45 protein-coding genes, 1 pseudogene and 1 riboswitch (2 of these 47 only partly in view) are annotated in these 57,366 nt (G+C 71.0%); of the genes and pseudogenes, 25 read left to right on the forward strand and 21 right to left on the reverse strand.

The features are described from left to right. A protein-coding gene (gene sucD / locus ACZ43N_RS23555; protein ID WP_055542035.1) for a succinate--CoA ligase subunit alpha crosses the window boundary here: on the forward strand, positions 1-831 show its 3' portion. The gene continues 54 nt to the left of window position 1, outside the view; 831 of the gene's 885 nt are visible here — the last part of the coding sequence; the start codon falls outside the window, past its left edge; its stop codon occupies positions 829-831. A 142-nt stretch (positions 832-973) separates the two neighbouring features. Here sucD and ACZ43N_RS23560 read toward each other — a convergent pair whose 3' ends face one another. Beyond that, entirely contained in the window at positions 974-1,987 is a 1,014-nt protein-coding gene (locus tag ACZ43N_RS23560) for an RNA polymerase sigma factor (protein ID WP_468100097.1), read from the reverse strand. 162 nt (positions 1,988-2,149) lie between these two features. Here ACZ43N_RS23560 and ACZ43N_RS23565 point away from each other — a divergent pair, with 162 nt between their 5' ends. Continuing rightward, positions 2,150-4,150: a cell division protein PerM gene (locus ACZ43N_RS23565; protein ID WP_468100099.1), complete on the forward strand. Its 2,001-nt coding sequence runs from the start codon at positions 2,150-2,152 to the stop codon at positions 4,148-4,150. 99 nt (positions 4,151-4,249) lie between these two features. Here the strand turns inward: ACZ43N_RS23565 and ACZ43N_RS23570 are convergent, their stop codons facing one another. After that, positions 4,250-5,095, reverse strand: a complete 846-nt coding sequence (locus ACZ43N_RS23570) for a hypothetical protein (RefSeq protein WP_468100101.1) — start codon at positions 5,093-5,095, stop codon at positions 4,250-4,252. A gap of 461 nt (positions 5,096-5,556) precedes the next feature. Here ACZ43N_RS23570 and purN point away from each other — a divergent pair, with 461 nt between their 5' ends. Continuing rightward, positions 5,557-6,186, forward strand: coding sequence for a phosphoribosylglycinamide formyltransferase (gene purN / locus ACZ43N_RS23575; protein ID WP_390947956.1), 630 nt, complete (start codon positions 5,557-5,559; stop codon positions 6,184-6,186). Continuing rightward, positions 6,183-7,766, forward strand: coding sequence for a bifunctional phosphoribosylaminoimidazolecarboxamide formyltransferase/IMP cyclohydrolase (purH, locus tag ACZ43N_RS23580; RefSeq protein WP_468100102.1), 1,584 nt, complete (start codon positions 6,183-6,185; stop codon positions 7,764-7,766). Before purN ends, purH begins: the two co-directional genes overlap by 4 nt. A 126-nt stretch (positions 7,767-7,892) precedes the next feature. Here the strand turns inward: purH and ACZ43N_RS23585 are convergent, their stop codons facing one another. The 3 genes from ACZ43N_RS23585 to ACZ43N_RS23595 form a co-directional block, all read right to left on the reverse strand. Then, the gene (locus tag ACZ43N_RS23585; protein ID WP_468100103.1) at positions 7,893-8,504 is read right to left on the reverse strand and encodes a M23 family metallopeptidase; all 612 of its coding nucleotides are present in this window, start codon (positions 8,502-8,504) and stop codon (positions 7,893-7,895) included. A 136-nt stretch (positions 8,505-8,640) separates the two neighbouring features. Continuing rightward, complete coding sequence (locus ACZ43N_RS23590) at positions 8,641-10,017, reverse strand: protein kinase domain-containing protein (protein WP_468100105.1); 1,377 nt, start codon at positions 10,015-10,017, stop codon at positions 8,641-8,643. Then, on the reverse strand, positions 10,014-10,751 hold the full coding sequence (locus ACZ43N_RS23595; RefSeq protein WP_468100107.1) for an FHA domain-containing protein: 738 nt from the start codon (positions 10,749-10,751) through the stop codon (positions 10,014-10,016). The genes ACZ43N_RS23590 and ACZ43N_RS23595 overlap by 4 nt, the downstream gene beginning before the upstream one ends. 679 nt (positions 10,752-11,430) lie before the next feature. Between ACZ43N_RS23595 and ACZ43N_RS23600 the strand changes: the two genes are divergently transcribed. Continuing rightward, a complete protein-coding gene (locus tag ACZ43N_RS23600; RefSeq protein WP_468100108.1) occupies positions 11,431-11,799 on the forward strand; it encodes a hypothetical protein in 369 nt (122 codons plus the stop codon). Between the two features lie 65 nt (positions 11,800-11,864). Here the strand turns inward: ACZ43N_RS23600 and ACZ43N_RS23605 are convergent, their stop codons facing one another. Beyond that, positions 11,865-12,446 (reverse strand): hypothetical protein, encoded by a 582-nt coding sequence (locus ACZ43N_RS23605; protein WP_468100110.1) that lies wholly within the window; start codon positions 12,444-12,446, stop codon positions 11,865-11,867. A 371-nt stretch (positions 12,447-12,817) separates the two neighbouring features. On the opposite strand from ACZ43N_RS23605, the gene ACZ43N_RS23610 reads away from it, so the two are divergent. The 3 genes from ACZ43N_RS23610 to ACZ43N_RS23620 all read left to right on the forward strand — a co-directional run bounded on the left by ACZ43N_RS23610 (position 12,818) and on the right by ACZ43N_RS23620 (position 15,373). Continuing rightward, the gene (locus ACZ43N_RS23610; RefSeq protein ID WP_468100111.1) at positions 12,818-13,672 is read left to right on the forward strand and encodes a bifunctional methylenetetrahydrofolate dehydrogenase/methenyltetrahydrofolate cyclohydrolase; all 855 of its coding nucleotides are present in this window, start codon (positions 12,818-12,820) and stop codon (positions 13,670-13,672) included. Positions 13,673-13,859: 187 nt separating this feature from the next. Continuing rightward, positions 13,860-14,414: a DUF3017 domain-containing protein gene (locus ACZ43N_RS23615; RefSeq protein ID WP_468100113.1), complete on the forward strand. Its 555-nt coding sequence runs from the start codon at positions 13,860-13,862 to the stop codon at positions 14,412-14,414. 464 nt (positions 14,415-14,878) lie between these two features. Next, the gene (locus ACZ43N_RS23620; RefSeq protein WP_468100115.1) at positions 14,879-15,373 is read left to right on the forward strand and encodes a helix-turn-helix domain-containing protein; all 495 of its coding nucleotides are present in this window, start codon (positions 14,879-14,881) and stop codon (positions 15,371-15,373) included. 66 nt (positions 15,374-15,439) lie between these two features. Here the strand turns inward: ACZ43N_RS23620 and ACZ43N_RS23625 are convergent, their stop codons facing one another. Further along, on the reverse strand, positions 15,440-15,973 hold the full coding sequence (locus tag ACZ43N_RS23625; protein ID WP_468100117.1) for a peptidoglycan-binding domain-containing protein: 534 nt from the start codon (positions 15,971-15,973) through the stop codon (positions 15,440-15,442). A gap of 495 nt (positions 15,974-16,468) precedes the next feature. Between ACZ43N_RS23625 and ACZ43N_RS23630 the strand changes: the two genes are divergently transcribed. From ACZ43N_RS23630 to ACZ43N_RS23640, 3 genes are all read left to right on the forward strand, one after another. Then, complete coding sequence (locus ACZ43N_RS23630; RefSeq protein WP_468100118.1) at positions 16,469-17,716, forward strand: XRE family transcriptional regulator; 1,248 nt, start codon at positions 16,469-16,471, stop codon at positions 17,714-17,716. Positions 17,717-18,833: 1,117 nt separating this feature from the next. Next, the gene (locus ACZ43N_RS23635) at positions 18,834-19,823 is read left to right on the forward strand and encodes a malate dehydrogenase (RefSeq protein ID WP_468100120.1); all 990 of its coding nucleotides are present in this window, start codon (positions 18,834-18,836) and stop codon (positions 19,821-19,823) included. A gap of 223 nt (positions 19,824-20,046) precedes the next feature. Further along, a complete protein-coding gene (locus ACZ43N_RS23640; RefSeq protein ID WP_468100122.1) occupies positions 20,047-20,856 on the forward strand; it encodes a hypothetical protein in 810 nt (269 codons plus the stop codon). A 64-nt stretch (positions 20,857-20,920) separates the two neighbouring features. Here ACZ43N_RS23640 and ACZ43N_RS23645 read toward each other — a convergent pair whose 3' ends face one another. Then, complete coding sequence (locus tag ACZ43N_RS23645) at positions 20,921-22,063, reverse strand: FAD-dependent oxidoreductase (protein ID WP_468100124.1); 1,143 nt, start codon at positions 22,061-22,063, stop codon at positions 20,921-20,923. A 120-nt stretch (positions 22,064-22,183) separates the two neighbouring features. On the opposite strand from ACZ43N_RS23645, the gene ACZ43N_RS23650 reads away from it, so the two are divergent. Then, on the forward strand, positions 22,184-22,894 hold the full coding sequence (locus ACZ43N_RS23650) for a TetR/AcrR family transcriptional regulator (RefSeq protein WP_468100126.1): 711 nt from the start codon (positions 22,184-22,186) through the stop codon (positions 22,892-22,894). A gap of 9 nt (positions 22,895-22,903) precedes the next feature. Here the strand turns inward: ACZ43N_RS23650 and ACZ43N_RS23655 are convergent, their stop codons facing one another. Beyond that, positions 22,904-23,674: a LolA-like protein gene (locus ACZ43N_RS23655; RefSeq protein ID WP_468100128.1), complete on the reverse strand. Its 771-nt coding sequence runs from the start codon at positions 23,672-23,674 to the stop codon at positions 22,904-22,906. A 275-nt stretch (positions 23,675-23,949) separates the two neighbouring features. Here ACZ43N_RS23655 and ACZ43N_RS23660 point away from each other — a divergent pair, with 275 nt between their 5' ends. The 3 genes from ACZ43N_RS23660 to ACZ43N_RS23670 all read left to right on the forward strand — a co-directional run bounded on the left by ACZ43N_RS23660 (position 23,950) and on the right by ACZ43N_RS23670 (position 27,179). Beyond that, the gene (locus tag ACZ43N_RS23660; RefSeq protein ID WP_468100130.1) at positions 23,950-24,321 is read left to right on the forward strand and encodes a hypothetical protein; all 372 of its coding nucleotides are present in this window, start codon (positions 23,950-23,952) and stop codon (positions 24,319-24,321) included. A 19-nt stretch (positions 24,322-24,340) separates the two neighbouring features. Then, on the forward strand, positions 24,341-25,525 hold the full coding sequence (locus tag ACZ43N_RS23665; RefSeq protein WP_468100132.1) for a glutathionylspermidine synthase family protein: 1,185 nt from the start codon (positions 24,341-24,343) through the stop codon (positions 25,523-25,525). Between the two features lie 86 nt (positions 25,526-25,611). Further along, a riboswitch (ZMP/ZTP riboswitch) is annotated at positions 25,612-25,699 on the forward strand. A gap of 31 nt (positions 25,700-25,730) precedes the next feature. Beyond that, on the forward strand, positions 25,731-27,179 hold the full coding sequence (locus tag ACZ43N_RS23670; RefSeq protein ID WP_468100133.1) for a glycine hydroxymethyltransferase: 1,449 nt from the start codon (positions 25,731-25,733) through the stop codon (positions 27,177-27,179). Positions 27,180-27,518: 339 nt separating this feature from the next. On the opposite strand, the pseudogene ACZ43N_RS23675 reads toward ACZ43N_RS23670, so the two are convergent. After that, a pseudogene (locus ACZ43N_RS23675) lies at positions 27,519-27,791 on the reverse strand (siderophore-interacting protein); the annotation flags it as partial. A gap of 143 nt (positions 27,792-27,934) precedes the next feature. Between ACZ43N_RS23675 and trpS the strand changes: the two are divergent. Further along, positions 27,935-28,927, forward strand: coding sequence for a tryptophan--tRNA ligase (trpS, locus tag ACZ43N_RS23680; protein ID WP_468100135.1), 993 nt, complete (start codon positions 27,935-27,937; stop codon positions 28,925-28,927). Between the two features lie 175 nt (positions 28,928-29,102). After that, a complete protein-coding gene (locus ACZ43N_RS23685) occupies positions 29,103-29,684 on the forward strand; it encodes a 2'-5' RNA ligase family protein (RefSeq protein WP_468100136.1) in 582 nt (193 codons plus the stop codon). Between the two features lie 49 nt (positions 29,685-29,733). Here the strand turns inward: ACZ43N_RS23685 and ACZ43N_RS23690 are convergent, their stop codons facing one another. Then, positions 29,734-30,489 (reverse strand): decaprenylphospho-beta-D-erythro-pentofuranosid-2-ulose 2-reductase, encoded by a 756-nt coding sequence (locus tag ACZ43N_RS23690; RefSeq protein WP_468100137.1) that lies wholly within the window; start codon positions 30,487-30,489, stop codon positions 29,734-29,736. 51 nt (positions 30,490-30,540) lie between these two features. After that, entirely contained in the window at positions 30,541-31,950 is a 1,410-nt protein-coding gene (locus ACZ43N_RS23695) for an FAD-binding oxidoreductase (protein ID WP_468100139.1), read from the reverse strand. A 143-nt stretch (positions 31,951-32,093) separates the two neighbouring features. Between ACZ43N_RS23695 and ACZ43N_RS23700 the strand changes: the two genes are divergently transcribed. The 3 genes from ACZ43N_RS23700 to ACZ43N_RS23710 are packed head-to-tail and all read left to right on the forward strand — an operon-like array spanning position 32,094 to position 34,492. Beyond that, positions 32,094-32,630 (forward strand): phosphatase PAP2 family protein, encoded by a 537-nt coding sequence (locus tag ACZ43N_RS23700; protein ID WP_468100141.1) that lies wholly within the window; start codon positions 32,094-32,096, stop codon positions 32,628-32,630. Then, entirely contained in the window at positions 32,623-33,564 is a 942-nt protein-coding gene (locus tag ACZ43N_RS23705; RefSeq protein ID WP_468100142.1) for a decaprenyl-phosphate phosphoribosyltransferase, read from the forward strand. The genes ACZ43N_RS23700 and ACZ43N_RS23705 overlap by 8 nt, the downstream gene beginning before the upstream one ends. A 58-nt stretch (positions 33,565-33,622) precedes the next feature. Then, entirely contained in the window at positions 33,623-34,492 is an 870-nt protein-coding gene (locus ACZ43N_RS23710; RefSeq protein WP_468100144.1) for a YihY/virulence factor BrkB family protein, read from the forward strand. Positions 34,493-34,714: 222 nt separating this feature from the next. On the opposite strand, the gene ACZ43N_RS23715 is transcribed toward ACZ43N_RS23710, so the two are convergent. Continuing rightward, positions 34,715-36,022, reverse strand: a complete 1,308-nt coding sequence (locus ACZ43N_RS23715) for a D-alanyl-D-alanine carboxypeptidase family protein (RefSeq protein ID WP_468100145.1) — start codon at positions 36,020-36,022, stop codon at positions 34,715-34,717. Positions 36,023-36,143: 121 nt separating this feature from the next. On the opposite strand from ACZ43N_RS23715, the gene ACZ43N_RS23720 reads away from it, so the two are divergent. Continuing rightward, entirely contained in the window at positions 36,144-36,386 is a 243-nt protein-coding gene (locus ACZ43N_RS23720; protein WP_468100147.1) for an SCO4848 family membrane protein, read from the forward strand. Between the two features lie 16 nt (positions 36,387-36,402). Beyond that, entirely contained in the window at positions 36,403-37,749 is a 1,347-nt protein-coding gene (locus ACZ43N_RS23725) for a metallophosphoesterase (protein ID WP_468100327.1), read from the forward strand. 94 nt (positions 37,750-37,843) lie between these two features. Here ACZ43N_RS23725 and ACZ43N_RS23730 read toward each other — a convergent pair whose 3' ends face one another. Both ACZ43N_RS23730 and ACZ43N_RS23735 read right to left on the reverse strand, forming a co-directional pair. Beyond that, positions 37,844-39,307: a sensor histidine kinase gene (locus ACZ43N_RS23730; protein WP_468100148.1), complete on the reverse strand. Its 1,464-nt coding sequence runs from the start codon at positions 39,305-39,307 to the stop codon at positions 37,844-37,846. Beyond that, positions 39,304-39,972 carry a response regulator transcription factor gene (locus ACZ43N_RS23735; RefSeq protein WP_468100328.1) on the reverse strand — a complete coding sequence of 223 codons (669 nt, stop codon included), beginning with the start codon at positions 39,970-39,972 and terminating at the stop codon, positions 39,304-39,306. Before ACZ43N_RS23735 ends, ACZ43N_RS23730 begins: the two co-directional genes overlap by 4 nt. Positions 39,973-40,210: 238 nt before the next feature. On the opposite strand from ACZ43N_RS23735, the gene ACZ43N_RS23740 reads away from it, so the two are divergent. Further along, positions 40,211-42,649, forward strand: coding sequence for an MMPL family transporter (locus tag ACZ43N_RS23740; protein WP_468100330.1), 2,439 nt, complete (start codon positions 40,211-40,213; stop codon positions 42,647-42,649). Here the strand turns inward: ACZ43N_RS23740 and ACZ43N_RS23745 are convergent. The 6 genes from ACZ43N_RS23745 to ACZ43N_RS23770 all read right to left on the reverse strand — a co-directional run bounded on the left by ACZ43N_RS23745 (position 42,642) and on the right by ACZ43N_RS23770 (position 49,392). Then, positions 42,642-43,250, reverse strand: a complete 609-nt coding sequence (locus tag ACZ43N_RS23745; RefSeq protein ID WP_468100150.1) for a Uma2 family endonuclease — start codon at positions 43,248-43,250, stop codon at positions 42,642-42,644. The two genes, ACZ43N_RS23740 and ACZ43N_RS23745, sit on opposite strands and share 8 nt — an antisense overlap. 90 nt (positions 43,251-43,340) lie before the next feature. Next, positions 43,341-44,144 carry a TetR/AcrR family transcriptional regulator gene (locus ACZ43N_RS23750; protein ID WP_468100331.1) on the reverse strand — a complete coding sequence of 268 codons (804 nt, stop codon included), beginning with the start codon at positions 44,142-44,144 and terminating at the stop codon, positions 43,341-43,343. A gap of 18 nt (positions 44,145-44,162) precedes the next feature. Further along, a complete protein-coding gene (locus ACZ43N_RS23755) occupies positions 44,163-44,744 on the reverse strand; it encodes a thiol-disulfide oxidoreductase DCC family protein (protein ID WP_468100152.1) in 582 nt (193 codons plus the stop codon). A gap of 5 nt (positions 44,745-44,749) precedes the next feature. Continuing rightward, complete coding sequence (locus tag ACZ43N_RS23760; protein WP_468100153.1) at positions 44,750-45,175, reverse strand: hypothetical protein; 426 nt, start codon at positions 45,173-45,175, stop codon at positions 44,750-44,752. A gap of 180 nt (positions 45,176-45,355) precedes the next feature. Then, on the reverse strand, positions 45,356-45,766 hold the full coding sequence (locus ACZ43N_RS23765) for a VOC family protein (RefSeq protein ID WP_468100154.1): 411 nt from the start codon (positions 45,764-45,766) through the stop codon (positions 45,356-45,358). 155 nt (positions 45,767-45,921) lie between these two features. Continuing rightward, positions 45,922-49,392 carry a DNRLRE domain-containing protein gene (locus ACZ43N_RS23770; RefSeq protein ID WP_468100156.1) on the reverse strand — a complete coding sequence of 1,157 codons (3,471 nt, stop codon included), beginning with the start codon at positions 49,390-49,392 and terminating at the stop codon, positions 45,922-45,924. Positions 49,393-49,936: 544 nt separating this feature from the next. Here ACZ43N_RS23770 and ACZ43N_RS23775 point away from each other — a divergent pair. Both ACZ43N_RS23775 and ACZ43N_RS23780 read left to right on the forward strand, forming a co-directional pair. Next, a complete protein-coding gene (locus ACZ43N_RS23775; RefSeq protein ID WP_468100158.1) occupies positions 49,937-57,151 on the forward strand; it encodes a polymorphic toxin-type HINT domain-containing protein in 7,215 nt (2,404 codons plus the stop codon). 8 nt (positions 57,152-57,159) lie between these two features. Further along, on the forward strand, positions 57,160-57,366 hold the 5' portion of the coding sequence (locus ACZ43N_RS23780) for a hypothetical protein (protein WP_468100159.1). It continues 198 nt past the right edge of the window; only the first 207 of its 405 coding nucleotides appear in the window; the start codon lies at positions 57,160-57,162; the stop codon falls past the right edge of the window.

Consider the following 57,366-nt stretch of genomic DNA (forward strand, 5'->3'; position numbering starts at 1 on the left):
GCCACGGGCATGAAGCACACCAAGCTCATGCTGGCCGACGGCACGAACATCGTCGGTGGCGTGAACCCCCGCAAGGCGGGCACGAGCGTCGACGTCGACGGCACCGAGATCCCGGTCTTCGGCACCGTCGCCGAGGCGATCGAGAAGACGGGCGCGAACGTGTCCGTCCTCTTCGTGCCGCCGGCCTTCGCCAAGGCCGCCGTCGTCGAGGCCATCGACGCGGAGATCCCCCTCGCGGTCGTCATCACCGAGGGCATCGCGGTGCACGACTCCGCCGCGTTCTACGCGTACGCCGTCGAGAAGGGCAACAAGACCCGCATCATCGGTCCGAACTGCCCCGGCCTGATCACCCCCGGCCAGTCGAACGCCGGCATCATCCCCGGTGACATCACCAAGCCGGGCCGTATCGGTCTCGTGTCGAAGTCCGGCACGCTGACGTACCAGATGATGTACGAGCTCCGTGACATCGGCTTCTCGTCGGCCGTCGGCATCGGTGGCGACCCGGTCATCGGCACCACCCACATCGACGCGCTCGCCGCGTTCGAGGCCGACCCCGACACCGACCTCATCGTGATGATCGGTGAGATCGGTGGCGACGCCGAGGAGCGTGCCGCCGACTTCATCAAGGCGAACGTGAAGAAGCCGGTCGTCGGCTACGTCGCGGGCTTCACCGCGCCCGAGGGCAAGACCATGGGCCACGCCGGCGCCATCGTCTCCGGTTCCTCCGGTACGGCCGCCGCGAAGAAGGAGGCCCTCGAGGCCGCCGGCGTCAAGGTCGGCAAGACCCCGACCGAGACGGCGAAGCTGGCTCGGGAGATCCTGGGCGGCTGAGCCCACGGACCTCCGGCGGGGCTGAACCGTCGGGCGGGCCCGTACCCCCGGTGGGGGGTGCGGGCCCGCCCGCGTTTGCCCCGGCCGGCTCCGGTCGCGCGGTGCGGGCGGTTACCTGGCCGCCGGCGGCTCCGCCGCGGGTTCATCCGGCTTCCGGACGCAGTCGCTCGGGCCCCGCGGCCGCCGCTGCTCCCAGCCTGGCCCGCAGTTTCAGTTGCGCGTCGGAGAGGGGCCCGGGGACCGGCTTCGGGGGGACTCCGCGGACGGGGGCGCCCGGAGGGACCGGGGGTTCGTAGTGGTCGGGGGCCGTGCGGAGGGTCAGGGCGATGGTGGTGAGGAGCATGCCGGCGAAGACGACGGCGGCATGGACCCAGCGCTGGGCGCGCAGATCGGCCCTGGTGCGCAGGACGATCGGCCTCGTGGACCGGGGGCGGACGTCTGCCGACAGCTCGGTCAGGAGCTGATGCAGCTCCTCGGACGTCGCCGTTACCGGAAGGCACGCGGCGACGGCCGCGCGTGCGTGCTCCACACGTCCCGCCGTCGCCAGGGTGCTCGCCTCCGTCTCGGCGGCCGTCTCCGGCAGGTTCAGGCCCACGTCGTCGTAGAGGACCAGGGCGCGGCGGTACGGGGGTGGCAGTTTCTGCAGTTCGGCGAGCAGAGCGGCACAGGTCGGATCCGCCGGTGCCGGCTCCGGGTCGCGGAACCGGGCAAGGAGGCGGTGGCACAGTCGGTGCCAGGGCGAGAGGGCGCAGTCGTGGGCCATCGCCCGCACCCACCCGGCCGGATCCCGGTCGACGGCCACCTCCGGCCAACACTGCCAGGCCAGCTGGAAGGCACGCTCGACCGCGTCGCGGGCCTGCCGACGGCTCCCGGTGAGCAGATACGCCTGCCGTACGAGGGCGGGGGCGCAGTAGCCGTAGAGGGCGTCGAACGCCTGAGTGGGTGTCAGTGGCGGGGGCGCCAGCGCCGGATCGGCGGCGGCTTCGGTGTCCGTGCGGTCGGGCTGCTCGTACCACTCGACCTCGGCCTCGCCCTGCGCCCCGGCCTCGCCCTGCTCTTCGGCAGTGGCCGGTGCCTCGGTGTCGGCCCCGCCCGCACCCGTGGCATCACCTGCGGCGTCGCCCTTGGCGTCGGTCGGAGCCCCGGCCTGGGTCATCGGTGGCCCGCGCGTGGTGCGGAATCCTGTGGCGAACCCTGCCGGGCCGCTCTCCGCTGCCTTTGATGGACCGTTCTGCGTACAAAAAAGCACATAAACATATATTGAGCGACACGTGCGTGAATCACCTGTTACACGAGTGAAGCGCGTGTCGTTGGCAGCATGGCGGACGTGACGCAAGCGACCGATCCGACCGACCCGCCCGCGCCGGACCGACCCACCAGGCACGGCCGGTCGGCGCAGACCCCAGCCTCCCCGGCCGGCACGTCGTCGCTGTCCGCGCTGTCGCCCTCGCTCCGCCGGACCCGCCGCCGGCCATCCACACTGTTCTCCGGGATGCTGGGCGGAATCCTGGCGGCGGGGCTCGGTCTCGGCGCGTTCGCGGCGCTGGTGATGATGCTGTGGATCAGCTCGCCGTACTCGGACAGCGGGCCGGGCGGGGCGTTGCGCGTGGCGGCGGCACTGTGGCTGCTGTCCCACGGTGTGGAACTGATCCGTATGGAGACCCTCTCGGGCGCCCCCGCCCCCGTCGGAATCTTCCCCCTGCTGCTGCTCGTTCTGCCGCTGGTCCTGCTGTACCGCTCCGCTCGCGACCAAGCGGGGGACGGCCTCTGGACGAGCACGCGTACGAGATGGGCCGGACTCGTCGCGGGCTACACGGCCGTCGGCGGGGCGGCCACGTGGTACGCCTCGGGTGGTGCGCTGCGGCCCTCGTGGCCGTGGGCGGCGGTGTGCCTACCGACGCTGGCGGCGCTCACGGCGGGTACGGGGATGTGGGCGGCGTACGGGCGCCCCCGGCTGCCCCTGCCCGCCACCCTCGGCGGCACGCTGGCGACGGAGGGGCGGCGGCAGGCACTGACCGCCGCTGGACGGGCCGCCTGCGCGGGCACGCTGGTGCTGGTCGGTGGTGGGGCGCTGCTGGCGGCGGTGTCCCTGGTGGGGCACGGTGACGCGGTCCGTGCCTCGTTCCCGCAGCTCACCGAGGGATGGCCGGGGCGGTTCGCCGTACTCATGCTCTGTGTGGCCCTGGTGCCCAACGCGGCGGTGTGGGCGGCGGCCTATGCGCTGGGCCCCGGCTTCGTCCTGGGCGCCGGGTACGCCGTAGGGCCTCTGGTGCCGACGGCGACGGCCACCGCCACTGCGTCTCCGCTGCCTCCGTTTCCGCTGCTCGCGGCGGTGCCCACGGGGGGCGGTGCGCCGGTGATCTGGGCGGTGGGGGTGGTGCCGCTGGCCGCAGGGATGACCGTGGGGTGGTTCACGGGCGCGCGGGCCGCGGCCGACCGCGCTGTCCCGTGGTCCGTGCGCCGTAGCGCCGCCGCGACACTTGTCGCCGCCTGTCTGTGCGCCGCGGCCGTCGCCCTGCTCACCCTCCTCGCGAGCGGCCCCCTCGGAGTCGCCGCGCTCGCCCACTTCGGCCCCACCTGGTGGCAGACCGGCGGAGCGGCCGGCGGCTGGGTGGCCACCGTCGCCCTGCCCGTCGCCCTCACCTCGCGCTGGTGGCGCGCCCGAGGACGTGAGACGGACACGGACACCCGGACCACCGGGGAGCGGACCCGCCCGGGAGGTGGCCTGTTCCGGCGCAAGAGGGCCACGGTCGAAGGGGAGGCGCCCGGGAAGGAGTCGGGCGGAAGGGAGTCGGGCGGAGTGGGCCGAAAGTGGGGGACGGCCGTTGCGGAGACACTTCGCAAGCGGCGGGGGACGAGGCATGGATTGCTTTCGCGAAAGCCGAAGGCGGTCGTACCCCGCCCGGCGTCCGAGAAGGCGGTGCCCGCCGCGTCTCCGCATGACGTGGAGGAGGCGCCGGACGCCGAGGCGCCGGGTGAGCGCTTCCTCGATCTGTCCTTCGCCGCCATGATGTCCACGGCCGAGACCCCTGAGGGCCGGCCCCTGCCCGAGGGCCCGGCGGCGGACGGCACCCCGGCCACGATTCACCCGGACCGGCTTCTCACGGACGCCCCCTCCGCCGTCCCACCGTCACCGGAGCCGAGCCCCTCAGCGGGCCCGCGGCCACGGCGGCTCCGAGCGGGGGCTCGCCGTCTGTCCTCGTGGTTCGCCGAGCCGCGATTCTCCAGGCCGGCACGGCCTCCGGTCGCCGAGCCGTCGCAGTCCCCTCTCGGCCCCGACGAAACGGCGAGCGCGAAGGAACCCGGCCAGGCCCCTTGACCCCGGCGCCATCGGCGCGCGGCGGCGCACCGCACCGTGTCGCGCCCCGAACGCACCCACCCCGCTCGCGTCGGAGCTTGCCCCGCCGCCCGCTGCTCCCTACTGCGCGCTGCCCAGCATCTCCCGCACCGGGCCCTCCGGGAGGAGTTCCTTGCAGGACTTCTCGGAGGCCGTGGTGAGGGCGTCGTTGACGCAGGTGTAGTAGTCCCGGTAGACGAACTGGGTCGTGAAGGTGGCGATGACGACGGTGAGAGCCAGGGAGCCGGTCACGAGCCCGCTGATGGCCGCCGTCCGCTGGGGACGGCCGGTCACCTCGGGGCGGGCCGGCGCGTCGGGGTCCGGCGTCCGCGGCTTGGCGCGCAGCGCACTGATCGCCCAGTACAGGGCCAGCGAGCCGAGCAGCAGCGCCACGTACGGCCAGGCGAAGAGCGCGAAGAAGAAGGCCCACATCCCGGAGAGCAGCGCGTACCGTGCGCGACGCTGGGAGGGGTCGGTGGGGTCCCAGCGCATTCCGGCGCCCGGACCGCCCTCGGGGCCCTGCCCCGGACCGCCGGGACCGTCCGGACCCTGCCCACCGGGACGCTCACCGAAGTGTCCGCCGCTGGAGCGGCCGGGCTGCCGGTCGCTCCACTGACTGCCCCACGGCGAATGACCACCCCCGCCGTGACCGCCTCCGTGACCGCCTCCGTGGTCACCGTCGGAGCCCTGACCGCCCGCGGGGCGCCGAGGCTGCCACGGCCGATCGGGTGCCCCCTCCGGCGGTGGCGCGAACGGATTGTCCTCGCTGGAACCCGGGGCACCCGCGGACCCCGAGGAACCGGCGGACCCCGACGCCCCCGGCTGCCCGGGCCGCTCGGCGGCGTCCTCGCTCTCGCGCGGAGGCGTGGGAGAGGAGCTCCGCTCGCGCAGCAGGAGCGAAGGAAGGCGGAGGCTGCGGTCCGGCATCAGGAGTGCGTCTTCCCCTTGGTGGATACGGCGGCGGTTACGGTGGTTGCTACCGCGATGGACACGGTGGTGAACAGGTCGGTGTCGACGGTGTCGACGGCGTCGGCTGAACACGGTGCTGAGCGTGCTGGGTGCGGCGGTGGACTCGGCTGGTACGGCATGAGCTGTCACTTCGTGAACGCCCCGCACACCGACCGCGTTCCCGACCGCCTTCCCGGGCCCGCTCCTCGCAGACGCTACCTTCCGGCCACGCCCCCGTCCCACGGGGGCCGCCGGGTGTGCCGGTATCGTTGCTGACGGTCGGCCGGTTCGTAGACTTCCCCGTATCGCGGGACGTAAAGCATTCGTATGAATGTACAAGTACGGCCCGGCGGACCGGATCGCTCCGCACGACCGTGGGGCGACCCCCCAGGAACCCGTGCGCACCCGCACGGGACCAGAACCGCAGAAAGGGTCCCACCGTGGCCGCCAAGCCCGTGGCCAAGCGCCTCGTCGTGCTGGTATCCGGATCCGGCACCAACCTCCAGGCGCTGCTCGACGCCATCGCCGAGACCGGCGTCGAGGCCTACGGCGCCGAGATCGTGGCCGTCGGGGCCGACCGCGGCGGCATCGAGGGGCTCGCCCGGGCCGAGCGCGCCGGGCTGCCGACGTTCGTCTGCCGGGTCAAGGACCACGGCACCCGCGAGGAGTGGGACGCGGCGCTCGCCGAGGCCGTCGCCGCGTACGAGCCCGACCTGGTCGTCTCCGCAGGGTTCATGAAGATCGTGGGCAAGGAGTTCCTCGCCCGGTTCGGCGGACGGTTCGTCAACACCCACCCCGCCCTCCTGCCCAGTTTTCCCGGAGCCCACGGTGTGCGTGACGCGCTCGCGTACGGCGCCAAGGTCACCGGCTGCACCGTCCACTTCGTCGACGACGGCGTCGACACCGGACCGATCATCGCGCAGGGCGTGGTGGAGGTCCGGGACGAGGACGACGAGAGCGCTCTGCACGAGCGCATCAAGGAAGTCGAGCGAAGGCTGCTCGTCGATGTCGTGGGGCGGCTCGCCCGCAACGGCTATCGCATTGAGGGACGAAAGGTAGTAATCCAGTGACCGCCGACAGCACTGTCACGGCCGAGAGCGGCAGGCGGGCCATCCGTCGCGCGCTCGTCAGCGTCTACGACAAGACCGGGCTCGAGGAGCTCGCCCGTGGCCTGCACGAGGCGGGCGTGGAGCTCGTCTCCACCGGGTCGACCGCCGGGCGCATCGCCGCCGCAGGCGTCCCCGTCACCAAGGTCGAGGAGCTGACCGGCTTCCCCGAGTGCCTGGACGGCCGGGTCAAGACGCTGCACCCCAAGGTGCACGCGGGAATCCTCGCCGACCTCCGTCTGGAGGACCACCGGCGTCAGCTCGCCGAGCTGGGCGTGGAGCCGTTCGACCTGGTCGTCGTGAACCTCTACCCGTTCCGTGAGACCGTCGCCTCGGGCGCCACCCCGGACGAGTGCGTGGAACAGATCGACATCGGCGGCCCGTCGATGGTGCGCGCGGCGGCCAAGAACCACCCGTCGGTCGCGGTGGTCACCAGCCCGGCCCGGTACGCGGACGTCCTGACGGCCGTCAAGGACGGCGGCTTCGACCTCGCCGCCCGCAAGCGGCTGGCCGCCGAGGCGTTCCGCCACACCGCCGAGTACGACATCGCCGTCTCCTCCTGGTTCGCCTCGGCCTACGCGCCCGCCGACGACTCGCCGTTCCCCGAGTTCATCGCAGCCGCCCTGGAGCGCAAGAGCACCCTGCGCTACGGCGAGAACCCGCACCAGCCCGCGGCCCTCTACGTCGACGGCACGGGCACCGGTCTCGCCGAGGCCGAGCAGCTGCACGGCAAGGAGATGTCGTACAACAACTACACGGACACGGACGCCGCCCGCCGTGCCGCGTACGACCACGACGAGCCCTGCGTCGCGATCATCAAGCACGCCAACCCCTGTGGCATCGCGATCGGCGCGGACGTCGCCGAGGCGCACCGCAAGGCGCACGCCTGCGACCCGCTGTCCGCGTTCGGCGGGGTCATCGCCGTCAACCGGCCGGTGAGCAAGGAGATGGCCGAGCAGGTCGCCGAGATCTTCACCGAGGTCATCGTCGCGCCGGACTACGAGGAGGGTGCTCTCGACGCCCTCGCCAAGAAGAAGAACATCCGGGTGCTGAAGGCCCCGGCCGCGCCCTCCCACCCCGCCGAGGTCAAGCCCATCGACGGCGGTGCCCTCCTCCAGGTGACGGACCGGCTCCAGGCCGACGGCGACGACCCGGCGAACTGGACGCTCGCGACCGGTGAGGCCCTCTCCGCCGACGAGCTGGCCGAGCTGGCCTTCGCGTGGCGGGCCTGCCGCGCCGTCAAGTCCAACGCGATCCTCCTGGCCAAGGACGGCGCCTCGGTCGGCGTCGGCATGGGCCAGGTCAACCGCGTGGACTCCGCGAAGCTCGCCGTCGAGCGGGCCGGCGCCGAGCGGGCGCAGGGCTCGTACGCCGCCTCCGACGCCTTCTTCCCGTTCCCGGACGGGCTGGAGATCCTCACCGCGGCCGGCGTCAAGGCCGTCGTGCAGCCCGGCGGTTCGGTCCGCGACGAACTGGTCGTCGAGGCCGCCCGGAAGGCGGGCGTCACCATGTACTTCACGGGGACGCGGCACTTCTTCCACTGACACACCTGACCGCCGGTCGTAGGCGGGGTCGGCCCACGGCGGACACGGCCGAAACGGCGGACAGGGCGAGGGGCGCGCCGCTCGATGCGGCGCGCCCCCTGTCGTTCCGTCAGCGGGACCCGGGGGTCAGCAGTTCTTGCTGACGACGCCCGTCCACTGTTTGTTGTGCCCCGTGTACAGCTTGCCGTTGAAGTGCACCGGCTTGCGGTCCTTCTGACCGGGGACGCCGCTCTTCTTGTAGCGCTGCTCGTAGTGCAGATGGGCCCAGCTGCCGCCGTTGCTGCCGGTGGAGCCGATCCGGCCGATCTGGGTCTTCGCGCCGACCTTCTGGTTCACCTTGACGTACTTGGTGGGCTTGTCCTGGAGGTGGTAGTACGCCGTGTACCAGCCGCCGCCGTGATTGATGATGATCATGTTGCCGGCGCCCTTGTCGTAGTACGCCCTGACCACGGTGCCCTTGAGGCCGGGGTAGACCGGCCTGCCGTCGGAGCCGGGGTTGCCGTTCACCACGATGTCGATGGCCGGGTTGTGGCCCCAGGTGTTGAGCTGCCACTTGGTGTTGCACTTGAGCGGCATCTGGAACTTGGGCTTGGCCGCTGCGGCCGCGGCGGACTCGGCGCCGGCGGACTGACCGGCGTACGACGTCCCGGCGCCGAGTCCCGCGCCCAGGGCCAGTGCCAGTGCGGTGGCGCCGATCGCGACGGTCGCCCTGCGGCGGGCGGGCATGCGTGTGCGCATGGAATGCTCCCCGTTTCTTCCCCGTTGGCGGGAGCGGATCCGATGCCCGCTTCCCGCGTCTCTTTGCGAACGCGTCCAGCATGGGTCGTCGGCCGGGGGCGTGGTACCTCGGAACTCATAGGGTGCCCACGTCTGTTCAGCAGGAGGCCACCCATTCGTGGGAGCGGATGAGGAGACCGTCACCGGAGAAGTCGGCCTTCTCGTTGAGGGAGACGCAGCCCACAGGCCCCTTCTTGTCGGCCTCGCGGTACATCCGGACGGCGGTGGCGGGGTCCCCGGCGTAGCCGTTGTTGAAGACCGACCTGGGTCTGGTGTCCGTCGCCCAGTCGCAGACGATGTTCCCGCTGAGCCAGTCGACGTCGTAGTAGAACCAGGAGCAGATCTCGCCCCTGCCGCCCGGCTTCGAGAAGAAGCAGACGTCGCCCTTGTCGCAGCGGTCGTATCCCTGCGGCGCGGGTTCGCGCAGCGCCAGCAGGCCGGCTGTGACCAGGGAGACCGCGGCCACCGCGGCCAGCCCGCCGAGCAGGGCCGGATGAGGGCCTTGGCGCGGTCGCAGGCGGGGCAGGCGCGGGGAGCGGGCGGCTCCGGCGGCGGGCTCGACGCGGCGGAGCAGCGACTGCGCGGTGTGGGCGGCACGGGTCTCGTGCGTGGGAGCGAGGCAGTCGGCCACGATCTGCCGCCAGCACTCCGGCAGTTGGTGCGAGAGCCGCAGCTCCTCACGGCCCTTGGCGTAGCGGAGGACAGCGTCGCGACGCGCGGCCTGGTTCGCGCCCGCGAAAGGCAGACTGCCGGTCAGCACCAGGTGGGCGAGGACACCGAACGCCCAGATGTCGGCGGTGGGGCGGGTGCGGTGACCGCGTTCGCCGACCTCCGCCCACAACAGCTCGGGCGGGGTGTGGTCGACGGTGGTGAACGCGGGCGCGTAAGCGTGGGTGCCCTGCAGTTCTGCGGCCAGGTTGAAGTCGGCGAGCCGGACCGAACCGTCCCTCATCAGGAGCACGTTGGCCGGTTTGAGGTCGCCGTGGATCCAGCCCGCGTGATGGAGGTGGGCCAGCCCCTCGCAGATCTGGGCGAGCATCGACGGGCCGCCGGGGACGGCCACCGCCCGGTCCGGCCGCACCGGACGGCGCTCCCCGACCCGGTCGATCAGCTGGTCGAGGGAGCCCTCGGCGCGTTCCAGCACGAGGACGGTGGCGCCGTCGAGCAGCGGCTGCGACGGGTCGTCAACGGTCAGTGTCTCGTACATGCGGATGAGCCTCGGGCGCCGGAGCCGGCGCAGCAACTCGGTCTCCCGTTCGGCGAGTTCCTGGAGGTGGCGCAGCTGGCGCGGGGTGCGGGTGCCGGTGGGCAGGAACTTCAGGGCGGCCTCGGCGGGCAGGTCCCCGGCGGGCTCGGCGCGCCGGGCGGCGTACACGGTGCCGAAGCTCCCGGAGGCGATGGGCTCGCGCACCTCCCAGACGCCGACGCGATACCCCTTCGGCACCGGAACGGCGTGCGTGGTCCGCCCGCTCACCGCGCGGCCCTCTCCCACAGCAGCTCCAGGTCTTCCTCCCGGACGAGGTCGAAGCGCAGCGCCAGGGCGACCAGACGGTCCTTCTTGCCGTTGAGGCGCGGTCCGCCGGCCGGCGTCGCGTCGGGCACCGGTTTCAGGCGCAGCTTCACCGCGAGGTAGTCGATGTTCCACTGCACCGAGGTCCGGGAGACCGTCGGCCAGGCCGGCCGCAGCGCCTGAACCAGCTCGTCGGCGGTGGGCAGCGGTGCGTGCGGTTCGTCGCGCAGCCGCGGCGCGCACAGGGCGACCAGAACCTGGAAGTACCGCTTACCGCGGTCGAGCGGGAACGCGCACTCGGTGGGCGCGCCGTGCCGTGGGCCGGTGCGGTCCACGTATTCGTGGCGCGGCGCCCACACCTCGAAGGTCAGCAGCTCGCTCCCCGCGGGCAGGACCACCCGGGAGAACTCGAACGGGACCGGGGCGTCGAGCCGTCCCGGTGCCACCTTGACGTGCTCGCCCGCGCCCTCCGGGTTCTCGACGACATACGTCTGGCCGCGACTGAGGTTGCTGAGCTTCCAGTAGGCGCCGGCCGCAGTGATCTCACCGGCCTCGCGGGACACGCCGTCGTGGTCGATGGTGAGGTGGGGGCCGTGCGGCCGTGGTGTGCGACCGAAGGACAGGGACTCGCAGGGCCCGAGACGTACGTGGTCGGCCGGGCCGGTGCTGTGCGCAGGTACGACGATGATGCTGTGCATGGCGGTTGCCTCCCCCGACGGAAACAGACCACAGGGTAAGGAGAGGTCCGGAAGCCACTCATGGGCGCGCAAAAGTGGAGTGTCCTGTGCGAATGGGGCATCTCGGGCACACCAGGGCCTTCATTCCGCCTCCACGGCGCGGCCCATGTGCCGGGGCCGACGTCGCGGTCGATCTTCAGCCACTGCTGCACCGCGTGAGTGCTCCGTGTCCTCCGCGCCAAGGGAGGAGGAGAGTGGAGAAACCGGGCACGGCGGACGGGCGGGCAGACAGGAAGGCGCCCAAGGCCACGAGGTCCAGGGCCGTTCCCCGAGGTGAGGGCGAGACACGCCGTACGCCGCCTCCGCCCGCCGGTGGGCGGAAGCTGGCGCACGCCACCGGCGCGGTGGTCTGCCCGCACGCCCTCGGAGGCGCTGTCCGTACAGGCCCGGCAGTGGGGGTGAGCCGTGTGCGATGCCCGGTGAGGGCGCCGATCCGTACGCCACCCGATCGGGGCTCTGCTCGTCCGCGCCGGGCGGGGTCGCCGGGTCGAACCGCCCCGTGGTGTCACGGGTCCGGGGGCGAGTTCGCGGGAGCGGCAGGCCTGGCCTTCTGAAATGGCCGATACCCCGGTACAGAGGCATCCGTTCCGCTGCGAGGCTCAAGGGATCAACCCAATCGCCAGAGTCTCAGGGGGCAGTCATGGGCAAAAGGTCTGGTCCGGCACGGCGGATCGCGGTCGTCGGCGCGGTGCTCGCCGTCGCGTTCGGTACCGGGATCAGCGGCGCCGCGAGTGCCACCGCCGCCGTGGACGAGGCGGCGGTCGTCTGTCCGGTCGGGTACCTGTGTCTCCAGCCGCAGTCCGGCTCCCGGCCGGTGCTGGTGAGACAGGGCGACCGAGCTTCGTTCAGTCCCGCGCTGCGGGTCGCCGAGGTCACCAACAGCACGAGAGTCACCTACTGCGTGAGCGGTGACTTCAGCTATGCGCTCGGTGCGGGCGGCACACAGGGCCGGGACAGTTCGGTGATCTCCGTGGCACCGATGCCGGCCGGCGGGGCCTGCCTGGCCTGAACGTGCCGAAGGGCCGTACCCCTGGAAACCGCCGACGGGGTACGGCCCTTCCGGTGCTCGGCGGCTCAGTGGCGCGGGCGGTTGAACCACGCCTTGCCGTTGGCGTTGCCGGCGAAGACGGCGATCAGGATGCCCAGCACCAGGTGGACCAGGCCGATCAGGAAGAACGGGTAGATGCTCAGGACGGCGGTGATGATGCCGAAGACCAGCGCGGCGACGCGTACACCGTTGCCGCCGCTCTTGAACTTCACGGCCAGCATGATCGCGTAGACGAGCCAGCCCACGGCGAACACGGCGATCGCCCACATGAGGCCCACGGGGATGTCACCGAGCGCGTCCTGGAGCGCAGGGTCCTCGGTCTTGTCGCTGGCCGCGCTCACGGCCACCGCGCCGATCGCGTACAGCAGCACGCCGATCACCTGGAGACCGGCGATGACCCAGAGCATCACGCGGGCAGCGCTGACCGTGCTGGGCATGGTCGTGGGCGCGCCGCCCGGGAAACCACCGCCGTACCCCTGCGAGACCGGCGGGGCGGTCGGGTAGCCGTAGCCGGGCTGCTGGGGCTGGTTCTGCTGCGGGTAGCCGTAGCCCTGGGACGGCTGCTGCTGGGGCTGGCCGTAGGGGTTGTTCGGGTCGCCGAAGCTCATGGCGGGTCTCCTCCGTTGCCTGGTGCGGGGACGCGCGGCACGGGTCGGAGGAATGCCCTGATCTGTTGTGGTCACGCCCCCCGGCAGTGCCCGCGGCACTGTGCCCCAATCGTTTTATATGCCTGCCCGGATGTCCAGCCACATTCTCGGGACGTTGTGCAAGTGCAACACATCCGATCTTGGCCGACAGGCGGCGCGGCGGGGTGTCGGGGGAGCGGCGGGAAGCCCGGTCCGGGGGCGCCCGTGGCGCGTCCGCCGACCGTTGGCGGTCCGTCCGCCGACCGTTCGGGGGGCCGCCCGCAGACCGTCCGCGGGTGTCCGATGGGCGACCGGATTGGAACCGGGAGCCCGTCATCCGCGAAGATTGGGCCATGACCGCCCAGATTCTCGATGGCAAGGCCACCGCAGCCGCGATCAAGTCCGATCTGACCGCCCGCGTGGCGGCGCTGAAGGAGAAGGGCGTCACGCCCGGCCTCGGCACGATCCTCGTCGGGGACGACCCCGGCAGCCAGAAGTACGTCGCCGGCAAGCACCGCGACTGCGCGCAGGTGGGTATCGCCTCCATCCAGCGCGAACTGCCCGCGACCGCCACCCAGGAAGAGATCGAGGCGGTGGTGCGGGAGCTCAACGAGGACCCCGCCTGCACCGGATACATCGTCCAGCTGCCCCTTCCCAAGGGCATCGACGAGAACCGCGTTCTCGAGCTGATGGACCCGGACAAGGACGCCGACGGCCTCCACCCGATGAACCTCGGGCGCCTCGTCCTGAACGAGCCGGCCCCGCTGCCCTGCACCCCGAACGGCATCCTCACCCTCCTGCGTCACTACGGCGTGGAGATCAAGGGCGCCGAGGTCGTGGTCGTCGGCCGCGGTGTGACCATCGGCCGCCCCATGCCGCTGCTGCTGACCCGGCGCAGTGAGAACGCGACGGTGACCCAGTGCCACACCGGCACGCGTGACCTGGCCGCCCACCTCAAGCGCGCCGACATCATCGTCGCCGCCGCGGGCTCCGCCCATCTGGTCCGTCCCGAGGACGTGAAGCCGGGCGCCGCCGTCCTCGACGTCGGCGTCTCCCGCTCCGCCGAGGGCAAGATCGTCGGCGATGTGCACCCGGATGTCGCCGAGGTCGCCGGCTGGATCTCCCCCAACCCCGGCGGCGTCGGCCCCATGACCCGGGCCCTGCTGCTCGTCAACGTGGTCGAGGCGGCGGAGCGCAGTGCCGGCTGACGACAGGGCGTCGGGGAAGGCCGAGGGCCCGGTGAAGCCCGGGACGTCGGCGAAGCCGAGCACGTCGCGGACGCCGACCGGTTCGGGGACGCCGAGTACGTCGTCGGCGCCGACCAGGTCGGTCGGGCCGGGCGCGTCGGCGAAGTCGGTCAGGGCCGAGAAGCCGGGCGCGTCGGAGAGGACTGGGATGCCGGGGCGGGCGGGGGAGACGGAGAAGACCGGGACGGCGGCGGTGGCGTCCGGTGCGCCGGACGGGATCGAGGTGCCGGACCCCATCAGCGCGCCCGACGAGATCGAGGTGCGGGACCCCATCAGCGCGCCCGACGCAGAGGGCAGGCCCGTCCGCGTCACCCGGCGCTTCCCGATGTTCACCAGGGACACCGCCCGGCCCGAGGGCGGCGGCCGGGCCGCGCCCCGGGACGCGCCCGCGCCCGCGCGGCAGTGGCCGATCCTCGCCGTGCTCTGCACCGTGGGCCTCGGACTGCTGCTCACCGCGTTCGACGCGTTCCGGCTCGGCACGATCCTGATCGGCGCCGCGCTGCTCGCCGGGGCGCTGCTGCGCTGGCTGCTACCGGACGTCGGCATGCTCGCCGTCCGCTCCCGCTTCACCGACATGGTCACGTACATAGCGCTGGGCACCGCCATCGTGCTCCTCGCGCTGATGGCGCAGCCCAAGCCGCTGCTGGAGATCCCCTTCCTCAAGGACACCCTGCACTTCACGGTCGGCGACGAGACCGGCTGACCGGACGCGAGACGGCGGCCCGTCCCCTCCCCCGAGTCAGGACGGACCGCCGTCGCGATCCACCCTTGTGCACGGCGAACTCCCGGTTCAACAGCTGCCGACCCGCTGTGGCACGGAAGTGACAATTCCGCCGAGGTGTCCCCGCCCGGCCACGACGGCGGCACCCGCGGGTCATCTCCGCATGCCTGCCGCTCCCGGCCCCCCGCAGTGAACCCACCGGCCGACCGCCAGCAGGCCGCTGGGTGCCCCTGCCCCGTCGCCCCCGTCGCCCCCGTCGTCCCATCGCCTGGCCCCGTAACCCCGCCCCCGGCGCACCCACACGCCGGTCCGCCGCGCGCCCTTCCCGCTCGTGTACGCCGGGGGGACGCCTCACGCGCCCGTGCCGGTGGCCGGGCCGGCGGGAACCGGTCTCCCCACGGCCGTCGTCACTTGCTCAGACCCCGACCGAGCCCAGGAGGCAGTCGATGAGCGCCTGGCAGCCGCTGCCGGACGGACTCCCCCCGGAGGTGCAGCACTTCGTCGAGCAGATGCGGCTGCTGAAGGACCGCACAGGGCTCAGCCTGGTCGCCCTCGGGGCCCGCACCGCGTACAGCAAGTCCTCCTGGCAGCGGTATCTCAACGCGACCCAACCCCCGCCCCGCCAGGCCGTCGTCGCCCTGTGCAAGGTCGCGGGGGAGGACGCCGAACGATTCGGGGTGCGCTGGGAGCTCGCCGTACGGGTCTGGCCGCGCCCGGCGGCACCCGCCGTGACCCCGAACCCGCCGTCGGCCACCACCGGAGCCGCGAAGGGGGAGCCGGAGGCGTACGAGGACGACCCCACACTGCCGTGGTGGGACACCCCCGCCGAGGAACCGGAGCCGCGCCGCCCCGGCCGGCTCGCCCTCTGTGCCGCGCTCGCCGTCCTCGCCGTCCTGGTCCTCGTCGGTGCCGCACTGCTGGGGGCCGCCACGCTGTCGTGACGGCCCCCTCGTCGCAGGTCGGCGGCAGCCCGACGGCACCTTTCGGGGCGCCGTCGGGTCCGGACCTCAGCCCCGCCAGTCGTACGCGGCGAGCTTCCACTTCGAGCCGATCCTGACGTAGTACTTCCCGTCGAGCCGCTTGAAGGTCACCTGGTTCTCCGTGCCCGTGTACGTGACCAGGCCGCCGGTGTACGGCCCGTCCAGGAAGCCGTCGGCCTGCCCGAAGGTCTCCTGACCGACGATGCCGTCGATGTCCTCCAACTCCTCCTGCGCCTGCCAGTACTTCGTGGCCGAGCGGGTCTTCCAGCCGAAGATCCCGTCGATGTCCCACTGGGTGAAGGTGTGCAGATTCCCGCCGGAGTCCTTCCACTTGGCGCCGTCGGCGTAGAGCACGCTCTGCCACAGCCGCGTCGCGTTGCTCTTGGAGTGGCTGTTCACGGACAGCGTGCCCTCGTCGCCCCAGTCGTTGTACGCGGCGCCGGCGCCGTCGACGACGTGCGGCCCGGAGGCCGTGGCGAGCGGAGCGGCGGCACCGAGCGCGAGCCCGGCCGAGGCCGTCACGGCGGCGGCCGCGAGCAGCAGCCTGGCCTTGAGTTGCATGTGATCCCCCTGGTCCCCGTATGACCCTTCGACCTTCACCGGTGCACAGGACGCCGACGCCACTCCCGTATCCCTGTTCGACGCGGGTGGCTGTGCCTGTGTGGTGGTCGTGTCGATGTGCTGACGAGTTCGAGGATTTACCGACGATCGGCTCGGTGCCAGGGCTAGCGTGAGCATTTGGGACGGTCCGGGACGTCCCGCGCGGGGATCTGTCATTCCGTCCGGAAGGCCGGGATGTCGGTGGGACACTGGACCACGGGCCGGCAGGGGGCGCGCAAGGGTGTGCGCCCAGCCCGAAATGCTCCCGCGCGCCCCTTTTCCGGGAACTGACGTCCCGGCCGGGTGCATCCCAATGGGTAGTCCAGAACGGGGTTCGAAAGAGGGACCTCGGGCTCGGTCACGGACCAGGATTCAGCGAGGGCATCATGCGCGGCACAGGGATAGTCGGCACGGGGGGCATGTACAGAGACGCTCGGGGGGAAGAGGGGGGAATCAATGCCTCGTTGGAGGGCCTTGCCGGATGAACTCGATCCGCAGGTGAGGGAGTTCGCAAGCCAGCTGCGCAGACTCGTCGACCGCGGGGGGTTGAGCATCGCGGCGGTGGCCGACCGTACGGGCTACAGCAAGACGTCATGGGAGAGGTATCTCAACGGCAGACTGCTCGCGCCGAAGGGCGCGATCATCGCGCTGGCCGAGGTGACCGGTACCAACCCCGCCCATCTGACGACCATGTGGGAGCTGGCCGAGCGCGCCTGGAGCCGCTCGGAGATGCGCCACGACATGACCATGGAGGCCATCCGGATATCCCAGGCGCGCGCCGCGCTGGGTGAGACCGGGGGCCAGGCGGCCGTCAAGGGCGGGAGGAACGCCAGGGCGGGCCGGAGCGCGACGGTGACACCGGGCGTTGCGGGCCCGGCGGGGGTCTCCCCGACCGTCCCGGCGCAGCCCCGGGGACCGGAGGAGGAACGCACCACCCGCCCGTCGTACGGGAGTTCGGCCCCGTCATCGAGACCGTCGTCCGCCGCGTCCTCGTCGTCGCCGTACGGCGGCGGGCCGGGAGCCGTCTCGGGTGCTCCCCGTGTCAGCTGGGGCGCCACCCCGCCCTCGTCCCCGTCCGGCACGCCGTCCACTCCGTCGCCCTCGGTCGCGGCGTCGTCGGCCCGTGCGGGCGGTGACACGGCGGCTCCGTCCGGCGTCTTCGGACCGCCTCCCGGCGGCACCGGCCGACCCGACGGCGGCGATTCGGCACCCAGGCGGCGGGTGTCGATGTTCCTCGCGGGAGCCGTCGGCGCGCTCGTCGTGATCGCGGCGGCCTTCTTCCTCACCCAGGGCGACGGCGGGGGAGAGGCCGAGGGCAAGCCGCCCACGAACACCTCCGCCGGGCCCGGCACCGAACCCGACCTCCCGGCCGGCGTCAAGTGCGCCGGCGCCGGCTGCACCGGCAAGGACCCCGAGGCCATGGGGTGCACGGCGGGTGTCGTGAAGACCGCCGACGAGGCCACCGTCGGCACGGCCCGGGTCGAGGTCCGCTACAGCGAGAACTGCCGCGCGGCCTGGGCCCGCATCACCCTGGCGGCCCAGGGCGATCAGGTGCGGGTGACGGCCGGCAAGTCCAAGCAGAAGGCGGCGGTCGAAGCGGCCGGCGACAACATCGCGTACACCCCGATGGTCGCGGTCAAGGACGCGGGTGACGCCACGGCGTGCGTGAAGTTGGCGACGGGCGAGGAGGGCTGCACGCGCTGAACCACTGCCCGTCGGACGGGCCGGACGACCGGACGGGCGGCCGGGGGGGGGTGACGAGTCGCCCACGTCGCACGGGCCGCACGCGGTCGCTCGGCCCGTATGGGCCGCGTCGGCCCCACCGGCTGGCAGACCGTAGAGGCCGAACGGGTAGCGCGGGCGGCAGGGCTGACGGACGGCACAGGTCCGACGGGTTGCACGGGCGGCACGGGCTGACGGGCGGCACAGGCCCGAGGCGTTGCACGGGGCCGACGGACCGCAGAGGCCGACCGGGTTGCCCGGGCCCGACGGGTCGCTCGGGCCCGAGGGACCGCAGAAGGCCGAATGTGTTGGCCGGCCGGGACGGGCCCGAGGTGTGGCGCGGGGCCGACGGACCGCAGAGGCCGAATGTGTTGGCCGGCCGGGACGGGCCCGAGGTGTGGCGCGGGGCCGACGGACCGCAGAGGCCGACCGGGTTGCCCGGGCCCGACGGGTCGCTCGGGCCCGAGGGACCGCAGAAGGCCGAATGTGTTGGCAGGCCGGGACGGGCCCGAGGTGTGGCGCGGGCCCGACGGGTCGTACGGCCCGAAGGACCGCAGAAGGCCGAATATGTTGCCCGGCCCTGACGGGCCCGAGGCGTTGCACGGGGCCCTACGGGTCGCACGGGCCCCCGCGCAGACGGACCGCAGACGCCGAACGGGTCGCGGGCCGAACGGGCTGCGGGCCGCACAGGCCGTACCGGCTGACGCGGCCGTGCCCAGGCGGCCCGCGACCAGTCCCGTGACCGGGGGTGACCCCGGTCGCGCCCAAAGTAGTCAGGAATTGATGGGAATGCCTTCCGCTCGCCGGGGCAGGCGGAAGGTACCCCCACGGGAGTCCGGCCCGCCCGGGAGAGCGACACCTCTCCCGGCCCGGCACCCCCAACCGGCGGCCGCCGATGGTCCTTCCCCCCGGACCGGCGGCCGCCTTTCATATGGCCGGCCCGCCACGGCGACGGCCGTGTGTGGTGGGCCACACGAACCCGGCCGTCCGGGATCCCGGATGCGCGATAGCCTGACCACCGATCTCTCTTGACGCCAAGAGATCGATCAAACGTCCGGGGCAGGGACGCCCCACCGCCAGCTGTCATACGGAGAACGCCATGACCCGCACTCCCGTGAACGTCACCGTCACCGGCGCGGCCGGCCAGATCGGTTACGCCCTGCTCTTCCGCATCGCCTCCGGCCAGCTGCTCGGCGCGGACGTGCCGGTCAAGCTCCGCCTGCTGGAGATCACGCCGGCGCTGAAGGCCGCCGAGGGCACCGCCATGGAGCTCGACGACTGCGCCTTCCCGCTCCTCGCGGGCATCGACATCACGGACGACCCGAACGTCGCCTTCGACGGTGCCAACGTGGGCCTGCTCGTCGGCGCCCGCCCCCGCACCAAGGGCATGGAGCGCGGCGACCTGCTGGAGGCCAACGGCGGCATCTTCAAGCCGCAGGGCAAGGCCATCAACGACCACGCCGCGGACGACATCCGTGTCCTCGTCGTCGGCAACCCGGCCAACACCAACGCCCTCATCGCCCAGGCCGCCGCGCCGGACGTACCGGCCGAGCGCTTCACCGCCATGACGCGCCTGGACCACAACCGCGCGCTGACCCAGCTGTCGAAGAAGACGGGCGTCGCGGTCTCCGAGATCAAGAAGCTCACGATCTGGGGCAACCACTCCGCCACGCAGTACCCGGACATCTTCCACGCCACGGTCGCCGGCAAGAACGCCGCCGAGGTCGTGAACGACGAGAAGTGGCTCGCCGAGGACTTCATCCCGACCGTCGCCAAGCGCGGTGCCGCCATCATCGAGGCCCGCGGCGCCTCCTCGGCCGCCTCCGCCGCCAACGCCGCCATCGACCACGTGTACACCTGGGTCAACGGCACGGCCGAGGGCGACTGGGTCTCCATGGGTATCCCGTCCGACGGTTCGTACGGTGTGGCCGAGGGCCTCATCTCCTCCTTCCCGGTCACCGTGAAGGACGGCAAGTACGAGATCGTCCAGGGCCTGGAGATCAACGAGTTCTCCCGCGCCCGTATCGACGCCTCCGTCAAGGAGCTGGAGGAGGAGCGCGAGGCGGTCCGCGCCCTCGGCCTCATCTGATCGGCCCCCCCGCCGGCCGCCCCAGAGGTCATCCGGGCGGTTCCACAACACCGTTGACCCAACGGCTGGGCGTCACGGCCCCATAGCGGGCTCGCACAGGCTCTGTCCCGGTTTCGCCCGGGACGGGGCCTGTCGGCGTGTACGCCGCTATCGTCGTGAAACGTGTTCACGCGCCCGCGCGTCGACGCACGTCGTGAACGCCCGCGGCGGCAAGGGGGACTTGATGACGCACTGGGATCCGGGAACCGGACGCTGGGTGGACGACCCGCCCGGCCCTGGCAATGTGGGGCGCACGGTCGTGGTGATCGTCCTCGCGGCCCTGCTGGGCGGCGGCGCAGGCCTCGGTGTATGGACTCTGGCCGGGCAGGGCGGCGACACCAACCGTACGACCGCCGCCAGCACGTCCTCCTCGACGCCGTCGGCCTCCGCCCCGGCGGCCGGCCCGAAGGGCAGCGGCGACACCGGCCAGGATCTGCCCCAGGGGACGGGCGGAGGCGCGGGCGGAGGTGGCGACGGGGGCGGCGACGGGGGCACCGGCGGGGCGCCCGGTGACGACCCGGCCGGCGGTGAACCCGGCTATGTACGCTCCGAGGACCCGGCCGGGTTCACGGTCGACGTCCCCTCCGGCTGGACCCGCACGGCGAAGCAGCCCGACGGCAAGCCGACCGTCGTGACGTACGAGTCCCCCGACGGCACCCGGGTCCTCCAGCTCTTCGAGGTCAGCGAGGAGAGCCCCGCCGCCTCCATGGACGACGCCGAGAACGCGAACTACGGCTTCGCCCGCCTCGACGGCTACCGCGTCCTGGGCCGCTCCGAAGAGGCCACCTACTCCGAGGTCGTCTACCGCTTCGACGGCGAGAGCGGCACCGGCCCCCGCAGGGTCATCGACCACCGCTTCCTGGCCGCTGACGGCAAGCCCTACGGCGTACGCTTCAGCGCACCCGAGCCGACCTCCTTCACCGACCTCCGTGAGCCGGTCACCAACGCGGTGACGTCCCTGTGTCCGACCGGTACCACCTGCGTACGAGGCTGAACCCAGCGACCCGAACGCACGGCCGGCACCTCCCCGGACGAGTCCCCCCGGGAGGGGCGGCCGCTCAGCCCCGCCGGCCCTGCTCGTACGCCGTGAAGGCCCGCAGGAGCCGTGGGGCCGTGTTGTCCTCGGAGTCGATCCTGTGAAGCTCCGCGCCCTCGAACAGGGCGACCTCGGCGCTGCGCGCGAACATGGCCTGCTCGTACTCCGTGAGCGCGGCCTCGATGTCGTCGGGGTGCGCGGCGAGAGCCCTGCCGAGTTCGGCGCCGTCGAGCATGGCCAGATTGGCGCCCTCGCCGTTCGGGGCCGTGAGATGGGCGGCGTCGCCGAGCAGGGTCACCCCGGGCACCCGGTCCCAGCGGTGCCCGGTCGGCAGGGCGTGATGGGGGCGCATGACAGGCGCGGTGTCGCTCTCGGTGATCAGCGCGGTGAGTTCGGGCGCCCAGCCGGCGAACTCCTCCGCGATCCGCGCGAGGGCCGCGGCGGCATCGGTGAAGTCGATGGCCGCGAACCAGTCCTGAGGCCTGCTCAGCGCCACATAGGCGTGGAGGGTGTCGCCGCTCTCCCGGTGGGCGAAGATCTCCCGGCCCGGCGCGGGCGCCATCAGCATCCCGCCGCCCACCGCTTTCGCGGCGGCCGGGTGCCGGGTGTCGGCGTCGAACAGGTAGGTCTCGACGAACGACGTGCCCATGTACTCCGGTACGGCGGGGGAGAGCAGCGGCCGGATCCGTGACCACGCTCCGTCCGCCCCGACCAGCAGACGGGTGACGAGGGTGTCGCCGTCGGCGAACGTCACCTCGAAACGCCCCTCGCCGAGGGCGCGGGCGCCGGTGACCTTGCGGCCCCACCGGACGGTGCCCGCTGGGAGCGAGTCGAGCAGGATCCGCCGCAGTTCGCCGCGCTGCACCTCGGGACGGCCGCCGGTGCCGTCGTCGGGCCTGTCCAGCAGGACCGTCCCATTGGTGTCGAGGAGCCGCATCGCCTGCCGGCCCTCCAGGACGATGCCGCGGAACTCGTCCATCAGGCCGGCCGCGTCGAGGGCGAGCTGCCCGTCGTGGTCGTGGATGTCGAGCATCCCGCCCTGTGCGCGGGCAGACGGGGAGGGCTCCGCCTCGTGGACGGTGGCCGGGATTCCGTGGACGTGCAGGACACGGGCCAGGGTGAGGCCGCCTAATCCGGCGCCGATGATCGTGACAGATGTGGTCATGGTGGTTCCTCCGCAAGCGAGTTCACAGCGTGAGGCCGACCGGCCTCGCTGGTATGACGTTCCATTCTGGTACGCCGTTCCAACATTGGAACGGCGATCCAGACGTGTCAAGATGGCGGTATGGCAACGCGGACGCGCCGGTCTCAACGGCGCACAGAGGCGCTCTCCCGTGAACGCATCGTCGAGGCCGCGATCGAGTTGCTCGACGCGGCGGGCGAGGGCGGGCTGACGTTCCGGGCACTGAGCGAACGCCTCGCCACCGGGCCCGGAGCGATCTACTGGCATGTGGAGAACAAGGGGGAGCTGCTCGAGGCCGTGACGGACGCGGTCGTCGCCGACGCCGTGGTCCACCCGCCCGTCGGGTCCCCGAAGTCACCGGAGGAGGGGATCCGCGCCGTCGCACTCGGGCTCTTCGACGCGATCGAGGAACACCCCTGGCTCGCGCCGCAGTTGGCGAACCAGCTCGCCCGCAGCCCGTGGGGGGCGGTGGCACCACGGATCTTCGAGAGCGTCGGCCGCCACATCCGCGCACTCGACGTCCCCGAGGACAGCTGGTTCACGGCGACCTCGGCCCTGATGCACTACATCCTCGGCGCCGCCGGCCAGAATGCCGCGAACAGCGCGAGCGCCCGCGCCCTCCCGCCCGATGTGGACCGCGCCCGGTTCCTCGACGCCGTGTCGACGGCGTGGGAGGAACTCGACCCCGACGACTACCCGTTCACCCGGGCCGTCGCCGACCAGGTGCGCGGGCACGACGACCGCGAGCAGTTCCTCGACGGGATCACCCTCATCCTCGCCGGCATCACCGTGGTCCACCCGCCCGCCGGGTAGCCGACCCCGTCAGATCTTCTCCAACTCGCCCGGCAGCTTCGAGACGTCGACGGAGTCGTCCGCCGACGGAGTGTCGGAGGGCACAGGCTCGTCGTAGTCGGTGAAGTCCATGGTGACGTCGGTGCCGTCGCCCTTCTCGGTGGCCCTGACGAGGCGGTGGCCGGAGTCGGTGGTGATGTACAGGGTGGTGGTCGTGCCGGCCTCCGTACCGGAGACGGGGACGACCTTCTGCCGGTCGATCGTCGTCTCGCGGCCCTTCTTCAGCGGGCCGGTCTCCGGGGTGTCGCCGGTGAGCTGGTCCTGGAGGTCCTTGAGGTCGCAGGTGTCGGCCATGCCCTTGAGCAGGGCGTCGGACGTGGAGCCGTGGATGTAGCGGTCCTTGAAGAGCTCGGCGGCCGCTTCGCCCTGGTCGCCGGGGACCTGGGCCTTCCAGAACGCGGCGTCCGGCTTCATCCAGACCTCGTCGCCCTGCTTGACGATCTCGACGCTGCCGCCGTCGGCCCCCATCTCCACAGAGCCGGCGCAGTTGCCGTCCCGGTCGAGGGCCAGATCCATGGAGGTCGGCCGGGTGCCGGCGGCCCGGGTGCCCTCGCTCCTGTCGGTGAGTTCGAGATGCACCGCCTCGGCCTCGCGCAGAGCCTCCTGCGCCTTGTCGGTCAGCTCCCGCGCGCTCGGATCCTCCTCGTGGTCCCCGTACGACGGGGCAGGGGAGAGGAAGAGGGCCGCCGCCGCGGTGCAGACGGCCACCGCCGCGCCGCCGCCCCGGCTGTGACCGGCCATCGCGTCACCTCCGTGGTGCTCCATCCCTCAGCGTAAGGTCGGCCCTCCCCCTGCGCACTTTCACCGGCTCGGCGGTTCCTCCGGCCGTCCGCCCACATCCCGGGCGACCGGCCCCAGGCGAACCGCGGGGAGCCGGTTGGCCGTGCCTGGACTCGATCACTAGTCTGAGCGCCGATAGAGCCTGGGATGAGCCGGGCGCCGAGCGTGGAACCTCGGGGGCCGGCCCCCCGGCCCGGTCCCGCTCGGCAGAGCACACCAGCCCGACGGGGGAGCACATGGGAGAACAGCGCAGGCGACTGCGGTCCAGCACGGTCGTACTCGGCGGCATGGGCGTCGTCGCCGCCGCCCTCACCTCCTGCGGATCCGACCCGGACCGCCGGTGCGTGGACCGCGACAGCTACGACTTCGCCAACGGCTACAAGATCATCGCCGACAGGAACTGCAACTCCAGCTCCTCCTCTTCGTCGTCCTCCGGCAAGAACAGCAAGAGCAACAGCAGCGGCAACCGGAGCCAGCCCGGCACGGTCGACGCCGCCTGGTACTACGACGCCGATGTCACCGGCAACCGGGCCGACTACGGCACCTTCAGCCGCAGCGAGGCCGTCGACCGGGACGGCTTCGGCTGCTCCGGCTCCAGCGGCGGCTGACCCCCCGGGAGACAGAACCATGGAACGCCGCACCATCGAACCCCGGCCCGGCTGGCAGCAGACCGTCGAGGAACAGGGCCTCATCTACCCCCTGACCCGCTACCCGGACGGCTCCCTGCGCCCCTACTGGGACGAGAGTGCCTACTACGTCTTCTCGCTGCCCGAGGTGGAGGCGCTGGAGGAGGTCGTCGAGGAACTGCACACCATGTGCCTGGCCGCCGCCGCGCACATCGTCGAGCACGACCGCTTCGCCGACCTCGGCATCACCGACCCCCGCCTCGTCGGCCTCGTTACCGAGGCGTGGCGCCGGCGCGCCGAACTGCCCTCCGTGTACGGCCGCTTCGACCTGCGCTACGACGGCACCGGCCCCGCCAAGCTGCTGGAGTACAACGCCGACACCCCGACCTCGCTCGTCGAGGCGGCCAGCCCCCAGTGGTTCTGGATGGAGGAACGCTTCCCGGGCGCCGACCAGTGGAACTCCCTCCACGAACGCCTCGTCGACGCCTGGAAGAAGCAGGCCCACCTCCTCCCGCCGGGCACCCCCCTTTACTTCGCGCACTCCGCGGGCGACGAACTCGGCGAGGACCTGATGACCGTCGCCTATCTGAAGGAGACCGCCGAACAGGCCGGACTCGACACCGACTGGATCTCCATGGAGGACATCGGCTGGGACCGCCTCTCCGAGCGCTTCGTCGACAAGAAGCTCCGCTTCATCCGCAGCATCTTCAAGCTGTACCCGTGGGAGTGGCTCACCACGGACCGCTTCGCCCCGCACGTCCTCGCCACCCTCGACAACGGCGGCGGCACCGGCACCACCCTCTGGATCGAGCCCGCCTGGAAGATGCTCCTCAGCAACAAGGCGCTTCTCGCCGTCCTCTGGGAGCTCTACCCCGGCCACCCCAACCTGCTCCCCGCCTACCTCGACGGCCCCCGCGAACTGGCCGCCGGCCATGGCTACGTCTCCAAGCCCCTCCTCGGCCGCGAGGGCGCCGGTGTCACCGTCCACGAGCCCGGCGCCGATCCGGTGGCGCGCGAAGAGCCCTGCTGCTACCAGGAATTGGCTCCTCTTCCGGCCTTCGACGGCAACCATGTCGTTCTCGGCGCCTGGGTCGTCGAGAACGAGTCCGCCGGCCTCGGCATCCGCGAGTCCTCCGGCCTGGTGACGGACGAGTACGCCCGCTTCCTGCCGCACCTCATCCTGTGACGCCCGCTCCCTGCTCCCCGCCGGTCCCCTTGTCGTTCGAATGGTGGACGCCCGGGTCTGCTGGTCGGAACCGCCCGATAAGGTGATCGGCGGGCCGTGACTGGCGCGCTGGGATGGGACGGACCATCGGGGAGCGGCCCGGGAAGATGAGTGCCGTGCGCCTGGGCCGTACCGTGAACGCTGAACGCAACGTCCGGAGGTCCCCATGTCAGCCGAGCCCCTCTCCACCGAGTCCACCGCCTTCCGCTCCGCCCTCGACGTGATCCGCGCCGTCGAGCCGCGCGTGGCCGACGCCATCGGCCAGGAGGTCGCCGACCAGCGCGAGATGCTCAAGCTGATCGCCTCCGAGAACTACGCCTCCCCGGCCACCCTCCTGGCGATGGGCAACTGGTTCAGCGACAAGTACGCCGAGGGCACCGTCGGCCGCCGCTTCTACGCCGGCTGCCGCAACGTCGACACCGTCGAGTCCCTCGCCGCCGAGCACGCCCGGGAGCTGTTCGGGGCCCGCCACGCCTACGTCCAGCCGCACTCCGGCATCGACGCCAACCTCGTCGCCTTCTGGGCCGTCCTCGCCGACCGTGTCGAGGCCCCCTTCCTGGAGAAGGCCGGCGCCCGCCAGGTCAACGACCTCTCCGAGGCCGACTGGGCCGAGCTCCGCCATGCCTTCGGCAACCAGCGCATGCTCGGCATGTCCCTGGACGCCGGCGGCCACCTCACGCACGGCTTCCGCCCGAACATCTCCGGCAAGATGTTCGACCAGCGTTCCTACGGCACCGACCCCGCCACCGGCCTCATCGACTACGAGGCCCTGCGCGCCTCCGCCCGTGAGTTCAAGCCGATGATCATCGTCGCCGGCTACTCCGCCTACCCCCGCCTGGTGAACTTCCGGATCATGCGCGAGATCGCCGACGAGGTCGGCGCCACGCTCATGGTGGACATGGCGCACTTCGCGGGCCTCGTCGCCGGCAAGGTCCTCACCGGCGACTTCGACCCGGTGCCGCACGCCCAGATCGTCACCACCACCACCCACAAGTCGCTGCGCGGCCCGCGCGGCGGCATGGTCCTGTGCGACGACTCCCTCAAGGACCAGGTCGACCGCGGCTGCCCGATGGTCCTCGGCGGCCCGCTCCCGCACGTCATGGCCGCCAAGGCCGTCGCCCTCGCCGAGGCCCGCCGGCCCGCCTTCCAGGACTACGCCCAGCGCATCGTCGACAACTCACGCGCCCTCGCCGAGGGCCTGATGCGCCGCGGCGCCACCCTGGTCACCGGTGGCACCGACAACCACCTCAACCTGATCGACGTCGCCACCTCCTACGGTCTCACCGGCCGCCAGGCCGAGGCCGCTCTGCTCGACTCCGGCATCGTCACCAACCGCAACGCCATCCCGGCCGACCCGAACGGCGCCTGGTACACCTCCGGCATCCGCATCGGCACACCCGCCCTGACCACCCGTGGCCTGGGCACCGCCGAGATGGACGAGGTCGCCGGCCTCATCGACCGCGTCCTCACCACCGCGACGCCCGGCACCACCAAGTCGGGCGCGCCCTCCAAGGCCCAGCACATCCTCGACGCGAAGGTCGCGGACGAGATCTCCCGCCGCGCCACCGACCTCGTGGCAGGCTTCCCGCTGTACCCGGAGATCGACCTCGGCTGACGCCGCCGGACGCCGGACGCCGGACGCCGGACGCCGGACGCCGCTCGTCGCGACCGCGACGGGCGGCCACGTCCGTCGTCAGGCGTCCCGCAGCTCCTGACGGAACCCCCGCGGTCCGGCTTCACGCCGGACCGCCGCGCCACGCAGCAGCACCGTGAGGCCGGAGCCGAGGGCCAGGCCCGGAACCAGCGCGGACATCACCCACCGGGCCCTGATCCTCCAGCCCGGTATCCACCAGCCCGGTCCGCTCGCGGTGCCGTCGGCCGCCACGCAGGAGTCGGCCCATGCCCCGGCCGACGGTCCGACGGTCCGGCGGATGTGTGCATCCCCACGGCGACCCGGATCGGCCGCCGGTGGTGTCAGCGGCTCGGCCGCCACGAGAGCCGCCTCACGGGCTGCCCGGGACCGCCGGCGTCCGGCTGCCGCACTGTGTTCCTCGTCTCATCGGCCACGATCGACAGCAGCCACCGCCGGGACGCGGCGCCGCCCAGGGAAACGGCCGAGCGAGCAGTACGCCTTGAAGAAGGCATGCCGCACCACGTGCTCCGCGTCCGGACCGGCGCCGAGCGCCCGGGCCGCCCCCGGCGCGATGCCCGTGCGGGCGCGCACCATCCCACCTGTGTCCCATCTGTTTCCGGTTGGTTCCGGAACGGGCCCCGATACCTGAGAGAATGGTGAGCATGGCCTCTGACCGCCCACCCGTCGCCCACCACCGCCCTCAAACGGGGCGCTCCGCGCCGCTGCCTCGTTTGCGTGTGCTCTCCGGAATCCAGCCCACCGCAGGCTCGTTCCACCTCGGCAACTACCTCGGCGCCGTGCGCCAATGGGTGGCCCTGCAGGAGTCCCACGACGCGTTCTACATGGTGGTCGACCTGCACGCGATCACCGTTCCGCAGGACCCCGCGGACCTGCGGTCGAACACCCGGCTCGCCGCCGCGCAGCTGCTCGCGGCCGGTCTCGACCCCGAGCGGTGCACCCTCTTCGTCCAGAGCCATGTTCCCGAGCACGCCCAGCTCGGCTGGGTCATGAACTGCCTCACCGGCTTCGGCGAGGCCTCGCGCATGACCCAGTTCAAGGACAAGTCCGCCAAGCAGGGCGCCGAGCGCGCGAGCGTCGGCCTCTTCACGTACCCGATCCTCCAGGTCGCCGACATCCTGCTCTACCAGGCGAACGAGGTCCCGGTCGGCGAGGACCAGCGCCAGCACATCGAGCTCACCCGTGACCTCGCCGAGCGCTTCAACGGCCGCTTCGGCCAGACCTTCGCCGTCCCGAAGCCGTACATCCTCAAGGAGACGGCGAAGATCTACGACCTTCAGGACCCCGCGATCAAGATGAGCAAGTCGGCGTCGACCCCCAAGGGGTTGATCAACCTGCTCGACGATCCGAAGGCCACCGCGAAGAAGGTCAAGAGCGCGGTCACCGACACCGACACCGTGATCCGCTACGACGCCGTCGAGAAGCCGGGTGTCAGCAACCTGCTGACCATCTACTCGACGCTCACCGGGACGGGTATCGCGGAACTGGAGCAGAAGTACGCCGGCAAGGGCTACGGTGCGCTCAAGACGGACCTCGCCGAGGTCATGGTCGAATTCGTGACGCCTTTCCGGGAGCGCACCCAGCAGTACCTGGACGACCCGGAGACGCTCGACTCGATCCTGGCCAAGGGTGCGGAGAAGGCGCGCGCCGTCGCCGCGGAGACTCTCTCCCAGGCGTACGACAAGGTGGGCTTCCTGCCCGCCAAGCACTGAACCGCACCACCCCCGTCGGCCGAGCGCCGACCGCGCCACCAACAGCGCCGTACGAGCGCCGTACATCACTACGACCGCGCCTGCCCGGAACCCCGCCGTGGCCGTACAGTCGATAGCCGGTGGCGCGCCACGACAGACGAAGACACGGACGCATGACACGACGACAGGAGACGACGTGGGGACCGTAACGATCGGTGTGTCGATCGCGGTCCCGGAGCCCCACGGCAGCCAGCTCCAGGAGCGGCGCGCGGGCTTCGGCGACGCCGCGGCTCACGGCATCCCCACGCATGTCACGCTGCTGCCGCCGACGGAGGTCGAGGAGTCCGAGCTGCCGGCGATCGAGGCGCACCTCGTCGAGGTCGCGGCCGCCGGCCGGGCCTTCCCGATGCGTCTGTCCGGCACGGGCACGTTCCGGCCGCTCTCACCCGTGGTGTACGTCCAGGTCGTCGAGGGTGCCGAGGCGTGCACCTGGCTGCAGAAGCAGGTTCGGGACGCCTCGGGCCCGGTGGCGCGCGAGCTGAACTTCCCCTACCACCCGCACGTCACGGTCGCGCACGGCATCTCCGAGGAGGCGATGGACCGGGCGTTCGAGGAGTTGGCCGAGTACGAGGCCGAGTGGCCCTGCACCGGCTTCGCGCTCTACGAGCAGGGCGCCGACGGGGTCTGGCGCAAGCTGCGCGAGTTCGCCTTCGGTGGCCCGGTCGTCCCCCCGCAGCCGGGCGCCCCGGTGGGCGACACCACGCTCCCCGCCCACTGAGGGCCGGCCCGCCAGGGCCGGGCGTGATCCGAACGACAGGTCCCGCGCCCTACAGCGGCAGCCGGCGGAACAGCGGCCTCGGCACATGGCGCAGCGCCGCCATCACCAGCCGCAGGGCCCCCGGTACCCACACCGTCTCCGAGCGGCGCCGCAGCCCGAGCTCGATGGCCGTCGCCACCGCCTCCGCAGTGGTGGCGAGGGGCGTCTGAGGGCGGCCCGCCGTCATGCGCGTGTGGACGAAACCGGGCCGTACGACCATCACATGGACGCCGGTGCCGTGGAGGGCGTCGCCGAGGCCCTGGGTGAAGGTGTCGAGGCCGGCCTTGGCGGAGCCGTAGATGAAGTTGGAGCGGCGGGCGCGTTCGGCGGCCACGGAGGACAGCACGACGAGGGAGCCATGGCCCTGCGCCTGGAGGGCCCGCGCGCAGACCAGCCCGGCCGACACGGCACCCGTGTAGTTGGTCTGCGCGACGCGTACGGCGGCCGCCGGGTCGCGTTCGTCGTGCGCCTGGTCGCCGAGCATCCCGAAGGCGAGCAGCACCATGTCGACGTCGCCCTCGGCGAAGACCTTGCCGAGGATCGTCTCGTGGGAGTCGGGGGCGAGGGCGTCGAAGGTGACGGTGTGGGTGTCGGCGCCGAGGCCGCGCAGGTGGGCGGCGGCCCTCTCCAGGTCGGGCGAGGGCCGTCCGGCGAGCCAGACCGTACGCGTGCGGCGGGCGATCAGCCGGCGGGCGGTGGCGAGCGCGATCTCCGACGTACCGCCGAGGATCAGCAGGGACTGGGGGGTGCCGAAGGCGTCCTTCATGACAGCTCCTGAGCGACTGGGGAACGGGGTGGCAGGTCGCGGTACGGGGGGCTACAGGCCCAGGCGGCGGGCCAGGTCCGACACGAACACGCCGTCGGGGTCCAACTCCCGGCGCAGCGCGCGGAACTCGGGCAGGCGGGGATACATCGCGGTCAGCAGTTCGGGGCGCAGCCGGGCGTCCTTGGCCAGGTACACGCGTCCACCGGCCGCCGCGACCTCCTCGTCGAGCCGGTCGAGGAAGGCGGCGAGGCCGGGCAGGCCCGCCGGGAGGTCGAGGGCGAGTGTCCATCCGGGCGTCGGGAAGGACAGCCAGCCCGGGTCGCTCTCCCCGAACCGCTTCAGCACGGCGAGGAAGGAGGGGCAGCGGTGTGCGGAGATCCGGGCCACGATCCGCCGCAACGTCTCCTCGTGTCCGTGTCCTACGGCGAACTGGTACTGCACGAGCCCGGAGCGCCCGTAGAGCCGGTTCCAGTGCGGGATCCCGTCCAGCGGGTGGAAGAACGTGGAGATCCGCTGGAGCCGGTCGCCGCGGGCCCGGGGGGCCTTGCGATACCACAGCTCGTTGAACAGGCCCACGGTCGTCCGGCCGAGCAGGCCCTCGGGGACGAAGGCGGGGGCGGCCGGAAGACGGGAGGTCCGGAATTCCAACGGACTGCCGAGCGCCTCCCGGCGTGAGAAGTGTGCTCCACGCACGCGTGCGGTCGATGACTCCAGCGCGTCCAGGGACGCGTGCTCGCCCCGGGTGAGGACCGCGCGGCCGGTCGCCGAGCCGCGGGCGAGGAGGTCGATCCAGGCTACGGAGTAGCGGTGGCAGCGGTCGGTGGCCGTGAGCCGGGCCAGCAGGTCGTCCAGGTCGCGGGCGCGTTCGGTGCCGACCGACATCCACGACGTCTCGACGGGCAGCAGCCGTACGGTCGCGGTGAGGATCACCCCGGTCAGGCCCATGCCGCCGGCCGTGGCGTCGAAGAGCGGGGTGCCGGGGACCACCGTGCGGATGCCGCCGTCGGCGGTGAGCAGTTCCAGCGACAGCACATGGCGGGCGAACGACCCGGAGACATGGTGGTTCTTGCCGTGGATGTCCGCCGCGATGGCGCCGCCCACGGTCACCTGGCGGGTCCCCGGGGTCACCGGCACGAACCAGCCCAGCGGCAGCAGCACCTCCATCAGCCGGTGCAGCGAGACACCCGCGTCGCACAGGACCGTGCCGCCGTCCGCGTCGATGGCGTGGACCCTGTCCAGACCCGTCATGTCGAGCACGGCTCCGCCCGCGTTCTGCGCCGCGTCCCCGTACGCCCGCCCCAGCCCCCGGGCGATCCCGCCGCGCGCCCCGCACGCCCGCACGGCGGTCGCGGCCTCCTCGTACGTACGGGGGCGGATCAGCCGTGCGGCGGTCGGGGCGGTGCGGCCCCAGCCGGCGAGGGGGGTGACGCGGTCGGGGACGGGGACGGCGTTGGCTGGCATGCTCGCGACCGTATCGCCGCGAATACCCAGGTATCCGGCGCATCGGCTCACCTTCCCAGACGCCTCACCGAAATGGGTGATTAATGGGATGTCGTTCAAGATTGCCGGAATTCTTGGGTCGCCGCCTAGAAGAGTGGCATCGCATGGACGAAGTTGACGCTGTCGACGGTGTGCGCGGCCTGGACCGGCGGCTGCTCTCCGTGTGCCGGGCCCGAGGCTCGGACCCTCGCATCGCGGCCCTCGCGTGCGGACTGTCCCGGGCCGGGGAGCACGGCGCGCTCTGGCTCGCGGCCGGGCTCACGGGCGCCGTCGCCGACCGGGAGCGGCGTGCCGCCTGGGTGCGCGGCACAGCCGTGACGGCCGGGGCGCATCTGGTGAGCATGGGCGTCAAACGGCTTGTACGCCGCGCCCGCCCCACCCACGTCGAACCGCTGGTCCGCACCGCCGGACGGCACTCCTTCCCCAGCTCGCACGCCACGTCGTCGGCGGCGGCGGTCGTGGCGTACGGGACGCTCGGCGTCGTCCCGCTCATGGCGCCGCTCGCCGCCGCGATGTGCCTGTCGCGGCTCGTGGTGGGCGTGCACTACCCGTCGGACGTGGCGGCCGGAGTGGCGCTGGGAGCCGTCACTGCCGCGCTGGGTGCCCGTTGGGCGACCCGACGGGGGGTGAGCAGTGGCTGAGCACACGACGGTGCTGGAGCGAGGGACGGTCCCCGGAGCGGCGCCGCCGAAGGGCGGGCTCGCGTTCGGTCTCCTCCGGACCGCCCGCCCCCGTCAGTGGATCAAGAACATCCTCGTCGTCGCCGCCCCCGCGGCCGCCGGTGAACTCTTCACGCCCCGCGCGCTGACCCTGCTCCCGCTCGTCTTCGTCCTCTTCACGGCCTGCGCCGCCGCCGTGTACCTGATCAACGACGCCCAGGACGCCGAGGCCGACCGCGCCCACCCGGTCAAACGCCACCGCCCGGTCGCCGCCGGTCAGGTCCCCGCGGCGGTCGCGTACGCCGTCGGCTGCGCCCTCGCCGTCCTCGCGACGGTGGCCGCCGCCTGGCTCTGCTCCTCGTCCACCGCCGCACTGCTGACCGCGTACCTCGGACTCCAACTCGCCTACTGCGCCAGCCTCAAGCACGTCCTGGTCGTCGACCTCGCCGTCGTCACCACCGGGTTCCTGATGCGGGCGATGATCGGCGGGATCGCCCTGGGCATCCCGCTGTCGCACTGGTTCCTCATCACCACCGGGTTCGGCGCACTGTTCATGGTCGCCGCCAAGCGGTACTCGGAAGCCGTGCAGCTCGCGGACCGGGACGGAGCCACCCGGGCGCTGCTCAGCGAGTACACCACCGGATACCTGCGCTTCGTCTGGCAGTTGGCCGCCGGGCTCGCCGTCCTCGGCTACTGCCTGTGGGCCCTCGAGGAGGGCGGCGTCCCGAGCACCGATGTGCTGCCGTGGCGCCAACTCTCCATGGTCGCCTTCGTCCTGGCCGTCCTGCGCTACGCCGTCTTCGCCGACCGGGGCACGGCCGGCGAACCCGAGGACGTCGTCCTGCGCGACCGTGCCCTCGCCTGCATCGCGCTGGTGTGGCTGGCGATGTACGGGCTGGCCGTCACCGACTGGTGATCAGTGCTCGCGTGGGTACTCCCGCATCGGGTGACCACGACGAGGGCAGAGACGGATCATGGACTGGCTGAAAAAGCTCCCCGGGATCGGCCCGCTGGCCGAGCGCCTGATGGCCACGCACGCATGGCGCTCGTACGAACGGCTGGAGCGGGTGACGTGGACGCGACTGGCCGCGGCCATGACGTTCATCAGCTTCCTCGCCTTGTTCCCGCTGCTGACCATGGGCGCGGCCATCGCCGCTGCGACACTCGGCGAGGACCGGCAGCGGGAACTGGAGGACCGGCTCGCCGAACAAGTGCCCGGCATCTCCGACCAACTCGACATCGCCGGGCTCGTCGAGAACGCCGGCACGGTCGGGATCATCGCCGGCGCGCTGCTGCTCTTCACCGGTATCGGCTGGGTCGGGGAGATGCGGGGGTGCCTGCGGGCGGTGTGGGAGAAGCCGGAGCCCGAGGAGAACCCCGTCCTCGCCAAGGCCAAGGACGCGGGCATCCTCGTCGGGCTCGGCGGCGCGGTGCTCGTCTCCCTCGCGGCCTCCATGGTGGCGTCGGCGGCGGTCGGCTGGACCGCGGACCGGCTCGGCGTCGACCGGGACGGGTGGAGCGGTGTCCTCCTCCAGATCGCCGCGTTCGGTGTGGCCGTGCTGGCCGACTTCCTGCTCCTGCTCTACGTCCTCACGCTGCTGCCGGGCGTCCACCCGCCGCGGCGGCGGCTCGTGGTGGCCGCGCTCACCGGGGCGATCGGCTTCGAGCTGCTGAAGCTGCTGCTCAGCGGGTATATGCAGGGGGTCGCGTCGAAGAGCATGTACGGGGCGTTCGGGGTGCCGATCGCGCTGCTGCTGTGGATCAACTTCACGGCGAAGTTGCTGCTGTACTGCGCGGCTTGGACGGCGGAGGGGAAGGGGGAGGAGGCCGAGGGCGCCCAGTAGCTCGGGGGTGCGTGTGGTTGTGACGGGTGCGGGTGGTGTGTGGTTTCTCGCGCAGTTCCCCGCGCCCCTGAAGGCATGGGCCTGCGGCCCCGCCTTCATCGGAAAAGCACGGGGCGCAGCCCCGGTCGCTTTTCAGGGGCGCGGGGAACTGCGCGATCAGCCCCCATGCTCCCGCGGACCGCAGCGGACAACAGCCCCGCGGACGCGACCCGGAGCGACGCCCTACTTCCCCCGCCGCAGGGGCCACTTCCGGTTGACCAGGAACAGTCCGCCGGCCACGAGGACGAGCACCCCGCCCATGACCCCCAGGGCGACGCCGATCCCGCTGGATCCGCCGGCCGCCGCGGAGGCCACCGCCTTGCCGCCCGCGCCCCCGGAGGCCGGCGCGGGGGAGGAAGCCGGTGCCGTACCTCCCGGCTGCGTACCGGCCCCGGCGCTGCCCCCGGAGGTCTCCGCTCCCTTGGGCGGCACCAGTTCACCCACCGGCTGCACCTTGCCCGCTGCCGCGAACCCCCAGTCGAAGAGCTTCGCCGTCTCCCGGTAGACCTGGTTGTGCTCGTCCTTCTCGGGGTGCATGACGGTGACGAGGAGCACGCGGCCGTCCCGCTCGGCGACCCCCGTGAACGTCGCGCCCGCGTTTGTCGTGTTGCCGTTCTTCACACCCGCGATGCCCTGGTAGGAGTCCAGGCCGCTGTCGCCCGTGAGCAGTCGGTTGGTGTTCTGGATCTCGAAGGACGACCGGCGCTTCTTGCCGTCCTTGCCCTTCTTGGTCTCACCGGGGAACTTCGCGCGCACGGTGGAGCAGTACTCCCGGAAGTCCTTCTTCTGCAGCCCCGACCGGGCGATCAGCGTCAGATCGTACGCCGACGACACCTGCCCCTTGGCGTCGTAGCCGTCCGGGCTGACCGCGTGCGTGTCGAGGGCCTGGAGCTCCTCGGCGTGGGCGTTCATGTCGGCGACGGTCTGCTTGACGCCGCCGTTCATCGCGGACAGCACGTGCACCGCGTCGTTGCCGGAGCGAAGGAAGACACCGAGCCACAGATCGTGGACGGTGTACGTCTCGTTCTCCTTTATCCCGACCATGCTGGAGCCCGCGCCGACCCCCGCGAGGTCGGAGAGGGCGACCTTGTGCTTGTCGTCCTTGTTGAACTTCGGCAGCAGCGTGTCCGCGAACAGCATCTTCAGCGTGCTCGCCGGGGCCAGCCGCCAGTGCGCGTTGTGCGCGGCCAGCACCTCGCCGGACTCGGCGTCCGCCACGATCCACGAGCGGGCGCTGATGCCCTTGGGCACCACCGGCGCGTCCCCGCCCAGGTTGGCCTGCGTCCCCGGCCTGCCCAGCTGTTCACCACCGACGGTCGACATCGCCGCCGGGGGAGTCACCGACGGGGAGGCGCTCCCGCTCGGTGTCGGGTCGGCGGCATGGGCGGCCGGGGCGACCGCCGGTGAGAACAGCGACGTCAGCGAGAGGGACACGGCGATGGCGGAGGTGACCAGCAGGGAGCGCCTGGCGGTCTTCTTGGAGGCGGGCACGATCGAGAAAGTACATGGCTCCGCCCGGTGGATCCCACCGCGGTTTCCGGTCACCGCGTCACCCGCGCCCCCGCTCGCACCCCGGCGCGACCCCCCGGCGGGCGGCGGCGATACTGAACGCATGAAGCTCAGCCGCCCCCTCTCCTGGTTCCTGCTCGCCTTCGGGGTGTGGAGCTGGGTCATCTGGGTCACTTTCATCCGGAATCTCTGGAAGGACGGCAGCGGCCTCGCGTTCGACGACGCGGGCGATCCGACCGCGTACTTCTGGGTGCATCTGACGCTCGCAGTCGTCTCCTTTGTCCTTGGGACGGTCATCGGCGTCATCGGGTTGCGCGGTCTGCGCGCACTTCGCCGGACCGCGTGACGGGGAGTACGACGTGATGGTGATCGCCTTCGTTCTCGTGGCCCTGCTGGTGCTGGCCGCCTTCGGGGTCCTGCACTGGTACGCCTGGCGCCGGTTGGTGCGCGACACGACACGGGGGCCGGGTCTGGCCAGACGTGTGGGCACCGGTGTGTTCGTTGCCGGGCCGGTGCTGCTGTTCGCGGCCTTCGGCGCCGAGCGCGGCGGTGCCCCCTTCTGGGTGCAGCAGACGCTGGGCTGGCCGGGCTTCCTGTGGCTCGCCCTCACGCTGTACCTGCTGCTGGCCCTTCTGGCGGGCGAACTCGTGCGCCCCCTGCTGAGCCGTCTCCTGGCACGGCGCGCCCCGGCCCCGGCGGAGCGGCCCGAGCCCACGGTCCGCGAGCCGGAGCCGGTCCCGGCGGGCGCGAAGCCCGCGGACCCGGCCGACGCGTCAGCGACCACCGCCCCGGCCGGTTCGGCTGCCCCCGAACCGGCGGGAGCCGCCGCCGACCACACCCCGACCGACGGTGCCTCTCCCGTCGACGGCCCCGCCCCCGCGGGCGTCTCCCGCCGACTCTTCGTCTCCCGTGTGGTCGGCGGTGCCGTTGCCGCCACCGCCGTCGGGACGGTCGGCTACGGCACGTACGGCGTCGTCCGGGGCCCGAAGGTCAAGCGGGTCACCGTGCCGCTGGCCAAGCTGCCGCGCGCGGCCCACGGTTTCCGGATCGCGGTGGTCAGCGACATCCACCTCGGCCCGACGCTGGGCCGGGGCTTCGCGCAGAAGGTCGTCGACACCATCAACGCGACCCAGCCCGATCTGATCGCGGTGGTCGGCGACCTGGTCGACGGCAGCGTGAAGGACCTGGGCCCGGCGGCGGCACCCCTCGCGGGTCTTCAGGCGCGGCAGGGCAGCTACTTCGTCACCGGCAACCACGAGTACTTCTCCGGCGCCGAGCAGTGGGTGGAGGAGGTACGGCGCCTGGGGATGACCCCGCTGGAGAACGACCGCCGGGAGCTGCCGTACCTGGATCTCGCCGGGGTGAACGACATCGCGGGGGAGGACGAGGGCCAGGGCCCCGACTTCGCCAGGGCGCTCGGCGACCGGGACACCTCGCGGGCCGTCGTGCTCCTCGCCCACCAGCCCGTCCAGATCCACGACGCCGTCGACCACGGCGTGGACCTCCAGCTCTCCGGGCACACCCACGGCGGCCAGCTGTGGCCCATGAACCACGTCGCCGAGGCCGCCAACCCCACCCTCGCGGGCCTGGAGCGCTACGGCGACACCCAGCTGTACGTCAGCCGCGGCGCGGGGGCGTGGGGGCCTCCGGTGCGGGTGGGGGCGCCGTCGGACATCACCGTCGTGGAGCTGGCGTCGAAACAGGCCTGACCGCCCGTCAGAGCCCTTTCGGGAGGCTGCAGTTCGCACGCCCACCGAGTCCTTTCTCGATTCCATCGGACGGCGAACGGGAGCCGGTGGCCTTTCAGCGCGTCGGGAGGGTGACAGTCACCGTCAGGCCGCGACCGGGAGACGTGGTCACCGAGACCTCGCCCCCGTGGGCCTCGGCCACTCCCTGGACGATGGCCATGCCCAGGCCGCTGCCGGTGCCTCCGCCCGCCCGGAAGAAGCGGTCGAAGATCCTCGCCGCGTCCTCCTCGGACAGCCCCGGACCCTCGTCCGCGACCGACAGCCGTACGGTGCCGTTCTCGCGCACCACACAGAGGCGGACCGGCACGTCCGCGGGGGTGTGGGTGCGTACGTTGCTCACCAGGTTGCCCAGGATCTGCCGCAGGCCCGACTCGTCGGCGTGGACGAGGAGGGCGCCCTCCGCGGCGACGGTGACGGGTCGCTCGGGCTGCTGGGCGCGCAGATCGGCGGCGGCGTCGCGGACCAGGCAGGCCAGGTCCACGCTCCGCAGCCGGAGTTCGGGGTGCTGGTCGAGGCGGGCGAGGGTGAGGAGTTCGTCGACGAGCCGGCCCATGCGGTCGACCTCTCCGTTCATGCGGTCCCAGGCGCGGCGGCGTTCGGCGGGATCGGTGAGCATGCCCTTCTCGTAGAGCTGGAGGTAGCCGCGGATCGCGGACAGCGGGGTGCGCAATTCGTGGGAGGCGTCGCCGACGAAGCGGCGCAGCTGGGCGGCGCCGCGTTCGCGGGTGCGGTAGGCCGACTCGACCTGCTGGAGCATCGCGTTGAGGGCGAGGCGCAGCTGCTCGACCTCCAGCGTCGCCTCGGAGCTGGAGGGCACGCGGCGGGTCAGATCACCCTCGGCGATCGCGGACGACGTCTCGACCATGTCCTCCAGGGGCCGCATCCGGCGGCGCACGCTGAACAGGGTCAGACAGGCGAGGAGCGCGAGGAGCAGGGCACCGACGCCGAAGTCCAGCCGGAGCGCCTTGCCGATCACCTTGTGGAGCGAGTCGGTGGAGGTGGCGAGCAGGACGGTCGTGCCGTCGTCGAGGCGGGCCGCGGTGACCCGGTGGGGGGCGCCCGCCACGTCGATGTCGTGGGGTTCGTCGTCGTCGACGAGTGCGGCCGGGTCGTCGACGGCGGCGGCCAGCGCCCGCTGGCCGGAGGTGGGCGTGAAACCGGCGACGGGCAGCGGCTCGCCCCGGTCGTCCAGGGCGGTGAAGACGGCGCCCTGGACCAGGGAGTCGGCCTCCTCGGCGGCGGGATCGGTGGAGGCCTTGCGGCTGATGGCGACCAGCGCGCTCAGTGCGTCGACCTGTTCCATGCTGACCCGCGCGTGACCGATCGAGTCGCGGGTCGTCATCAGCTCGGTGTCGACGCTGTCCAGCAGGTAGAGCCGCATGCCCATCGCGCTGGAGGTCGTCGCCGCGGCGATCGCCACGGCCAGCAGCACCACGTTGGCGAGGGTGAGCTTGGCGCGCAGGGAGTAGTGGCCGCGTCCCCGCCGGGGCCGACCGGAGAGCCGCCGGAGAAGAGTCATGCCAGCCCGTATCCGACGCCCCGCCGGGTGGTGATCAGCGGCGGGCCGAGCACGTCCAGCTTGCGGCGCAGATAGCTGATGTAGGTCTCGACGACGGTCGACTCGGCCGGTGCGTGCTCGTACTGCCATACGTGGCGCAGGAGTTGCTCCTTCGGCACGATCCGTCCGCCGTTGCGCACCAGGAACCGCAGCAGGGCGTACTCGGTCGGTGTCAGCTCCACCGTGCGGCCCGCCCGGTGCACCGAGTACGTCGTCTCGTCCAGCTCCAGGTCGCCGTAACGCAGCGGCGGGCGCTGGGGGAGGACGTCGGTGCGCCTGGTGCGGCGCAGCACGGCGGTGACGCGGGCGACCACCTCGTCGATGTGGAACGGCTTGGTGATGTAGTCGTCGCCGAAGCCGAGCGCGCCCACGATCTCGGCGGGCGAGTCCCGCGCGGTCAGGAAGACCAGCGCCAGCTCCGGCTGCCGGGCACGCAGCTCGCGGCCGAGGGCCCGCCCGTCGCCGTCCGGGAGCATCACGTCCAGCAGGGCCGCGTCGGGCCGGGTGCGCTCGGCGAGCGCGAGCGCCTCCCGGACCGTTCCGGCCGTCATCACCTCGAAGCGGTGGTAGCGCAGGGCGATGGCGAGGACGTCCGCGATGCTCGGCTCGTCCTCGACGACCAGCACGGTGGCCGCCGTCCCGTCCTGCCCGGCCCCGGCGTGGCCCAGGGCCTCGTCGACTCCCTCGTGTCGGGTCATGTCCTCAGTATCCGCACAGGCGTTCCGCGCAGGGGCCGCTTCCTCCTTGGAGTTCCTTGAGAGTCATGGCCGGGCCATGTCGTCCCGGCCGTCCGGTCGTCGAAGGTGTTCCAAGGACCTGGGGGACCAATCGACTGCCGAAGAAGGAGAGTTGAACGTGGCGACACTGGCACGGTGGTGCTATCGGCACCGACTGGTGGTCCTGTTGCTGTGGGTGGGGACGGTCTTCGGCGTCGGCTTCGCCGGCTCGGCCGCGGGCACCGACTACGCGAACGTCTTCTCGCTCCCGGACACGGACTCCAAGCACGCGTACGACCTGATGGGCAAGGCCTTCCCGGAACGCGCGGGCGACGTCGACACGGTGGTGTGGAAGGTCGACGAGGGGTCCGTGAGGGACGCGTCCGTACGGTCCCGGATCGAGCCCGCGCTCGAACGGATCGCGCGGATGGACGGCGTCGGTGAGGTCACCGGCCCCTACGACGAGGGCGGCGGCACGGGCGGAGGTTCGGGCGTCAGCCGGGACGGGACGATCGCCTACGCCCAGGTGACCTTCACCGAACAGGCGAACTCGGTGCCGAAGACACTGATCGACGACGTCATCGAGACGGCACAGGACGCCGAACGGGACGGGCTGCGGGTGGAGTTGGGCGGCCAGGCGATCGCCCGGGCGCAGGAGGCCACCCAGGGCACGTCCGAGGCGGTCGGCATCCTCGCGGCGGCCGTCGTCCTCTTCCTCGCCTTCGGCTCGCTCTTCGCGATGCTGCTGCCGATCGTCGTGGCGATCGCGGGCGTCGGCACCGGCATGATGGCCACGGCCGTGCTCAGCCACACCACGAACATCCCGGACGTGGCCCCGCTGCTCGGCTCGCTCATCGGCCTCGGCGTGGGGATCGACTACGCCCTGTTCATCGTCACCCGGCACCGGCGCGGCATCCTGCGCGGCATGAAACCGGAGGAGGCGGCGGTGACCGCCCTCAACACCTCCGGCCGGGCGGTGCTGTTCGCGGGCGGCACCGTGTGCATCGCCCTCGCCGGCATGCTGGTGATGAACCTCCGCTTCCTGGACGGCGTCGTCATCGCGACCTCGCTGACCGTGGTGCTGAGTGTGCTCGCGGCCGTGACCCTGCTGCCGGCCCTCCTCGGGGTGCTCGGCCCGCGCGTCCTCAGCCGCCGTCAGCGGCGCCGGCTCGCGGTCGCCGGGCCCGAGCCGGAGACGACGAGTGGCCTCGCGGCCCGCTGGTCGGCGTACGTGGAGCGGCGCCCGCGTTCGACCGCCGTGCTCGCCCTCGTGGTGATGCTGGTCCTCGCCGTGCCGGTCCTGTCGATCCGGCTCGGCACCTCCGACCAGGGCAACCACCGGGACACGACGACCACCCGGCAGGCCTACGACCTCCTGGCGGAGGGCTTCGGCCCCGGCTTCAACGGCCCCCTCCAGGTGGTCGTGGACGGGACGGACGCCAAGGGCCTCGTCTCCCGCATCGAGTCCACGCCGGGTGTGGCCCAGGTGGCCGCCGTACCGCCGGCGAACGGGGTCACGGTGATCCAGGTGGTCCCGACGACCTCGCCGCAGGACGAGCGGACCGACCGGCTCATCGACCGGCTGCGGGAGGACGTGATCCCGGAGTCCGGGGCCGAGGCCCATGTCGGCGGGGTGACGGCGGTGTCGAAGGACTTCGCGTCGGTGACCGGCGACCGGCTTCCCTACTTCATCGCGACGATCATCGCGCTGGGCTTCCTGCTGCTGATGGTCGCCTTCCGCTCCCTGATGGTGCCGCTGACGGCCGCGCTGATGAACCTCGTCGCGGCGGCCGCGTCCTTCGGGGTCCTGGTGGCGATCTTCCAGTGGGGCTGGGGCACGGAACTGCTCGGCGTGGGCAAGGAGGGCCCGATCGCCGCGTTCCTGCCGGTCATCATGCTTTCCCTGCTCTTCGGACTCTCCATGGACTACCAGGTGTTCCTGGTGAGCCGGATGCACGAGGAGTGGGTCCACACCCAGGACAACGCCCGGGCCGTGCGGGTCGGCCTGGCCGAGACCAGCCGGGTCATCAACTGCGCGGCCCTCATCATGATCTGCGTCTTCAGCGCGTTCGTGCTCAGCGGTGAGCTGGAGGCCGCGATGGCCGGCATCGGCCTCGCGGCGGCCGTCGCCCTGGACGCCTTCATCCTGCGTACGGCGCTCGTGCCGGCCGCGATGCATCTGCTCGGCAAGGCGAACTGGTGGCTGCCGGTCGGGCTGGAGAAGCGGTTGCCGCATCTGGCGGTGGAGCCGAAGGAGGAGCCGGCGGCCGTCGAGCCGGTGACCGGGTCGGAGGGCGGTGGACCCGCCTCGGTGATCCACGGCTTCATCCGCACGGCGGACGGTGAGCCGGTGGGGGACGCCGACGTGACCCTGCTGACCCGCGGCGGACGCCGACTGGACCGGGTGACGTCCCTGGCGGACGGCTCGTACATCGTCGCGGTGCCGGGCCCGGGCGCGTATCTCCTGGCGGCGACCTCACCGGCGTACGCATCGCGCGCACGGCAGGTCGTCGTGGGAGAGGGGTCGCTGGTGTACGACGTGGAGCTGGCGGGGCTGACGGAGGGGGAGGTGGACGCGGTCAGCTGACCTTCGTCTGCCCGGCCTTGAGGATCAGGTCGACGTCCAGGGTGACTTCGGCGCCGATCGACCTGGGCAGCGTGACGGTTTCGCCGGGGGCGTGGATACGGTGGGTCTGGTACTCGCCCCCGGTCGGCTCGGTGAGCACGTGCACGCGCTGGTGCTGGCGGTTGATGATGACGTACACCGGGATCTTCGCTTGGGCATAGGCGCCGACCTTGCCACGAAGGTCGTTCTCGTAGTTGCTGGAGGTGACCTCCAGAACGAGACGGAATGCGATGGGGTCGTAGCAGTTGTTCTCGATGAGGTGGTCGTCGATGTCGGCGTCGACGACCGCGAGATCCGGGATCGCGTAGTCTTCGGCTCCGTCCGGCAGCCAGACCCCCACCCCCTCGAGTACCTCGGTTTCACCGCCGGCCAGGCCCGCGGCGATGAAGGGGGTCCGCAACCTGGACAACGCACGGGCGTGGCCGACGTTGGGGGGCGGCGTCACAACGATCGTGCCTCCGATGATCTCGACGCGGTACCCCGGGAGCCGGTCCACGATCCGGTTCGCCTCCGCGATCAGCGGATGGTTGCCGTGGGGCCGCTCGACGGATGCTGCGGACATCGCGTGCCTCCTGTGGGCTGGGGTCGAGGCCATCATCGTAGGCAGGAGCGAGGCCAGAGGTCCCGTTCGACCCCATTCACCCGAAAGTGATCACCCGAGTTTCCTGTTGGCCCCCGGATCCGGCAGCACTTTCGTCATCCCCGGCAGGAAGTCCGTGAACAGTTCGTGGACTTCGTGGACGAGGGGGCGCAGGACCCGGAAGCGGGCCAGTGACACCCCTCTGGTCGTCAGCCGGGCCCCTCGCTCCGCGAGGCGGTAGCTGCGTTCGCGGCCCTCCGTGCGGTCGAAGACCCAGTAGAGGACGAGGCCCATCTGGGAGAGCCACATCAACTCGGGCAGGACCTCGCGGAGTTCCTCGGGGACCTTCGCCTTCGAACCGGCGAGGACCTCGCGGTGGATGCCGATCGACTCCTCGCGCGCACCCGACGACTCCGGGGAGAAGGGGCTGAGGGGGCTGTCCGGGTCGGCCGCGTTCTTGAAGAACTGCGCCGCGAACTCGTGGTACGGCTCCGCCACGTCCAGCCAGGTCGTCAGGACCCCGGCGATCCGCGCCTGGAGGTCCGTCTCCCGCTCCAGCACCGGCCGCACCGCCGCGAGGTGCTCCGCGCCGATCCGGTCGTAGAACCCCTGGATCAGGTGTTCCTTGCCGGCGAAGTAGTAGTACGCGTTGCCGACGGAGACCCCGGCCTCCTTGGCGATCGCCCGCATCGTCGTCTTGTCGTACCCGCGCTCCTGGAAGAGCCGCAGCGCGGTCTCCAGGATGAGCGCGCGGGTCTGCTCGGACTTCGCGGAGCCGCCCTTGGGGCCGCCGGGCGCCCCGTCGTCCTTGACGGCGGCCGCCGGCTCCGCCCCCGGGGGCTCGGGGCCGGGCTCTGCGCTGGGTTCGTCGTTCACTGCGGGCACGGGCAGAGCCTAACCAGTCGGGCAGGTACCGCTGTCGCAGTCGCCGGGGGAGGCGGGGGAGGGGCTGGAGGGGGAGCCTGGTCGCGGCTGCGGCGCCGTGTACGTCCAGCCGTTCCGGGGGTCGTACGTCCAGCCCTCTGCGGTGGAGTAGATGCTGCCGCCCCACTGCTGCCCGGCGCCCGCCCCGCGCGTACCGCTCCCGTGCTCGACGCCCCGCCACTTCGCGGCGGCGAGCACCGCGCCCCGTGCGAGCCGCGCCCCCGCGGGAGTGCTCAGCCGGTGGGCGAGCGGCCGGTGCTCGCGCAGTGCCCACAGGCAGACGATCCAGGCGGCGGAGCCCCGGTACACCTGCCCGGCGTCCCCGACGACGGTGATCTCCGCCAGGGTCGCCCGGTGGTCGAGCGCGGGGAAACGTCGCCGGGCCTCGTCGGAGCCCGCCGCGACGAAGTCGAGCGGCACCAACTGCCGCTGCCTGCCCAGCCACCCGCGCACGAAGACGCAGAGGGTGCACCGGGCGTCGTACAGCACGGTGAGCCCGCGGACCGGGACGCGCTCGGCGCCCCGGTCGGCGGTGGCCGCGATCGCCGCCATCGAGCTCACGCCCCGGCCGGCGGGACCGAGGGCGCCCCGTGCGTGGTCCAGCCCTGGGGCGCGACCGGCGGAACCTGCTCCCGCTCCATGGCGCCCCGCCGCCGGAACTTGTTCAGCACGAACACGTTGCCCAGGTGCAGTGCCCCCAGCACCAGCAGCACCACGCCGAGCTTCGCCGACACCGCCTCGAACACCTCCCGAGGGCTGCCGATGGCGCCGTCCTCGTTCAGGTAGAGGGCCACGAACCCCAGGTTCACCAGATAGAACCCGACCACCAGCAGGTGGTTCACCGCGTCCGCGAGCTTCTCGTTCCCTCGCAGCACATCCCCCAGGAAGATCCGCCCGTTCCTGCTCAGCGTCCGCGCCACCCAGATCGTCAGCCCCACGCTGACCAGTAGATAGATGACGTACGCGACGACCGTGAGGTCCATGCCCCCACCCCTTCCGGGTTCCTTGAACACGTTCAAAACGTGCTGTCGGTGAGACAGTAGACCTGTTTTTGAACATGTTCAAGCGAAGTTGGTGAGGGGGTGGGACGGGGGCCGGGGGAGACCTCGAGGAAGGTTCGGGGGAGGGTCCGGAGGAAGGTCAGGAGGACGGTCGGGAGGCGGTCAGGAGGTGCGGGCCAGCTCCGGTCGCTTGCTGTAGTCCGTGAGGCCGATGACGTTCCCCCAGGGATCGGCGAACTCCACGGTCCAGCCGGTGGCGACGGAGAACGGCGGGGCGATCGGCTCGATGCCCGCCGCCGCGAGGGCGCGGGCGGCGGCCCGGGCATCCCGCACCTCCAGCCACACCCGTGCCGAGGCCCACGCCGGCAGCCGGTGCGGCAGCTCGCCCTCCAGTCGGAGCAGCAGCCCGGGAGTCTCCTTGCCCACCTTCAGCTGGGCGATCCCCACCTCGTCCAGATGGAAGGCGACATCGAAACCGGCCCGCCCGTAGAAGGCGACGGCCGCGCCGAGGTCGCCGACCGGGAGGAGAATGTTGTCGAAGCCGAGCAGGTCGTACGACTCATTTTCTGACATGTCGTCAGATTAGAGCGTCCGTCGGTGTGGTACCGGGAGCGACAGCACTCGTGTGACGCGGGCAGGGGCAGAGTGCACATGAACATGACCGCGGGCATGGAGAGGGGCCGACCGCGGACGTTCGCGGTCGGCCCCTCTCCTTCTCCGAGCTGCGGTCAGCCGATGGCGATCCGGGTCTTCCAGTAGCTCACGGGTGCGATGATCTCCGTTCCCGAACCCGTCAGGACGGTCTTGCCGCCGGCGTAGAACCGGACCGAGCCGTCGGAGCGAACGGTCCAGACGTCGGGGATCCCGTCCCCGTTCGCGTCCGGGGTGCCGATGAGCAGGGGGACGTTGGCCCTGGACCAGCCGGCGGAACCGTACTCGAGATCGGTGCCGCCGGAGGAGTCGGCACCGGAGGACAGGGAGTCCAGGTCGGTGCCGCCGCCGCTTGCCGCCTTGCCCTTGCGGAGCATGAGCTGGGAGTGGACGTCGGCGCGGTACACCATGTCCGTCACACCGTCGCCGGTGATGTCCAGGACGGTGACGATGTCGCGCTCGGTCCAGGCGGAGGCGGACAGACGGATCGCTTGGTCGATGGTGGCGCCGTGGTAGCCGGTGAGAGCCCAGAGTTCGTCGCCCGCGGTGGCGAAGAAGTCGGTGCGGCCGTCGCCGGTGGCGTCACCCGTGGAGACGATCTGCGTCAGCGAGGACGGGCTGGGAGCCCCCTCTGGGAGCAGGATTTCCACTCGCTTGTCGATGTTGACGGCACCGTAGCCGTCGCCGGGATACACCCAGAGCTTCCCCCCGACGCGCACCACCAGGTCCTGGAGGCCGTCACCGCCGTAGATGTCCCCGTTGTGGGTGATCAGGGCGCCCTTGAAGTGTCCTGAGGGTGCGGCGACGTACGGTGGCAGGTCGTCGCCGTTCGGATCCTTGGCCGGGTTGGACCGGTAGGCGCCGGCCATCGAGTAGTCCAGGTCGCCGGAGCCCTTGGTGAGGTCGTTGGTGGCCTGGGAGGGGTAGAGGGCGAGATTACCCGCGTCGGTGACGACCATCAGGTCCGGGAGCTTGTCCCCCGTGAAGTCGCCGGGTGAGTCGGCCTGGTCGCGGGGGGTGACGTAGAAGAAGTACTTCGTGGGCTGCGACACGTTGCCCGCGCCGTCCACGGTCCGTACGTACAGGACGTTGGGACCGGCGGTGGGCGGCTTGGCGTTGGTCAGGGTCGCGCTGACGGTGGTCGCGGTACCGGCTTTCCGGTCCACGTGGAAGGGGTAGCTGGGCGCGTTGAACCCGTACTCGTACCGTACGACGTCCGCGTTGAGGGCACGCACGGTGAATGTGCCGGGGGTGCCGAACTTCTTGGTGCTCCACTTCGTGTCGTCGGCGCCGCTGCCGAAGCCGTTCTCGTCGCTGTCGGCATTGGGGAAGTCGACGGAGCTGACCTTGGGCGATTTCGGCGCGGCGGTGTCGAGGACGAAGCGGCACGGTGTTTTCGCCGGGGAGAACGGCGAGGAGGAGTCCGCGTCGTCCCAGGCCTGTACCCGCCAGGAGTAGAGGGTGCCGTTGGTCAGTTTGCTGGTGGGGAACTCGTCAGTCGTCCTCAGCGCGGTGTCTTTGTCCTTTCCGACAGTCGCTTTGCCGGTTTTGCCGAGGAGGTCACCCGTTTTCGCCCACTTGCCGTGCGGCCACAGGTCGAAGTCGAGGTATTCGAGGTTCTTGTCCTTGTCGGACGCCTTCGCGGTGAACGTGAGGCTTCCCGATCCCATGCGGGCGTACGGCCGAGTGGTGGTGCACTTGGCGTCCGGGCCGAGGTCGAGGGAGGTGGGAGCGGTGGGCCTGCGGTTGTAGACGAGTTCGAGCACGGGCGGATAGTCCCCGTTGGCCATGAACTTCTTCCACGCGTACTGCGAGTTCTCGTCCCGGGCGCGCATTCCGAACGTGATGCTGTCGCGGCCCTCGTCAGCCCTTTTCTGGGCGGCCGAACGAACGTTGAAGCCTTCCCAGGCGTCCCGGCAACTGGACTTGTAGCCGTGCGCGAAACTCTTGGTGGTGATCTTGTTGCCGTCGTGCAGCTTGGGCGCGTTCCTCCAGTTGGTCCGCCCGTTGACCTTGCCGGTGAGGTGCACGCTCACCGAGCGGGCGCTGCATGACCAGGAGTACGTCTCCAGCACGCGCAGCGTCGCTGTCTCGATCTTCGTTCCCTTGATGTCCTTGTCGAAGTCCATGTTGAAGTACGAGCGCGAGGTGCCCCAGGTGTCCGACTCGAAGCCGACCCGGGCCTCGTGCGTCCCGCCCTTGTTGAAGCCCTTGCCGTTGTAGAACGTGGCGTTGGGGTGTCGGCTGTACGCGGTGGTCCAGTTCTGGATGTGCTTCTTGACCGACGGGTCGACGAAGACCGGGTACGTGGTCGCCGGGTCGGTGAGGAAATCCTGATCGGGAGTGAGGCGCCAGTTCCCCCCGGACAAGTCGGTCTCGACGAGCTCACCATGGGAGTCTGGAGAGGGTCCGTCGAGCCCGGGCAGGCTGAGCGTGGCGGCCGGGCCGGTCCGGGAGGGCTCGGGCGTCGGCTCGGCCGGGGCGGCCGGCGGGGGAGAGTCCGACGGAGTGGGTGCGGGACCGTCGGTGGCCACGGGGAGCTCTTCGGGGTCCGGGTCGATCTGCTCGTCCGTCTCGACCAGCTCTTCCTCGGTCGGGCTCGCGTCGTCGCTGGGAGTGGGTGTGGATGTGTCGACGGGGTCCGGGCTCTCAGGCTCGGTCGGCTGGGCGGAGGCACCGACCGAGCCGTCGGTGACCGCCGGGGCGCCGCTGCTGTCCCACATCAGGGGCGTCGGTGACAGCGCGACCTCCTTGCCGTCCGCGTCCTCGGCGGCGAGGACGCCCGTGATCGGGTTCAGCCGGAACGACAGGTCCGCCGACGTGATGCCGTAGGTGAGCTGCTTTGTGCGCGGGTCGGCCGCCGCCTGTCGGTTCTTGAGGACCAGCAATTGCGCGAAGCCGTCGTCGTCGGCGGTGAGAACCAGATCGGCGCCCGGGAGGATCTCCGGGTACAGGGCGCGGGAGCCGTCGATGATCGGCGCCGGCACCGCACCCGGCCAGGTGAGCTGGATGTCGTGGCCATCGACGGTCAGGGTGACGAGGGTGTTCGAGTCGGAGGCGGCAGTCTTGAGGCCCTTGAGCAGGGAAACCCGGTGCACCACGGACCGGGAGGCGCGCTGCTCGTCACGCGTCGCCTCGGAGCCGGCCGAGAACACCATTTTGGTGTTGGTGGCTTTCGGCTCCCAGCCCTTGCCGGTGCGGTGCAGGTCGTAGTCGATGACCTTCCAGCCATCGTCCACCTTGGCCCGGATGGGTGAGGAGTAGAGCTTCTTGGCCATCTTGCCGTCAGGGCGCGCCCAGGTGGTGGATCGCGCGGTGCGCAGTGCCGTGACCTCGACCGACTTACCGGTCTTGGAGGCCTGTGCGAGCGCGACGGCTTCGGTGACTGGCTTTGCCTTGCGGTCGCCGTTCGACTTGCCGCGTGCATCAGGCTCGTCCAGGCCGAGTCCGACGAACGTGATGCCGGTCGCGGCGAGCGCCGCGGTGAGTACGACGGCGGTCGTCCGTCCCCCGGGCACGCGGCGCCGGTTGCGCTCCTTGCGCGTCATCGGCGAGTTCCCCTTCCCCCCTTGGAACCGGCACGGGACATGGCTCGGCCGGGCCAGCCGATGATGGCTCAAGAGATGGCTGCCGTCACGCTTCGCAAACGACGGGATGCGAATGAGTCGGACAGTGACGAGGCTCGTAAGTGTGGTTGACAGTCTGAGTCCCCAACTAGCCCATGGGCTGGTCTTTTTGGGATATAGGGCGGCAGATCGCACCTCAACTGCGCTGATTAAGCGCGTATTTGCGGTGGGAACCAGCGAATCGGGCACTTGACGGCAGACGCGTGAAGGATGCCGGTACCTCAGGTAAATGAAGATTCGGACTTCACTACCCGTTACGTTGCGCTACATACCGTGGCGATCATCACATCCTCACAGTCGATCTAGCGGAACTCCACAAAGTCGACACAGAATCTGCGACATCTGATACGCCATCACGCGTGGTCCGTTCCTGGTCCCGCCTCGAATGGTCCGGGGGGACCTCGCCGTGTTCGGTCGCTTTTCGTCTGTCCGCTCGCGTCGGCTGCGCCGGGTGCGCGCTGCCGTCGTGCCAACTGTCGGGGCAGCGCTGCTGGTAGGCCTTCTGCCGGCACAGTCGTTCGCGTTGCCGCCCGACCCGGCCACGGCTGAGAAGGGCCGCGAGACCCTCGACCTGGAGCCCCTCGACTCGGAGGAGGCCGTCGCCGGAGCAGTCTCCGAGCCCGACCTGGAGACCCTCAAGGTCGACGTCCCGCCGGACCAGCAGCAGGCCCCGACGGGCACGGCCACCACTCCGGCTGCCGGCACGGGGTCCGTCGACTTCGGCTCGGCCGGTGGCGCGACCCCCGCATCGGCCCGAACGACCGAGGAAGCCCGACAGGTCGCCCTGACCCCTGTCGAGAATCTCCCCGTCAGCCTCGGACAGGCTCCGGACCAGGCGGCCCCGAGCGGTACCTGGCAGGTCCAGGTCTACGATCGCGCCGCCGCGGTGTCCCAAGGGGTCGACGGCACGGTCGTGAAGGTCCAGGCTCCCGCGACCGGCTCCGTGCCGATCTCGGTCAAGCTCGACTACGCGAAGTTCAAGAACCTCTACGGTGCCGACTGGGCCTCTCGTCTGCGCTTCGTCCAGTTCCCCGAGTGCTACCTGACCACGCCCGATGTCGAGGCCTGCCAGGAGTACGAGGAACTGGAGACCACCAACGACCCCCAGGCCCAGTCGATCACCGCCACGGTCGACACGGCGGCGGACGGGACCGTCACCCCTGCTTCGGCGAAGTCGACGACGACCGACGGGCCGGCGATCGCCCGAGCGGCCTACCGCACTTCGGACACCGGGGTCACGCCGGTCGCCGCGACCGGTGACACGGCCGTCGTCGGCGCGGTCGACTCCGGCGGCGGTGCCGGCGGCACCTTCAAGGCCACGCCGTTGGCCTCCAGTGGCAAGTGGTCGGCGGGCGGCTCGTCGGGCGCGTTCACCTGGACGTACCCGCTGACGGTTCCGGCGGCCCCCGCCGGCCCGGCTCCGAACGTCGAGTTCACCTACAGCTCCCAGAGCGTGGACGGACGTACCGCCGTCGCCTCTCCCCAGTCCTCCTGGATCGGCGAGGGCTGGGACTACGACGCCGGTCACATCGAGCGCCGCTACCGCGCCTGCCAGGACGACCGCAAGAAGATGAAGTCCGGCACCGCCAACAACACGGCCAAGAAGGACAAGACGTCCGACCTGTGCTGGGTGTCGTACAACGCGGTGATGTCCCTCGGCGGCAAGACGACGGAGCTGGTGCGGGACGCCGCCTCCGGCAGCAACCCCGAGACCGACACCGAGATCTACCGCTCCGAGAGCGACGACGGCACCCGGATCGAGCACCGCGTCGGCGGCACCAACGGCGACAACAACGGTGAGTACTGGATCGTCACGACCACGGACGGCACGAAGTACTACTACGGCCTCAACCAGGTCGGCGGCGGCCACGCCGACACCGACTCCGTCTCCACCGTCCCCGTCTTCGGCAACCACCCGGGCGAGCCCTGCCACGCCACCTCCTTCGCCGACTCCCGCTGCGGCGCGGGCAAGAAGCAGGCCTGGCGCTGGGGCCTGGACAAGGTCGTCGACGTGCACGGCAACACGTTGGTCGTCACCTGGAAGCAGGAGACCAACCACTACGCCGTGAAGAAGAAGTTCAAGTCGCCCGAGCAGTACGACCGCTACGCCTACCCGAAGACCATCGAGTACGGCATGCGCTCGGACCTGACCAAGCCGTCCGCGACCGTCGAGTTCGGCGTGGCGCAGCGCTGTCTGAAGTCGGCCACGGCCTGCGACGCGGCGAACTTCGCGAAGACCTCCGATCCGGGCGCCTATCGCCCCTGGTGGGACACCCCCGGCAACCTCAACTGCAAGTCGACGTCGAAGCTGTGCCCGGCCTTCCCGTCCTTCTGGACGCAGATGCGCCTCGACTCCGTGACGACGAAGGCGGCGCGCGCCGGCCAGACCGGCCTGGGCAAGGTGGACACGTACGAACTCCACCAGTCCTTTCCCGCGGACTGGTACTACACCTCCCCCGGGCTCTGGCTGAACTCGATCACCCGCCGTGGCTTCGCCCCCGGCGACACCACCGGCACCCTCCAGCACAAGGACGGCGTCAGCTTCGGCGAGTACACGGTCGGCTCCTCGTCGCCCCTGAAGGGTCGCCTGAAGGACCGCCAGCTGCCCAACCTGGTGTCGAGCGGTCCGAAGGACCAGCGCCCACCCTTCACCCGCCCCCGCATCGGCACGGTCGCCACCGAGCACGGCGGTGACATCGAGGTCGAGTACAAGGGCGGCTGCGCGAGCGAGCCGTCCGAGGACAAAGGCAGGAACAACGGCACCTGCTACCCGGTCCGCTGGTCACCGGACGGCGACGAGAAAAAGCCCGCGAAGTCCTGGTTCAACAAGTACGTAGTGCACTCCGTGACCGAGAACGACAAGGTCACCTCACGCGGCAAGCTGATCCACACCACGTACGACTACTCGGAGCCCGCCTGGGCGAAGTCCGACGACGAGTTCACGCGGCCGTCCCTGCGCACGTACAACGTCTGGCGCGGTTACGGCCGGGTGGCGGTCACCAAGGGCAGCAAGACCGCCTCCGGAGAAGGGCCGCAGGCGCAGTCGTACTCCGAGACGCGGTACTTCCAGGGCGTCGGCGGCGAGGTCAAGGATTCCACCGGGAAGTACACGCTCGTCAGCGATGACGAGCCGCAGTACGCGGGCATGACTGCCGAGACCCTCACTTACGTCGACTCGGACAAGGGAAAGCCGCAACAGCGCACCCTCAACTACCCCTGGTCGAAGCAGACCGCTTCCCGGTTCCGTGAGGCCGAGGACGGCGCGGACATGGATCCGCTCCTGGCCCACCGCAGTGGCGTGAAGCGCACGGACGAGATCCAGAAGGTCGGCGACAGCTGGCAGGCCGTTCGGACCCTGACGACCGTCGACGACACCTACGGCATCCCGACCCAGGTCGAGACGGCGGTGGTCAAGCCGGACGGCTCCGGCGAGACCCTGTCCGACCAGATCTGCACCAGGACGACCTACGTCCACAACACGTCGGCCTGGCTGATCGGACTGCCGAAACAGCAGCGCACCACGGGCACCACCTGCGCGGCCCACGACACCGCCGACCCGGCCACGAAGCTGATCAGCGCGACCCGCACCACCTACGACAACCAGTCGTACGGCGATGCCCCGACGAAGGGCCTGGTCACCGCCTCCGCCGGGGTGGACGGCACCGGGACCTCGTACTCGGTCGTCACGAAGACGACGTACGACCCGCTGGGCCGGGTCCGCACCGTCGCCAAGCCCGGTGCCGGTACGACGGAGATGCAGTACACCCCCGGAGACGCGGGTGGACCCGTCACCTCCGTGAAGGCGATCAACGCCAAGGGCCACGCCGTCACCACGACCTTCGACCCCGGCCGGAGCCTGGCTCTGACGGTCACCGACGCCAACGGCCGGGTGATCCGCAGCGAGTACGACGCCCTCGGCCGCTTCGTGAAGGGCTGGTCTCCGTCCCGCTCCTCGGGTGGGAAGTCGCCGAACGTCGAGATCGAGTACCAGCCGGCGATCGCCACATCGAAGGAGTCCCGCCCCGCCGCGGTCACGACCAAGTCGCTCAAGGACGACGGCACCTACAGCCGTCAGGTGACGATCTACGACGGTCTGATGCGTCAGGTCCAGACACAGTCGGAGGCGCACGGCCCCGGCCGCGTCGTCACGGACACCACGTACGACGACCACGGCCTGGCCGACGAGCAGACCAGTGCGTACCTCGCGAAGGGCGAGCCGGCCGCCGAACTCTTCTCCCCGAAGTCGAAGTCGCTCGTCCCGAGCCGGGTCAAGTTCCGCTACGACGGCCTGGAACGGCCGGTGAGCGAATCGAAGTACCACGACGAGACCGTGGTGCACACGACCAGGACGGAGTACGGCGACACGAGCACGTACGTGGATCCGCCCGGCTCGACGTCGCCGCGGACCCGGACCTACACGGACGCCCTCGGCCGAGTCACCTCGATCGTCCACTACAAGGACGACACGACGAGCGCGGGACGCACGACCACCTACGGGTACGACGCCCGAGGCCGGCGCACCACCGTCACCGATCCCGCGGGCAACGAGTGGACGTACAAGTACGACGCCCGGGGCCGGGTGACCTCCACCACCGACCCGGACGTGGGCAAGACGGAGACGTGGTACGACGAGGCCGACAGGCCGTACAAGGTCACGGACGCGAAGCAGCGGACGACGTACACGGAGTACGACGAGCTGGGCCGGATCAAGTTCGTCCGCGAGAACTCCGAGAGCGGTACGCCGAGCAAGTCGTTCACGTACGACTCCCTGCCGGGCGCCCTCGGCCAGCCGGTCGCCTCCACCAGGCACACCACGAACGGCGACTACGTCAGCCGTGTCACGGGGTACGACACCGAGTACCGTCCGACGGGCACCGAGACGGTGATCCCGGCCAACACCATGACGACGGGAGTCTCCGGGACGTACGCGTACAAGTACACGTACACCCCGACCGGAAAGCCGCAGACGGTCACACTCCCGTCCGTGGGCGGACTGGCCCAGGAGAAGGTCGTCACCCGCTACAACAGCGACGGCCTGACCGAGTCGACCTCGGGTCTCGCCTGGTACACGTCCGACATCACCTACTCCCCGTACGGCGAACCCCTTCGCACGGTGTCCGGCTCCCAGCCGAACCGCGTCTGGACGACCAACTTCGTCGACCCGTACACCGGACGTCTCCAGCGCACGGTCGCGGACCGGGAGACGGCGGGCCCGCACCGCATCTCGAACAGCCACTACGCATACGACAAGTCCGGCATCATCACGTCGAACGCCCGTCAGCTGTCTGACGCTTCGGGCGACACCTGGGACACCCAGTGCTTCACCTACGACGTGATGGGCGAGCTGGTCAACGCCTGGACGTCGAACATAGCGCCCACCGGCAACGGCACGGGCTGCAAGTCGGCGGACGGCACGGCGTGGGGCCCGCGGACGGACTTCGCGTCCTCGTCGGGACCGGTGGCGGACGCTCCGGACACGGCGAGTGACGCGTCCACCCCGGACGCCTCCCTGAAGTCGACGCTGGCGGCCACGGCCCCGTCCACGGGGACGGTCACCACGGGTGCGACGGCCTACCACCAGTCCTTCACCTTCGACTGGCTGGGCAACCGGGCCACCCTCACCGAGGCCGACCCGGCGGACACGGCCAAGAACGTCACCTTCACGTACGGCTACAACGCCAAGCAGCCGCACACGATGACGTCGATCGGCTCCAGCCCTGCGGGGCAGAGCAGCACGTACACCTATGACGCGGTGGGCAACACGACGGTCCGTGACCTGGTCGCCGGGCCCCAGGACCTGAAGTGGACCTCGGAGAACAAGCTCGACACGATCACGGTCGGCGGCAAGAAGACGACCTACGTCTACGACGCCACCGGCAACCGCCTCCTGGAGAACTCCCCCTCCGGCTCGACGCTCTACCTGGGCGAGACAGAGGTGACGACGGGCAGCGGCGGTGCGGTGACTCGTGCCTCCCGGTCCTACGCCCAGCCCGGTGCTCCGGTGGTGACCCGCACCGCGACCAGCGGCGCGACGACGGGACACCAGCTCTCGGCCCTCCTGGCGGACCACTTGGGCACGGCGAACACGGCGGTCGCGCTGACGAGCGGTCAGGCGGTCACCCGCCGAGCCGCCAAGCCGTACGGCGAACTCCGCGGCCCGAAGCCGGCGTCATGGCCCAACAAGCGCGGCTACATCGGCGTCGGCATCGATGACGCCGCCACTGGCCTGACCCACATCGGCGCCCGCGAGTACGACCAGAACTCGGGCCGATTCATCTCAGCGGACCCGATCATCGACATCGCGGACCCGCTGCAGATGAACGGATACGCCTATTCCAACAACAGCCCGGTCTCGCACTCCGACCCCACTGGTCTGTGCTTGACCTGCGGCGAGGGGTATCCGATCGGAGGAACGGGCGGCAAGGGGAACAAGAAGCGTTATGTCAGCGCTTCCCAGGGCGCTTCCCAAGGAGGGGGCGGGGTCGGCGAGCCGAGCAGTACGCCAGACAGGCAGTGGGTATGGGCCCACACTCCCAGATCGAACGACGCGCGCAAGGTGGCCAGCCAGTACTACCTCAACGGGCCCAACACGTTCCTGAATACCGCGAGTGGCTACTGGTATCCCCAGACCAATGTGTTCGGCACTCCGGAAACCGTCTGCTTTGGTCGCATGGCCTGCAGCAACGCGTACAAGTACTTCCTCGCCCACCCAGGGGATGCCGCCGGAGCGAAGGAAGTCGCTGCCAACTATTGCGTCGACAATCTGAAGGAATGCCAGAAGGACGCCCGTATTTGGGCGCGGTCAATGGAGCTCGGGGACGAGTTCGTCGCGGCCATGGGCATGGGACCAGGTCGTCTACTCAGTGCGGTTGGCCGTAAAGCCGGAGGTTGCACCCAGTGCTTCCTCGCCGGGACCGACGTCCTCATGGCTGACGGAACGACCAAGGACATCGAGGACATCGAAGTCGGCGACAAGGTCCAGGCCACGGATCCGGAAACCGGCGAATCGGGAGCGCGTGAAGTCACCCGCCTCATCGTCACGGAGGACGACAAACACTTCAATGAACTCTCCATCGCCACGGAAGACGGCGTCGAGCAGCTCACGGCGACCTACGAGCACCCCTTCTGGTCACCGTCAGAGGACGAGTGGATCGAAGCCGGCGACCTAGAGCCGGGCATGACCCTGCTCACTGACGAAGGCAGCACGGTCGTTGTCACAGGGAACCGTGCCTACACACAGCACGCCCGGACGTACAACCTCACGGTCGACGACCTGCACACGTACTATGTGCTGGCGGGCGAGACGCCGGTACTCGTTCACAATAGCAACTGCGCAGCACAGCCTGATTTCAATTCAGGATTCTCGGCGGCGAGGCACTATGCCAAGCACGTGTTGGGTGTGAAGGCTGGAAAGAGAGGCAGGCTTACGGCCGGAGATACGGCAGACATGCCCGAGTTTAAAGGGCCTGGCGGGCTGAAGCGTTACCGTGAAACCGCGAGAAACTTCATGTCAGGCGATGGCCCGGAGGGTTCGATCTCACTGCCAAGTTCTAGCGGTGGAATGTTCCGTGTTGATCCGCAAACCGGATACTTTGGATACATGAACTCATCGGGGACTATCTCAACGTTCTTCAGGCCAAGGGGGAATCCAGTGGATTACTTCTGGAGTCAGTTCAAGTGAGAGATCGGGTGAGCAGGTTTGACGATAGGTTCCAGGAGATCGCTCAAGCCCGCGGGTGGAGCCAATCGCTGCTGCCAGTTACTGCCCTGGGGATGTGGGAGGGGTTCGTCAACGAGTGTCAGATCGGCTATGGGCTTGACCTGTCCGAGTATCTCAATGATTTGGCCGTCCGAGATCTGCTTGCCGCAGCCCTGGCGGATGTGGAGATGGAGGGC

It is taken from the genome of Streptomyces sp. NPDC030814 (assembly GCF_055572155.1).

Excerpts from the sequence above, each read along its gene's own strand:
- ACZ43N_RS23560 (WP_468100097.1), bottom strand. The coding sequence starts at position 1,987 with ATGACCCAGGCCGGGGCTCCGACCGACGCCAAGGGCGACGCCGCAGGT.
- ACZ43N_RS23565 (WP_468100099.1), top strand. The coding sequence starts at position 2,150 with ATGGCGGACGTGACGCAAGCGACCGATCCGACCGACCCGCCCGCGCCG.
- ACZ43N_RS23570 (WP_468100101.1), bottom strand. The coding sequence starts at position 5,095 with ATGCCGGACCGCAGCCTCCGCCTTCCTTCGCTCCTGCTGCGCGAGCGG.
- ACZ43N_RS23585 (WP_468100103.1), bottom strand. The coding sequence starts at position 8,504 with ATGCGCACACGCATGCCCGCCCGCCGCAGGGCGACCGTCGCGATCGGC.
- ACZ43N_RS23595 (WP_468100107.1), bottom strand. The coding sequence starts at position 10,751 with ATGCACAGCATCATCGTCGTACCTGCGCACAGCACCGGCCCGGCCGAC.
- ACZ43N_RS23600 (WP_468100108.1), top strand. The coding sequence starts at position 11,431 with ATGGGCAAAAGGTCTGGTCCGGCACGGCGGATCGCGGTCGTCGGCGCG.
- ACZ43N_RS23605 (WP_468100110.1), bottom strand. The coding sequence starts at position 12,446 with ATGAGCTTCGGCGACCCGAACAACCCCTACGGCCAGCCCCAGCAGCAG.
- ACZ43N_RS23610 (WP_468100111.1), top strand. The coding sequence starts at position 12,818 with ATGACCGCCCAGATTCTCGATGGCAAGGCCACCGCAGCCGCGATCAAG.
- ACZ43N_RS23615 (WP_468100113.1), top strand. The coding sequence starts at position 13,860 with ATGCCGGGGCGGGCGGGGGAGACGGAGAAGACCGGGACGGCGGCGGTG.
- ACZ43N_RS23620 (WP_468100115.1), top strand. The coding sequence starts at position 14,879 with ATGAGCGCCTGGCAGCCGCTGCCGGACGGACTCCCCCCGGAGGTGCAG.
- ACZ43N_RS23625 (WP_468100117.1), bottom strand. The coding sequence starts at position 15,973 with ATGCAACTCAAGGCCAGGCTGCTGCTCGCGGCCGCCGCCGTGACGGCC.
- ACZ43N_RS23630 (WP_468100118.1), top strand. The coding sequence starts at position 16,469 with ATGCCTCGTTGGAGGGCCTTGCCGGATGAACTCGATCCGCAGGTGAGG.
- ACZ43N_RS23635 (WP_468100120.1), top strand. The coding sequence starts at position 18,834 with ATGACCCGCACTCCCGTGAACGTCACCGTCACCGGCGCGGCCGGCCAG.
- ACZ43N_RS23640 (WP_468100122.1), top strand. The coding sequence starts at position 20,047 with ATGACGCACTGGGATCCGGGAACCGGACGCTGGGTGGACGACCCGCCC.
- ACZ43N_RS23645 (WP_468100124.1), bottom strand. The coding sequence starts at position 22,063 with ATGACCACATCTGTCACGATCATCGGCGCCGGATTAGGCGGCCTCACC.
- ACZ43N_RS23650 (WP_468100126.1), top strand. The coding sequence starts at position 22,184 with ATGGCAACGCGGACGCGCCGGTCTCAACGGCGCACAGAGGCGCTCTCC.
- ACZ43N_RS23655 (WP_468100128.1), bottom strand. The coding sequence starts at position 23,674 with ATGGCCGGTCACAGCCGGGGCGGCGGCGCGGCGGTGGCCGTCTGCACC.
- ACZ43N_RS23660 (WP_468100130.1), top strand. The coding sequence starts at position 23,950 with ATGGGAGAACAGCGCAGGCGACTGCGGTCCAGCACGGTCGTACTCGGC.
- ACZ43N_RS23665 (WP_468100132.1), top strand. The coding sequence starts at position 24,341 with ATGGAACGCCGCACCATCGAACCCCGGCCCGGCTGGCAGCAGACCGTC.
- ACZ43N_RS23670 (WP_468100133.1), top strand. The coding sequence starts at position 25,731 with ATGTCAGCCGAGCCCCTCTCCACCGAGTCCACCGCCTTCCGCTCCGCC.
- ACZ43N_RS23690 (WP_468100137.1), bottom strand. The coding sequence starts at position 30,489 with ATGAAGGACGCCTTCGGCACCCCCCAGTCCCTGCTGATCCTCGGCGGT.
- ACZ43N_RS23695 (WP_468100139.1), bottom strand. The coding sequence starts at position 31,950 with ATGCCAGCCAACGCCGTCCCCGTCCCCGACCGCGTCACCCCCCTCGCC.
- ACZ43N_RS23700 (WP_468100141.1), top strand. The coding sequence starts at position 32,094 with ATGGACGAAGTTGACGCTGTCGACGGTGTGCGCGGCCTGGACCGGCGG.
- ACZ43N_RS23710 (WP_468100144.1), top strand. The coding sequence starts at position 33,623 with ATGGACTGGCTGAAAAAGCTCCCCGGGATCGGCCCGCTGGCCGAGCGC.
- ACZ43N_RS23720 (WP_468100147.1), top strand. The coding sequence starts at position 36,144 with ATGAAGCTCAGCCGCCCCCTCTCCTGGTTCCTGCTCGCCTTCGGGGTG.
- ACZ43N_RS23725 (WP_468100327.1), top strand. The coding sequence starts at position 36,403 with ATGGTGATCGCCTTCGTTCTCGTGGCCCTGCTGGTGCTGGCCGCCTTC.
- ACZ43N_RS23730 (WP_468100148.1), bottom strand. The coding sequence starts at position 39,307 with ATGACTCTTCTCCGGCGGCTCTCCGGTCGGCCCCGGCGGGGACGCGGC.
- ACZ43N_RS23745 (WP_468100150.1), bottom strand. The coding sequence starts at position 43,250 with ATGTCCGCAGCATCCGTCGAGCGGCCCCACGGCAACCATCCGCTGATC.
- ACZ43N_RS23755 (WP_468100152.1), bottom strand. The coding sequence starts at position 44,744 with ATGGCGGCGATCGCGGCCACCGCCGACCGGGGCGCCGAGCGCGTCCCG.
- ACZ43N_RS23760 (WP_468100153.1), bottom strand. The coding sequence starts at position 45,175 with ATGGACCTCACGGTCGTCGCGTACGTCATCTATCTACTGGTCAGCGTG.
- ACZ43N_RS23765 (WP_468100154.1), bottom strand. The coding sequence starts at position 45,766 with ATGTCAGAAAATGAGTCGTACGACCTGCTCGGCTTCGACAACATTCTC.
- ACZ43N_RS23770 (WP_468100156.1), bottom strand. The coding sequence starts at position 49,392 with ATGACGCGCAAGGAGCGCAACCGGCGCCGCGTGCCCGGGGGACGGACG.